Source organism: Haloarchaeobius pelagicus, from assembly GCF_051207375.1.
Lineage (GTDB): Archaea > Halobacteriota > Halobacteria > Halobacteriales > Natrialbaceae > Haloarchaeobius.
In genome coordinates, this window is the sequence record NZ_JBPJZD010000004.1 from 1 (window position 1) to 57,671 (window position 57,671).

General features: G+C 63.7%; 46 protein-coding genes and 4 pseudogenes (1 of these 50 running past the window's edge). 20 read left to right on the plus strand and 30 right to left on the minus strand.

The features are described 5' to 3' along the window. From ACSC1S_RS20910 to ACSC1S_RS20920, 3 genes and pseudogenes are all read right to left on the minus strand, one after another. Positions 1 to 1,059 (minus strand): annotated as a pseudogene (locus tag ACSC1S_RS20910) (hypothetical protein); the annotation flags it as partial. Further along, positions 1,056 to 1,631 (minus strand): hypothetical protein, encoded by a 576-nt coding sequence (locus ACSC1S_RS20915; RefSeq protein ID WP_435366015.1) that lies wholly within the window; start codon positions 1,629 to 1,631, stop codon positions 1,056 to 1,058. The pseudogene ACSC1S_RS20910 and the gene ACSC1S_RS20915, both read right to left, overlap by 4 nt. Positions 1,632 to 1,670: 39 nt before the next feature. Further along, positions 1,671 to 2,585 carry a hypothetical protein gene (locus ACSC1S_RS20920; protein ID WP_435366016.1) on the minus strand — a complete coding sequence of 305 codons (915 nt, stop codon included), beginning with the start codon at positions 2,583 to 2,585 and terminating at the stop codon, positions 1,671 to 1,673. A gap of 443 nt (positions 2,586 to 3,028) precedes the next feature. Here ACSC1S_RS20920 and ACSC1S_RS20925 point away from each other — a divergent pair, with 443 nt between their 5' ends. The 6 genes from ACSC1S_RS20925 to ACSC1S_RS20950 all read left to right on the plus strand — a co-directional run bounded on the left by ACSC1S_RS20925 (position 3,029) and on the right by ACSC1S_RS20950 (position 10,651). Beyond that, positions 3,029 to 3,823 (plus strand): M14 family metallopeptidase, encoded by a 795-nt coding sequence (locus ACSC1S_RS20925; RefSeq protein WP_435366017.1) that lies wholly within the window; start codon positions 3,029 to 3,031, stop codon positions 3,821 to 3,823. Between the two features lie 127 nt (positions 3,824 to 3,950). Continuing rightward, positions 3,951 to 5,006: a tyrosine--tRNA ligase gene (locus ACSC1S_RS20930; protein ID WP_435366018.1), complete on the plus strand. Its 1,056-nt coding sequence runs from the start codon at positions 3,951 to 3,953 to the stop codon at positions 5,004 to 5,006. 120 nt (positions 5,007 to 5,126) lie between these two features. Beyond that, positions 5,127 to 9,143: a HEAT repeat domain-containing protein gene (locus ACSC1S_RS20935; protein WP_435366019.1), complete on the plus strand. Its 4,017-nt coding sequence runs from the start codon at positions 5,127 to 5,129 to the stop codon at positions 9,141 to 9,143. Positions 9,144 to 9,260: 117 nt separating this feature from the next. Then, positions 9,261 to 9,755, plus strand: coding sequence for a helix-hairpin-helix domain-containing protein (locus ACSC1S_RS20940; protein ID WP_435366020.1), 495 nt, complete (start codon positions 9,261 to 9,263; stop codon positions 9,753 to 9,755). Positions 9,756 to 9,905: 150 nt separating this feature from the next. Further along, positions 9,906 to 10,148, plus strand: a complete 243-nt coding sequence (locus ACSC1S_RS20945; RefSeq protein WP_435366021.1) for a hypothetical protein — start codon at positions 9,906 to 9,908, stop codon at positions 10,146 to 10,148. A gap of 5 nt (positions 10,149 to 10,153) precedes the next feature. Next, on the plus strand, positions 10,154 to 10,651 hold the full coding sequence (locus ACSC1S_RS20950; RefSeq protein ID WP_435366022.1) for a hypothetical protein: 498 nt from the start codon (positions 10,154 to 10,156) through the stop codon (positions 10,649 to 10,651). Positions 10,652 to 10,684: 33 nt separating this feature from the next. Here ACSC1S_RS20950 and ACSC1S_RS20955 read toward each other — a convergent pair whose 3' ends face one another. The 4 genes from ACSC1S_RS20955 to ACSC1S_RS20970 all read right to left on the minus strand — a co-directional run bounded on the left by ACSC1S_RS20955 (position 10,685) and on the right by ACSC1S_RS20970 (position 19,332). Beyond that, the gene (locus tag ACSC1S_RS20955; RefSeq protein ID WP_435366023.1) at positions 10,685 to 13,384 is read right to left on the minus strand and encodes a hypothetical protein; all 2,700 of its coding nucleotides are present in this window, start codon (positions 13,382 to 13,384) and stop codon (positions 10,685 to 10,687) included. A gap of 117 nt (positions 13,385 to 13,501) precedes the next feature. Next, a complete protein-coding gene (locus tag ACSC1S_RS20960) occupies positions 13,502 to 14,920 on the minus strand; it encodes a hypothetical protein (protein WP_435366024.1) in 1,419 nt (472 codons plus the stop codon). Between the two features lies 1 nt (position 14,921). After that, on the minus strand, positions 14,922 to 16,520 hold the full coding sequence (locus ACSC1S_RS20965; RefSeq protein ID WP_435366025.1) for a hypothetical protein: 1,599 nt from the start codon (positions 16,518 to 16,520) through the stop codon (positions 14,922 to 14,924). Positions 16,521 to 16,623: 103 nt separating this feature from the next. Continuing rightward, positions 16,624 to 19,332, minus strand: coding sequence for a hypothetical protein (locus tag ACSC1S_RS20970; RefSeq protein ID WP_435366026.1), 2,709 nt, complete (start codon positions 19,330 to 19,332; stop codon positions 16,624 to 16,626). 141 nt (positions 19,333 to 19,473) lie between these two features. Here ACSC1S_RS20970 and ACSC1S_RS20975 point away from each other — a divergent pair, with 141 nt between their 5' ends. From ACSC1S_RS20975 to ACSC1S_RS20985, 3 genes are all read left to right on the plus strand, one after another. Continuing rightward, entirely contained in the window at positions 19,474 to 20,139 is a 666-nt protein-coding gene (locus ACSC1S_RS20975) for a hypothetical protein (protein ID WP_435366027.1), read from the plus strand. A gap of 26 nt (positions 20,140 to 20,165) precedes the next feature. After that, positions 20,166 to 21,431, plus strand: coding sequence for an AAA family ATPase (locus tag ACSC1S_RS20980; protein ID WP_435366028.1), 1,266 nt, complete (start codon positions 20,166 to 20,168; stop codon positions 21,429 to 21,431). A gap of 513 nt (positions 21,432 to 21,944) precedes the next feature. Continuing rightward, a complete protein-coding gene (locus ACSC1S_RS20985; protein WP_435366029.1) occupies positions 21,945 to 24,566 on the plus strand; it encodes a hypothetical protein in 2,622 nt (873 codons plus the stop codon). A 5-nt stretch (positions 24,567 to 24,571) separates the two neighbouring features. Here the strand turns inward: ACSC1S_RS20985 and ACSC1S_RS20990 are convergent, their stop codons facing one another. From ACSC1S_RS20990 to ACSC1S_RS21000, 3 genes are all read right to left on the minus strand, one after another. Then, positions 24,572 to 25,207, minus strand: coding sequence for a CAP domain-containing protein (locus ACSC1S_RS20990; RefSeq protein ID WP_435366030.1), 636 nt, complete (start codon positions 25,205 to 25,207; stop codon positions 24,572 to 24,574). Beyond that, a complete protein-coding gene (locus tag ACSC1S_RS20995) occupies positions 25,204 to 25,446 on the minus strand; it encodes a hypothetical protein (protein ID WP_435366031.1) in 243 nt (80 codons plus the stop codon). The genes ACSC1S_RS20990 and ACSC1S_RS20995 overlap by 4 nt, the downstream gene beginning before the upstream one ends. A gap of 308 nt (positions 25,447 to 25,754) precedes the next feature. Next, positions 25,755 to 30,542: a PDDEXK-like endonuclease domain-containing protein gene (locus ACSC1S_RS21000; RefSeq protein WP_435366032.1), complete on the minus strand. Its 4,788-nt coding sequence runs from the start codon at positions 30,540 to 30,542 to the stop codon at positions 25,755 to 25,757. Between the two features lie 231 nt (positions 30,543 to 30,773). Here ACSC1S_RS21000 and ACSC1S_RS21005 point away from each other — a divergent pair, with 231 nt between their 5' ends. Beyond that, complete coding sequence (locus ACSC1S_RS21005) at positions 30,774 to 31,355, plus strand: hypothetical protein (protein WP_435366033.1); 582 nt, start codon at positions 30,774 to 30,776, stop codon at positions 31,353 to 31,355. Positions 31,356 to 31,613: 258 nt separating this feature from the next. Beyond that, positions 31,614 to 31,775, plus strand: a complete 162-nt coding sequence (locus ACSC1S_RS21010) for a hypothetical protein (protein ID WP_435366034.1) — start codon at positions 31,614 to 31,616, stop codon at positions 31,773 to 31,775. 84 nt (positions 31,776 to 31,859) lie between these two features. On the opposite strand, the gene ACSC1S_RS21015 is transcribed toward ACSC1S_RS21010, so the two are convergent. Continuing rightward, positions 31,860 to 34,856, minus strand: a complete 2,997-nt coding sequence (locus ACSC1S_RS21015; RefSeq protein WP_435366035.1) for a hypothetical protein — start codon at positions 34,854 to 34,856, stop codon at positions 31,860 to 31,862. Between the two features lie 720 nt (positions 34,857 to 35,576). On the opposite strand from ACSC1S_RS21015, the gene ACSC1S_RS21020 reads away from it, so the two are divergent. Both ACSC1S_RS21020 and ACSC1S_RS21025 read left to right on the plus strand, forming a co-directional pair. Continuing rightward, a complete protein-coding gene (locus ACSC1S_RS21020) occupies positions 35,577 to 38,552 on the plus strand; it encodes a hypothetical protein (RefSeq protein ID WP_435366036.1) in 2,976 nt (991 codons plus the stop codon). A gap of 375 nt (positions 38,553 to 38,927) precedes the next feature. Further along, the gene (locus ACSC1S_RS21025; protein WP_435366037.1) at positions 38,928 to 39,308 is read left to right on the plus strand and encodes a HalOD1 output domain-containing protein; all 381 of its coding nucleotides are present in this window, start codon (positions 38,928 to 38,930) and stop codon (positions 39,306 to 39,308) included. Positions 39,309 to 39,338: 30 nt separating this feature from the next. Here the strand turns inward: ACSC1S_RS21025 and ACSC1S_RS21030 are convergent, their stop codons facing one another. Beyond that, positions 39,339 to 40,142 (minus strand): TrmB family transcriptional regulator, encoded by an 804-nt coding sequence (locus ACSC1S_RS21030; protein ID WP_435366038.1) that lies wholly within the window; start codon positions 40,140 to 40,142, stop codon positions 39,339 to 39,341. Between the two features lie 391 nt (positions 40,143 to 40,533). On the opposite strand from ACSC1S_RS21030, the gene ACSC1S_RS21035 reads away from it, so the two are divergent. From ACSC1S_RS21035 to ACSC1S_RS21045, 3 genes are all read left to right on the plus strand, one after another. Next, entirely contained in the window at positions 40,534 to 41,331 is a 798-nt protein-coding gene (locus tag ACSC1S_RS21035; RefSeq protein WP_435366039.1) for a TrmB family transcriptional regulator, read from the plus strand. A gap of 131 nt (positions 41,332 to 41,462) precedes the next feature. Further along, positions 41,463 to 41,744 (plus strand): mechanosensitive ion channel family protein, encoded by a 282-nt coding sequence (locus tag ACSC1S_RS21040; protein ID WP_435366040.1) that lies wholly within the window; start codon positions 41,463 to 41,465, stop codon positions 41,742 to 41,744. 269 nt (positions 41,745 to 42,013) lie between these two features. Then, positions 42,014 to 42,223, plus strand: a complete 210-nt coding sequence (locus ACSC1S_RS21045) for a helix-turn-helix transcriptional regulator (protein WP_435366151.1) — start codon at positions 42,014 to 42,016, stop codon at positions 42,221 to 42,223. 393 nt (positions 42,224 to 42,616) lie between these two features. Here the strand turns inward: ACSC1S_RS21045 and ACSC1S_RS21050 are convergent, their stop codons facing one another. Further along, complete coding sequence (locus ACSC1S_RS21050; protein ID WP_435366041.1) at positions 42,617 to 42,952, minus strand: DUF7344 domain-containing protein; 336 nt, start codon at positions 42,950 to 42,952, stop codon at positions 42,617 to 42,619. A 432-nt stretch (positions 42,953 to 43,384) separates the two neighbouring features. Here ACSC1S_RS21050 and ACSC1S_RS21055 point away from each other — a divergent pair, with 432 nt between their 5' ends. Then, positions 43,385 to 43,531, plus strand: coding sequence for a DUF7563 family protein (locus tag ACSC1S_RS21055; RefSeq protein ID WP_435366042.1), 147 nt, complete (start codon positions 43,385 to 43,387; stop codon positions 43,529 to 43,531). A gap of 215 nt (positions 43,532 to 43,746) precedes the next feature. Continuing rightward, the gene (locus tag ACSC1S_RS21060) at positions 43,747 to 44,016 is read left to right on the plus strand and encodes an amino acid kinase family protein (protein WP_435366152.1); all 270 of its coding nucleotides are present in this window, start codon (positions 43,747 to 43,749) and stop codon (positions 44,014 to 44,016) included. A gap of 23 nt (positions 44,017 to 44,039) precedes the next feature. On the opposite strand, the gene ACSC1S_RS21065 is transcribed toward ACSC1S_RS21060, so the two are convergent. The 6 genes and pseudogenes from ACSC1S_RS21065 to ACSC1S_RS21090 form a co-directional block, all read right to left on the minus strand. Continuing rightward, positions 44,040 to 44,363, minus strand: a complete 324-nt coding sequence (locus tag ACSC1S_RS21065) for an AI-2E family transporter (RefSeq protein ID WP_435366043.1) — start codon at positions 44,361 to 44,363, stop codon at positions 44,040 to 44,042. A gap of 352 nt (positions 44,364 to 44,715) precedes the next feature. Next, positions 44,716 to 45,969 carry an inorganic phosphate transporter gene (locus ACSC1S_RS21070; protein WP_435366044.1) on the minus strand — a complete coding sequence of 418 codons (1,254 nt, stop codon included), beginning with the start codon at positions 45,967 to 45,969 and terminating at the stop codon, positions 44,716 to 44,718. Between the two features lie 176 nt (positions 45,970 to 46,145). Further along, positions 46,146 to 46,376, minus strand: a pseudogene (locus ACSC1S_RS21075) (SPFH domain-containing protein); the annotation flags it as partial. Between the two features lie 115 nt (positions 46,377 to 46,491). Further along, on the minus strand, positions 46,492 to 46,707 hold the full coding sequence (locus ACSC1S_RS21080) for a helix-turn-helix transcriptional regulator (protein ID WP_435366153.1): 216 nt from the start codon (positions 46,705 to 46,707) through the stop codon (positions 46,492 to 46,494). Between the two features lie 60 nt (positions 46,708 to 46,767). Then, positions 46,768 to 46,983: pseudogene (locus tag ACSC1S_RS21085) on the minus strand (SPFH domain-containing protein); the annotation flags it as partial. 207 nt (positions 46,984 to 47,190) lie between these two features. Then, on the minus strand, positions 47,191 to 47,334 hold the full coding sequence (locus tag ACSC1S_RS21090; RefSeq protein WP_435366154.1) for an antibiotic biosynthesis monooxygenase: 144 nt from the start codon (positions 47,332 to 47,334) through the stop codon (positions 47,191 to 47,193). Between the two features lie 199 nt (positions 47,335 to 47,533). Here ACSC1S_RS21090 and ACSC1S_RS21095 point away from each other — a divergent pair, with 199 nt between their 5' ends. Beyond that, positions 47,534 to 47,965, plus strand: a complete 432-nt coding sequence (locus ACSC1S_RS21095; protein WP_435366045.1) for a hypothetical protein — start codon at positions 47,534 to 47,536, stop codon at positions 47,963 to 47,965. Between the two features lie 161 nt (positions 47,966 to 48,126). On the opposite strand, the gene ACSC1S_RS21100 is transcribed toward ACSC1S_RS21095, so the two are convergent. The 4 genes from ACSC1S_RS21100 to ACSC1S_RS21115 form a co-directional block, all read right to left on the minus strand. Further along, the gene (locus tag ACSC1S_RS21100) at positions 48,127 to 48,528 is read right to left on the minus strand and encodes a hypothetical protein (RefSeq protein WP_435366046.1); all 402 of its coding nucleotides are present in this window, start codon (positions 48,526 to 48,528) and stop codon (positions 48,127 to 48,129) included. A 296-nt stretch (positions 48,529 to 48,824) separates the two neighbouring features. After that, a complete protein-coding gene (locus tag ACSC1S_RS21105; protein WP_435366047.1) occupies positions 48,825 to 50,405 on the minus strand; it encodes an acetolactate synthase large subunit in 1,581 nt (526 codons plus the stop codon). Next, the gene (locus ACSC1S_RS21110; protein WP_435366048.1) at positions 50,402 to 51,763 is read right to left on the minus strand and encodes an NAD-dependent succinate-semialdehyde dehydrogenase; all 1,362 of its coding nucleotides are present in this window, start codon (positions 51,761 to 51,763) and stop codon (positions 50,402 to 50,404) included. Before ACSC1S_RS21110 ends, ACSC1S_RS21105 begins: the two co-directional genes overlap by 4 nt. 172 nt (positions 51,764 to 51,935) lie before the next feature. Next, positions 51,936 to 52,154 (minus strand): DUF1328 domain-containing protein, encoded by a 219-nt coding sequence (locus ACSC1S_RS21115; RefSeq protein WP_435366155.1) that lies wholly within the window; start codon positions 52,152 to 52,154, stop codon positions 51,936 to 51,938. 243 nt (positions 52,155 to 52,397) lie between these two features. Between ACSC1S_RS21115 and ACSC1S_RS21120 the strand changes: the two genes are divergently transcribed. After that, positions 52,398 to 52,631: an amphi-Trp domain-containing protein gene (locus tag ACSC1S_RS21120; protein WP_435366156.1), complete on the plus strand. Its 234-nt coding sequence runs from the start codon at positions 52,398 to 52,400 to the stop codon at positions 52,629 to 52,631. On the opposite strand, the pseudogene ACSC1S_RS21125 reads toward ACSC1S_RS21120, so the two are convergent. From ACSC1S_RS21125 to ACSC1S_RS21155, 7 genes and pseudogenes are all read right to left on the minus strand, one after another. Continuing rightward, positions 52,566 to 52,757: pseudogene (locus ACSC1S_RS21125) on the minus strand (calcium:cation antiporter family protein); the annotation flags it as partial. The gene ACSC1S_RS21120 and the pseudogene ACSC1S_RS21125 overlap by 66 nt on opposite strands. Next, positions 52,721 to 53,413, minus strand: a complete 693-nt coding sequence (locus tag ACSC1S_RS21130) for a calcium:cation antiporter family protein (RefSeq protein ID WP_435366049.1) — start codon at positions 53,411 to 53,413, stop codon at positions 52,721 to 52,723. The pseudogene ACSC1S_RS21125 and the gene ACSC1S_RS21130, both read right to left, overlap by 37 nt. A 15-nt stretch (positions 53,414 to 53,428) precedes the next feature. After that, entirely contained in the window at positions 53,429 to 54,223 is a 795-nt protein-coding gene (locus ACSC1S_RS21135) for an HpcH/HpaI aldolase family protein (protein ID WP_435366050.1), read from the minus strand. After that, a complete protein-coding gene (locus ACSC1S_RS21140) occupies positions 54,220 to 54,411 on the minus strand; it encodes a hypothetical protein (RefSeq protein WP_435366051.1) in 192 nt (63 codons plus the stop codon). Before ACSC1S_RS21140 ends, ACSC1S_RS21135 begins: the two co-directional genes overlap by 4 nt. A 286-nt stretch (positions 54,412 to 54,697) precedes the next feature. Beyond that, entirely contained in the window at positions 54,698 to 55,741 is a 1,044-nt protein-coding gene (locus ACSC1S_RS21145) for a DHH family phosphoesterase (protein ID WP_435366157.1), read from the minus strand. A 250-nt stretch (positions 55,742 to 55,991) separates the two neighbouring features. Further along, a complete protein-coding gene (locus ACSC1S_RS21150; RefSeq protein ID WP_435366052.1) occupies positions 55,992 to 57,185 on the minus strand; it encodes a site-2 protease family protein in 1,194 nt (397 codons plus the stop codon). Beyond that, positions 57,185 to 57,671 carry the 3' portion of a mechanosensitive ion channel family protein gene (locus tag ACSC1S_RS21155; RefSeq protein ID WP_435366053.1) on the minus strand. 272 nt of this gene lie beyond the right edge of the window, so the window shows 487 of its 759 coding nt (coding positions 273–759); its start codon lies off the right edge, out of view — the gene reads right to left on this strand; its stop codon occupies positions 57,185 to 57,187. Before ACSC1S_RS21155 ends, ACSC1S_RS21150 begins: the two co-directional genes overlap by 1 nt.

The following is a 57,671-nucleotide window of genomic DNA, read 5'->3' on the forward strand; positions in this document are numbered from 1 at the left end:
GAGGTCCACGCCATGCACGCGCTCCGTGAGACGACGCCGGAGGTCGTCGGCGTGGAGTTCGTGAACGCGGCCGTCGATGTCGGCATCGAGCGCAGCGAGCGCCTGGAGTGTCGAGACGAACACGTGGTCGAGCCACGTGTCCTCGTACGCGTCAGCGTCCGTCCCCAGCGCGGCACGGACGTCGTCGTTCGTGATGCTGTCAGCGTGTGTGAGGAGGTGTTCCTCGATGGCATCGTCGGCGACCCGGTACCGGTCCTTGAGGTCGGCGGCGTCGATGGGGTCGACGTCCAGCCCTTCGACGCGGAGCGAGTCGTACGCGGCGTCGGGGCCGAGCGGTGCGATGGGGTACGGGACGTCGAGCGTCACTTGCGCGACCGTCTCGGCGACGCTCCGACGTTCGGAGAGCCGGTCGAGTTCTCGCTGTGCGTCGCTGGCCGTCGCGTCGTCATCGTCGTCGGTGCCGGTGGCGTGACCGAGTGCGTGATAGTACAGGGGATTGACGTAGAGCGACCCGCCGTCCTCTGCGTGCATAGCACCGCGAGCGATCTCCGTCTGCGTCTCGATCTCGTCGAGCAGTTGTTTGTAGATCTTGTCGGCGTCGTGTTCGTCCCCGTACACCGCCTCGAACGTCTTCTGGATGTTCGCGGGGAACTCCATGTCGCCGTAGACGACGGAAAGGATCTGGAGTTTGTCGACCGCCTCCTGGAACGGCTCGACGACCGCGTCGACGGTCTGGGCGGCGATCCAGGCGTCATACAGCGTCTGGAGGCGCTCGTCGCGAACGCCTGGGTCGTCCAGCGCATCGTAGAGCGCGTCGATGGCGGCGAGCTTGAGGCGGGACAGCGAATTCACGAGGCCGACCGACCACTCGCCGTGCATGAACTCCTCGCGGGAGACGAGCGCGTGGATGAGCGTCATCCCGTAGGGGTCGTCGGCGGCCTCGTTCACGCGGAGCGTGTTCGTGGTGTAGTCCGCGCGAGCCCTGACGTGCTCGTCGCCGCTGTCCGCGATGGTCGCGTTCTTGAACGCGTCAAGGAAGGCGGCGAACTCCTCTGTCATTCGTTCTGTCGCTCCTCCAGGCGTTCGAGCGCGGCGTACAGGTCCGCAGTTTCGAGGCCGTGTTTCTCCTGTATCGCTTCGAGCGCATCCGCCAGCGCGTCGATGTCGTCCTCGTCAAGCTCGCTCTCCGCGCCCCGGTCCACACCTGCAGACTTCCAGGCCGCGCCGGTGTCCGGCTGGCCGACGACCGTACTCGGACTGGCGGAGATATCGGTCTTTTCCGGGCCCGTCCCGGGGCCGAATGGTTGTTCCAGGGTCGCATCGGAGACCGACGCTGGTCCCGAGAGCATACCTCTGAGGGCGTCTTCGAGCGCCAGCTCGAGTTCTCGTCGTACCTTCCCCGGGTCGGCGTCGTCGTCGAGGTGAGCCTCGAAGCCGGTTTCGGCGAGCGACTCAGTGACGATGTCGGGAACGTCGTCGATGTCGGGGATGTCTCGCGTGAGTGCGGGCGTTCCGAACGTGAGCTTCACGATGTCTTCGGCCTGGGCCTCGCTGACGCCGTGACGCGTGAGTATATCGCGCCAGACATTCTCGAGGGACCGTGCCGGGTCGTCTTCCGTGGTCATTGGCATGGTGAGTTGTATCTGTGGTGGTTCGACAGTCTGGTGCGGTCAGTTCTTGTCACGCTGGTAGAGCGCAGCGAGCTGGATGTGATTCGCGTCGCGGTCGACGGTGACGATGCTGTCGAAGAACGGCATCTGTGCGCTGACAGCCGGGTCGGACGCACCGGAGGCGTCTGCCTGCTGTCGGACGTGTCGTTCGCGAGTGGCGTGGCTCGCTGCTGTCGTGAACGTCGCGTAGTCGTCGTAGAGCGCGGCCGCGAGGTAATCCATGAGTTCGTCGTCGAACGCCTGTTCGAGAGCTTCAGGATGGGTGACCTCGAGGTTCTGGTACTCGATGTCGATGAGGACGGCGAACTCGGCGTACTGTTTCCCGAACGAACCAAGCAGGAGTGGCGGCGAGTCGAACGGGTAGTCCGCGAGCCAGTCGCCGTCCTCGTCGTCGGGACTGCCGAACTGGCGGAACGCCACCTTCACCGCCGGGTCGTCGGCCTCGTCGACGACGTCGGCGTTCGCCGCGAGAATCGCGTAGAGTCGTGCGGCCCGCGGGTCGAGGTCCTCGCCATCGAGGTCAGCGGACCCGAGGTAGCGTATCATGCGTCTGACCTCGTCACTCCCGGCGTGCTTGTAGTAGCCGGGCGCGAGGGTCCGAATCATGCGAGCGTCGAGCTGGAGCGGCCGTCGACTCTCGTTGCCGACGGCTTTGACCTTGTTCACGGCGCCGGCGCTCCGCAGATCGATGACGTCGGTGTCACTGTTGATGTACGGACTGAGGTTTGTGTCCCCCCAGTCAGTCTCGATGCGGTTCTCCAGTGCTGTGAGAACGTCGTCGCCGTCGACTGTGTAGGAACCTTCGTCGAGAAAATCGACGAGGACCGTGAGCACGTCGAACGGGCGGCCACCTCTCGGGCGGAGGTGCCAGTCGTAATGTTCGTCCCCCTCGGTACGGACAGTCACGAACCCCATGCCAGCGTCTTTTCGGGGATGTGACCTAAAGCTACCCCCCGTCTCGACGGGGGACGGTGGCGCGCCCGACCGTCCGGTTCCTGCCTCGATACCCATCGTCGTCTCACTCGACGGCCTCGCCTCCGGCGAGAGCGGTTGATGCGTCGTCAGTTCGAGCGTGGTCATCGTGTCGAAGTGTTAGATCGCCAGGCCACCCGTCCTGGCGTCCACCCACTTCCTCAACACAACGTTTAAATGGGAGGCGTGACCGGTGCAGCGAGAGGCTTGCGACTCCACCCCGTCTTCTTGTACCACAGATAAACTCGGTGTTAGGCTCAACCGAGAACACTAGGACGGGGACCGTGGCGAGGCGACCGGAAAACGATGTCAGCAAACAACCCCGAGGGAGAACTGCGAGTGGACCGTTCCGACGCATCGACGCCGCATCCAGAGGTGCGTCGGTGATGCACTGTCTCGAACGCGGCCCTGTCGACGACCGTCGGCCGGTCGCGGTGGTCGCTGCGCTCCACGGTGACGAACCCTGTGGCGTGCACGCCATCACCGACCTGCTCGCCGCCAACCTGACATTCCATCGGAGAGTCCGGTTCGTCGTGGCGAACGAACGCGCCATGGAAGCCCAGACACGTTTCGTCGACGACGACCTCAACCGCGCGTTCCCCGGCGACGCACAGAGCGAATCCCACGAACACCGGCTCGCCGCCGACCTCATGGAACTGCTCGCAGACGCGGAAGTGCTCACGTTCCATTCGACGGACGCGGAGCCGACACCGTTCGCTCTCCTCCAGAACCCGAGCGAGACGACGGACGCGATTGTGCGCGCGACCGGCCTCGATCACGTGGTCGATATCAGTTACGTCGACGGCGGGCTGGAGTCGGTCGTCGACGGCGTTGCCGTCGAGTGCGGGCCGATGCGGAGCCGAGCAGCCGCCGAGAGCGCGCGCGAGATACTGGACCACTTCCTCACGGCCCGGGGCGTGCTCGCAGGCGCGGTTGACCCGGTCGACCCAGACGTGTACCAGGTCGACGGCGTCGTCGACCGTGGCGACCTCGAATTCACGGGTCGAAACTTCGAGCGCGTCGACGCCGGCGAGCCATTCGCTGTGGAGACGGCGGGTGGCGAGCGTGAGATTATCGCGACTCAGCCGTTCCACCCCGTTCTGATGGCGACGGACGGCTACGACGACATGCTTGGCTTCCAGGCGACCCACGTCGGCACGCTCTCCGACCTCGACGCCTGATTCACCCCTCCTCGTCCCGGCACCCACTTGCTGACCACCCGCAGAAAACCACCCCCATATAAAGGAGGTGTTCAGTTGGCTCCCGAACGCGAGGTCGAGTGCCGTGGGGGTCGTTCGTCGAATCGTGATGTCCGACGCAGACGCCAACGCAGAAGAAGCGTTCGAACTGATAATGAACAACGCGGTCGAGGCTGTAACGGAGTCGGAGCTCCGCGAACTCGCGGCCGACCCGGAGGGCAAGCGTGCGTACGTCGGCTACGAGCCGAGTGGCGTGCTCCACCTCGGGCACATGCTCACCGCGACCAAGCTCATGGAACTTCAGGAGGCAGGATTCGAGGTGGTCGTCCTGCTCGCCGACATCCACGCGTCCCTCAACGACAAGGGGACCCTGGCGGAGATCCGCGAGACCGCCGAGCGGATGCAAGAGCAGTTCGTCGCGTTCGGCCTCGACCCCGAGCAGACCGAGTTCGTGCTCGGGTCCGACTTCCAGCTCGACGACGACTACGTCCTCGACCAGCACAAGCTCTGTGTGGAGACGTCGATGAACCGCGCGAACCGCTCGATGGGTGAGATCGCCGGTGACGACGCCGAGCGCGTCAGCCACGCGGTCTACCCCCTGATGCAGGCGTTGGACATCAAGCACCTCGACGTCGACCTTGCGGTCGGCGGGATGGAGCAGCGGAAGGTCCACATGCTCGCGCGAGACGTCCTCCCGAAGCTCGGCGAGCCCGCGCCGACCTGTCTCCACACGCCGCTCATCGCGGACCTCGAGACCGGAATCGGGAAGATGTCCTCCAGCGACGGCGTCACCATCAGCATGGAGGACTCGACCGCGGATATCGCGGCGAAGGTCGAGGACGCGTTCTGTCCACCGACCGCGGATCCCGACCCGGAGGCGCACCTGTCGAGCGACGACCTGCCTGACGGTGTCGAGCCGGCGGACGTCGAACTCGAGAACCCCGTGCTGCAGCTGTTCGAGTTCCACGTGTTCCCACGGTTCGACACCGTCACCGTCGAGCGCGAGGAGCGCTTCGGCGGCGACGTCACCTTCGACTCCTACGACGCTCTGGAGGCGGCCGTCGAGTCCGGTGAACTCCACCCGGATGACTGCAAGCCAGCCCTCGCCGACGCGCTCGACCGACTTATCGAGCCGGGCCGCCGGGAGCTCACGATCACGGACTGACCTTCGCCTGTGCCTGCCGGCCCGGGAGAGGTGTCCCCCAGGCCGAATTTACATCACGACAGAGGACGATTGGTGCATCGAACCGCGACGACCACGCTAATTCCACCCACTTCACGATTCATGACTGACGACGACCTTGCCGACCGCATCGAGGCGGCGAGCGAGAGCGATCGCTCGTTCGCCGGGATGCGAGCGCGCGCCCGTGCCGCACACGCCGCGGCCACTGCCCCGCCGACCGACACTGAGACAATCGAGGCTATCGCCGCGTTGCTCACCGCCGAACTGGATGCAACAGCTGCGATGAGCGAGCGCATTACTGGACTTGATGCAATCGCGACTGACATCCAAGCGGCCTGTATTGACGCGCTCGCGGCGATTCCGACCGACGACCCGATGTCGCTTGAAGCAGCGCTCCCGGTTCTCGGCCGGGCGACCCACCGCGGTCGCTCCGCCGACGTCCGTACTGCTGCTGCCGAACGCTGTCTGCACGTACTGCTCCAGGCCGACTCGATACCCGCGGACGCCGTGCCCGTGACGGATCTCATGACCGCGTTCGAAGCGGGCGAGAGCGACGTTCGCGTCCAGCTGGCAGCCACGCGCCACGGGGGCATCGGGAATGGCGGCGTGTACGCTGCTGCTGCCGAGCACGCGCCCGAGACCGCGCCGGATGTAGTACGCTGGCTGCTGCGGTTCGAGGACTTCCAGTTCGTTGACAGCCGCATCTCGTTCGAACGCGGGGTCGCGAACGTCCTCGATACTGCACCCGGGGAGCGTGCCACGCGTGTCCTCGACGTCGTTCTCGAGCACCTCGACCACGGCGATGCGGACTATCGTCGCACAGCGGCCGGTGCGCTTGCAGACGACCCCGAAGCAGTCACGAACGGCCGGGTTGAGGACGTACTCGACGCGCTCGCCCGGCGGTTCGACGACGATACCCTCGGCATTCAGGAGGATGCAGTCGAAGCCGCGTTGGCCCTCCTCGACCGGGTACCAAGTGCTGCCTCGACCACGTTCGAACAACTGCGTGCCGACGCTCCCCCGGACGCGGTAGTCGCTGGCTTGCGCGACTTCGACGAGGTCGTCCCGAGCGTGCAGGCGTCCGCGATAGACTTCTTGCTCGACGCCAGTGACGGTGTAGCGACCGACTGGACCGCGCGACGACTCGGCGAATACCTTGCCGGCGGGAGCCGCCACCGCAGGAGCGCGGTCGGTGGGGCGCTGTTCGCCGGCGCGGCCGCCGAGGCGGCGTCGGATGACGCCGGAAAGGCAGCTGCGTCCAGACAGCTGGCCGAGCTTACTCCGAGTACCGAATCCGGGGACCCAAACCGGGTTCGGGCACTCGCGGCCGTTGCGACCTGCGCGGACGTGGAGCCGGTGGAGGGATTTATCGCCCTCGTGGGGACGCCAGGTGATGGTGATGTGGACGTCGACCGCGACACCTGTCTGCGCGACACGCTGACGGCGTGCCTTCGGTCGGCGCGTGCTTCGGATGCGACGCGCCGGCGGCAAGCGGGTCTGGCTGTCGAACTCCTGGTGGACGCTCTGCAGGGGAGAGACGATTGGTCTGATTCCGATCTTGCGGTGGTCCGGGACGCACTCCGTGCAGTCGCTGACCCCGCCGACGCGACTGCAGAGTCCGTGGCTGTGCGCGTCCGAGTTGTCGACATGGTACCCGAATCGGCGGGCGTTCAGTCGCCGTCGACGCTTGCCGGCCTGCTCGGGCACGCTGACGCCGCCGTCCGAGGACACGCGGTCGAACTCCTCGCCGCGGGCAGCATCGACACCAGCGGGGGAGGCGACGACGCGGCACTGGACCTAGTAGCGGTTAGCGACCGTTTCGTCGACCGATTCGCCGACGACGAAGACCCTGTCCGGGAGGCGGCCATCGAGGCGGCCCCAGTGGTACTGGGTCGGCTCCCGGGTGCGTCGAGCATGGTCCTGATAGACCGGTTGCTCGAACGTGCGGCGAGCGACCACCTGCGGACTCGCCGGCGCGCGTTTGACGCACTCGAGTCCGTCGCCGAGAGTGTCCCTGACGAGCGCATCGAGCGCATTGCGTCCGTCGCACTACTCGGTCTCGCGAGCGAAGACTCCGGGACGCGGTCTGTCGCGGCCGACCTCCTCCTCGCCATTGTTCCACGCCTTGCGGCCGAGCAGGCACCCGCAGTCGCGGCCGGGGTCGTGGCCGCGAGCGAATCGTACAGCGACGTCATCTTCGACGGCCTCGACGTCCTCTGGGCCCTCGCTGGCACTCCAGGGACCGAGGCGGCGGTCGCTCGCGGCTTTGCACAGACGCTCACCGCGAGCCGTGTCGCCCGCGACCACCTCACCGACGCCTCAGTCGGGTTTGACGTGACGCCCGTTCAGGTCCGACGGCTCGTCGACGGCCTTGTCACCAGGTTCGCGGCCACGGTCGCTGACACTGACACGGATGCGGAAGCGATCACCGCGCTCGACGTCGTCGCGACGGCATTGCCGGGCGACCGCATTGAACCGGTTGTCGACACGCTTGCGACCGCCGCCGTCAGCGAGGACGCGGCCGTGCGGACTGCAGCGTTCGATGCCCTCGAATCCGTCGCAGAGGTTACTGCCGATACCGCCCCGAGGTCCACGTGGTCGCCACTGGGACCCCTCCTCGTTCACGACCGACCGCGGGTCCGAAGCGGCGGCCTCCACGTCGTGGCGCACCTCATCGACGGCGGCGGTAACCCGGTCACGGCAGCGGTCCGGGCCCACGAACCAGCCAGTGCGACCGGAGTGTCCTCCTCAACGGCTGCCGAGTCGGACGAAGGCGCCGCCTTGCGTGCGGTCCTCGAGGACTGCCTGACGGACAACGAAAGTATCGTGCGCGTCGCGGCGACGCGCGCGATTTCTGGAGTCGCAACCGAATCCGGTGTACCTGACTCCTCGTGGGCAATCGAGCGCCTCCACGAACGGATGACTGACGAGGTCGCGCGGGTGCGACTGGCTGCCGTCGAGGGCCTCCAGGATGCACTCGCCCACGTCGACACGGTTCGGACGCCGGTTCGTTCCCGGCTTGCCGACCTCGTGGCGGACGACCCGGACGTGAGCGTCCGCGCGGCCGCCGTAGAGACGCTGCTCACGTTCGACGGCGACCCCTCGCGTACCGTCCTTGACGACGCGGCAGTCGCGTTACGGGACGACGCAGCGACTGTTCGCGAAACGGCAGTCGAAGCGCTTCCCGGGTTCGTCGAGCACGTCGGGGCCTCCCTCGGCCTGCGCTCACGTATCGTCGTCCACCTCGGCGAACGGATCAAGGACGACGACGTGGGGCGGGTACGAAGAGCTGCAGCGGAGACGGCTGCCGAGATCGTTGCATCGGTCGTCGACGACTTCGGCGGTCGCGAGCCTGAAGGCGACGAGCACTCAGGCGAGTGGCCGCCAACGGAGTGGGTTCGCGACGCACTCGCGGACGACAGCGCAGCGGTCCGAGCCGCGGTGGTCGACAGCCTTCCAAGCTTCGTGGCCGCGCTCTCCGGGCTGACTGCGGCGGTCGCCGCACGCTACCTCGTCACCGGCAGGCAGGAATCAGGGAACTATCCGACCGACGCCGACCTCGCAGCCCTGAGGGCGCTCGCCGATCGCCTCGACCCGACCGGGTTGACGCCCATCGAGGAACACCTCGTTTCCACCCTCCAGGACGCCGAGGGCGAGACGGCGTCTGCTCTCGCGGTGGCCCTTAGAGCCGTCACGGGCAGCCAGAAAGGCGCGGCGAACGATGTCGTCGAAACGCTCCTGGACCGTATCGCGACGTCCCCGCGCCCGACGGGACCATTCGGTGAGCGGCTGCCATCGCCGCGCGCAGAGGCCGCACGAGAGGTACTCATCGACCTTGTCGAAATGTTTCCGGAGAGGTTCGGCAGGGCTGTCGCCCCCGAGTTGCTCACGTTGTACGTCGGCCACGAACGAGACGCCGTCTGTGCGGCCGCGGCGACCGTCCTCGCGGCAATCGTCGAGCACGGTGAGAACCCAAACGCGGCCGTCGGTACCCGAGACGACCTCCGCGCATGCCTCGCAGTCGACGACCTCGCCGAACCAGTGCGGCTCGCGGTTCTCTCACTCCTCGCGGACGACAGTGTGCTTGCACGTAGTAATACGGCTGGTAAAGGTGGGTGAATCGAGGCGAACGCTCGCTACCGTCGCCCAGTGTCGCCACCGCATGCGGGGCCGTATACACGACCCTTGGCGTATAAATCAAGAGTTTAGTCAAAGCTCAACACCGGTGCCGGGAGCGTGGCGGCCGTCGTCGCGAGTATGTCGACCGAATCGACGACACGATGCGAGTACTGCGCGAACGCGGACGAGTCGGTGAGCATCCGCGCGGGCCGTGGGGCGCAAGCGCTCTGTGACACCTGCGACGCCTGGATCACGGAGCGGATGCGCGAGATGACTGTCCAGGTCCCCGACTCGCTCACCGCCGAGGAGCGGGGTGGCGCCGTCGACCCGGCGGCTGGGCGAACGCTCGCGCTCGACCCCGAGCTTGGGATGGTCGAAGCGCTGGAGTTCTCCAGCGACGTCAGCTACGAGGCTATCGGCCAGCTCGAAGCCGCCGGGTTCGAGACCGTCGACGACCTCTGGACGGCCGACCGTGAGGAACTCCTCGCCGTCCCCTCCGTCGGCCCGGACGAAGTGGACGCGATCGTCGAGAGCATCTCGACGCAACCGGGTCGGGGCTTCGGGGAGATTCTGGACGAACTGGACGATGACGACGACGCCGAACTCCTCTGAGCGTCCCGTCTAGCCGCAGAATCTGACACATGCCTGGATTTTTCGTTATCATAAGTGGGTGGCCGCTGTCATCGGATTCCTAATATAAATCTGTTGTTTAGTTTTTCCCCCGAGACCAGCACCGCGGCGATGGGCGGCTACGTGTCGTGTATGTCGTGGCACAACAACTTCGACCCCGACTGCGAGAGCGGACACGAACCGACCGCGATGCTCGACGACGGCCCCGTCCTGCACGGACAGAGCCGGACGTACGTCTGCCCGACCTGCGGGCGTGAGATCCTGGCCTCGAACGTTCCCGGGGAGGCCGAGCCGTCGACGCGCGAGCTCCGCACCGGCTCGCCGATGGCGGACGTCCACGCGAACCACGTGCGGTCCCGCGGCCACGGAGGGTGATTCAGATGCGCAACACCACCACCGAAAGCGACCGCGATGCGTCCGGGTGGAACTGGGTAGGCGTTGCCCCTGCTGACACCGCGGGCCGCGTCAAGCTCCCGCGTGCCCTCCTCGAGGAGGGCGTCTTCGACCAGCACGACGAAGCCTACTGGGGCCACGAGACGAACACCGGCACGCTGGTCGTTTCCCCCAGGCCACTGGAGCTCGAGGGGTACAAGAGCCTCTCTCGCCCGCGGAGCATCGGAAGCCAGGCCGACGGCCACCGCTGCACGGTCCCGCACCAGTACACCGCCGGTGACTCCGACCAGACGCACATCGCCCTCCAGGGCGAGGACCCGGCGTTCAACGGGGACGAGCCCGTGCACTTCGTCTACCACGACGTAGTCCTCGAGCACGAGACGCCGTGGTGCTTCGTACTCCCCCAGATCGAGTTCGAGAAGCGCCTGCTCGCACCCGCCGACTGGCCCGAGACCGTCTTCCCGGAGTCTACGCGACTCCTGTAGAGTACGTCCCTTTTCGCGACCGCCTTGATCCGATTACAGGTCCGAGGTCGTTTCAACCTCCGTCCGCAACTCGAGGACCGAGAACCGATCGTCTTCAGAGAGTTGACCAGAAGCGAGTGTGCGGTCGAGCGCCGATACAAGATCACTGTTCCCTCTCTCCAGTACGTCACCTGTCCCGAGCAACATCCGTAACCGCGCGGTTGAGGGTTGCGATGCGGTAAGATACGTCGTCAGGCTGGGTGCGTCGGCATCACCGAATTCCCGAATCGGTAGAGCATCGGCCAGCGACGACGGTGTGACGTGCTCCCCCCTGAGAAGCGCTTCGAGGACGCCCAGGGTACCGTTCGGGTCCTCATCCACAGCGGGTGAAAAGAGACCATCTTCGCCAAGGCTCCTTTCGTCGTCGATATCAATCGGTTCCAGCATGGACACGTACGTCTCGAAAACCCGTTCGATCTCCTTCGACGGCAGGTGGTCGAGGACGGAATCTGATTGCAACAGCGTCGCGACCACAGATTCGTCGTGATCAAGCTGTGAGAGCGCGGTTTCTGTGACAGCGTCGAGCTGCCCAGCGGTTAGAAGATCGGCTTCTGCGTACTGTACCAACAGCGAGGAGGTAACCTCGGGGGGCTCCTCGGCCGGGAAGCTGTTTCGAAAATGGTCGACGAGTGGGTCGACGAACGGACGAACCAGCTCTCCGGAGACTAGCGGCTCGTCCGGGTCATCCGAGTATGGGAGCAACTCGTCACCGGCCGGCGTCCCAAGGGACAGAAGATGTATGATTAGCTGCCTGACAGTAGGGTCGTCGCTTCGAATGCGCTCGAGGAGTGGTGCGAGGTCATCTGTCGACTGAGGCTTCGGGACGCCGTCGAGAATGGTACCGAAATCCTGCGTCAGGTGACCGAACGGGTCAAACGAACTGTACCGATGGGCATCGATGTCCAGGACAGCGGAAACGAATTCGACGCCGGCTGCCGAGTTTTCGAACGAGTGTTCGATAGCAACTCTGGCGAGCGCACCTGATAGACTCCCTAAGTCTCGCGAGCCGAGGTCAGGGACGCGGTCGAAGATCGCGGCCGAAAATGCAAGCGCGTCGAACGTATCGGTGACTTCGTACGTGGAGAGTACGGCCTCAGCAGCGGTGATGGACTGGATTGACTGGGCGAGTTGGTGAACGTGTTGTTCGCATAGGAACCGTTCTGCCTGTTCGGAGTGGAGGACGCCTCCGTACGTCGCGTGCTGGATTGCGAGGGACGCGCGGTCGAGAGCATGTCCTGTACTCGTGACTGCGGTCTCTACGAGGTCGTCGTACGTCTCACCAATAATATCGTCGACGAATGGGTCCTGGACTGCCATATCGCGGAGAATGCGTGCTGCAGTGGCGGCTTCCTCATCGGTGCCGTGGTGAAGAGTATCTGTGGCAGCGTCGAGTGTCCAATACATGGCGTCTTGCGACGCGGTCTCTGCGGACCCACGGTGGGACGGGGCAGAGTAGTCGTAGCGCAAAGCGAAAAGATGGCGGAACGTGTTGAGGGTGTTCTTACGGTCCAACTGGTCGTCTGTCTCGAGTGAAGCTACAAGTGTCCGGAGGATGCGGTCGGTAAACTCAGTTGTAAGTACGTTGGCCTCATTGAGTGTCTCGATGACCAGAGCCGCCTGACCAGACTTTCCGCCGAATTCGATGGAGGTCAGAGCCTGGTACAGGCTCTCGAAAAGAAGGGAGAGGTCTTCCTCGGTGAGCGCGTCGAATCGAATAATCCAGTTGAGTTCGGCGGTGGCGGGTCCAATGAGGGGTTGAGAGTAACGAAGACCGAGAGCGAATTCGGAGAGCTGGCGAAGCCATTGCTGTCGTGCCTTACCGTTCGCCGACGATATCACCGCGCGACTGAGTATCCGTGCTACGAGGGGGGCAAGCTCGGGCGTGATGGGGGTATCGTCCTCGAAAATCGTTTCGACCGCCGCCGATAGTCCATCGTCCTCGGACTGGTGCTCACTGTGTCGGACGATGAGGTGTCCCCAAGCACGCACCAGCGGTTCCGGTGCGGCCGTGAGACAGTCGACGACGGCGCGCACTCTCTGTGGGTCTGGAGCGTCGAGTGCTGACTGTACCAGGAGGATGGCGGCGGTGCGGGCGTCGGTCCGTGCGAGGTCGGCCGAATTCTCCGGCGCGAGGACGCGATCGATGACGGATTGGCGAGCTCGTTCGAGGGCCGCAGTGTGCCGTTGTACCAGGGTCTCGGACGCGGCGAACAGGAGGTCATCAAGTGCGTCGACGACCTGCATCGGCATCGGTGCGTCGTCTGGGAACGTCACGAACGGGTCGCCTATCTCAGCCCCGGGGTCGAGTACGTTCCCGTCGCGGACGATGGCCGCGAGTGCAGCCAGCAGCCGGTCGTCCGCTTCGAGAGGTGCGTCTGTCTCAAGTCGCCGGTCGACATCAAGGGGTTGGAGGTTTCTGGCACAGCCACACCGAATCTCGGTGGATGCGTGAGCCATCCCGTAGAGACTGGCGGCAGCGCTCTCGGAACTCTCTATCTCCGATTGGAGCAACTCCGCAATGTCCGCACGGAGTTCGGGGACCGAGTCGCCACCAATGCCCATGGAAACGATGTCCTCGAGGGCGGCCGTGCGTTCGAAAAGCGTCGACGGTGACCGGGCTGCGTCGAGTGCCAAATCCGCACGGATGCGCTCGATGGTCGCTTCTGTGTCCTCGTCTTGAGTGTGTCCGGGCATCGGTGATATCAGCGGGTTCGCCTCCTGACGAGCGTGGGCGTATACGAGCCATCAGCAAGCCGAAGTAAAATACTGTGGGTGGGGGAGTACGTTGTGGCTCCCGTAGTGGCTGGTTGGTCAGGTGGCGACCCAAAGAAGGAGAGCCGATGTGAAGAGTGCGAGAAGGGCGACGACGATGACGGCGGTGAGCGTGAGCTGAAGTAGGTCCGACCGTGCGGTCGAGGGTCGCTTGTCGCGGTCTCCCCTCTCGTCCTGATGACGGCGTCGGACGGCGAGTGCAGCCATAAGGACGAGCCCTGATACCGCTGGCATCGTGAGCCACCCCGCGCCGTCGATGGCGTCGAGGACGGCGGCACGGGTGACGGTCGGGTCAGTCGTTGCGAGACTACGCGCGGCCGTCTTGATGCGCCAGCCGGCGAGCCGGATGGATTCGGCCTCGAGCACGCCCGCGACCATGCCGACGAGTGCGGCGACGACCGCCACGCGGGCGCGACGGTAGCGAGCTCGCCATTTGTCGACGACTGCAAGCGACGAGTCCCGACCGAGGCGGGTGTCGAGGAGGTCACGGAGCACGGCTTCGCCAGTAGCGTCGTCGACCGCCGGATCGGCAGTGGCCTCCCGAAAGGCCTCGCCGAGGTCCGCCACGGGGGCGGCCAGGTGGTCGCGAGCGCTCCTCCGTGCCACCGCGTCCCGCTGGACGTCCAGTCGCTCGCGGGTATCGGGGAGCGGCTCCACGCGACTACCCGGCGGCAAATCGCCATCAGGCTGGATGACGATGTTGGCGTTCGCGACCGCGTCGATACGACCCGCCTTCGAGACGGCGACCGTCAGCCCGGTGTCTGCGAGTGCGTCGACGAGAAACGCGAAGAACCGCGCCGCGTCGTACGTCGACCGCACCTCGAAATCGAGCGTTGTCTCTCCTGACGGGGCTGCCGTGCCGTCAGCCCGGACTTCGCGGTTGGCGAAACTGGTGCCGCCGTTGCCCTTCGACCCCTCCGCGGACCGAGGGACCATCTCTTTCGGCTTGTCGTCACCATCGCCGACAGCGTCGGCGTCGGTCTCGGTGCCGGCGAGCAGCAGCGTATCCTCGGTGTCGCCGAGCGCTCGCTGTCCGCCGCTGAACGGGAAGCTGGGGAGCCAGTCGCGCCAGTGTTGGCTCCGGTCGTCGGACTCGACCAGTCGACGGATTGCGTCTCGTTGCGGGTCGCCAAGCCGGATCGGGTCCTCGGTGAGACCGTCGAGTGCCCAGCGCGCACTCGCGGTGTTCTCACGTGACGCCGACGACACCGAGAACCCGGACGAACCGACCGACTCGAGGGCCGGCCGCACCGCCGAGAGATCGATACCGTCTGCGAACGTGCACTCGACGGTCCCCTGTATCGGCTGACCGAGCCGCCCCTCGAAGTATGTACAGACGACGTCGGCCGTGGTGTCCGCGTACAGCAGGACGACGCCGGGGTCGATGTACTCGAGCGTATCCGGGTCATCGGCGAACAGCTCGTGGCCGTCGTTCCGGAAGACGCGTACATCCGGCATCCTACGCACCCCCCTTGATGCGGCGGAGGAGCGACCGCGCACCGTTGACGCTGATGGGCCGCTCCGGCACCGGCTCGCCTGCTTCGAGGGACGCGTCGTGGTCGAGGTCGTAGTACACCGGGTGGACGCGGTCGACCTGTGCCTGGTTCACGAGCGGGCCGAGCTTCTCACGACCCTCCGGCGACTCGAGCAGGTGGAAGTTCACCCAGTTGAAGAACTGCAGGCGCGTGTCGACGGTCCGGTAGAGCTGGTAGAGGTAATCGGCCTTCGTCACCACCAGCACCACCTCCTTCTCCTCCAACATACTCTGGTCGACGTGCCGGAGGATCTGCACGTACGTCTCCAGGTACGACGACAGGTCGTCCTGCATCTGGTAGTCGTCGTCGCCGTAGGGAACATGGGGGACGAGGCTGCCGGCATCGACGATGACACAGAGCGTGTCCGAATGGACTATCTGCTTGGCCATCACGCGCTGTATCTCCTCGGAATCTAGCCCCTCGGCCTTCTCCGGAAGCGACGGAAGCCCACGGACAGACTCGTAGACGTACACGAGCCACGATAGCGAGAGTCGTCGCGTCGGGGCGTACGCCTTGACGAACTGGACGAGCTTCTCGTCGACGTACTCGCCCGCGTAGTCGAGGACGTCGACGTTGACGTACTGCTTGAACAGGTCGCCGTCGAGTGACCGGAACTGGTGAAGGTGGTACTCACCTTTCTCCGTCGGCCCGGTGTATTCGTCGTCACCGAACCCGTCCTCGTCGCTGGACTCGCCGTGACCGCCGTGCAGCGAGCTGATCAACGCGGTGAGTGGCCCGGACGGGTTCAATCGCGTGTTCGGCGAACTCTGCTCGGCGGCATTGTGAAGTGCGGCAGCGAGCAGGGTCTTGCCGGCGCGTTGCACGCCGAGCACGAACACGTTGCGTTGCGCACGGTAACTCGTGAACAGGTGTGCACCAATGACGAGGACGGACGTGGCGACGAAGTCCGTGAAGAGGTCCGCGCCGACGAACGAGACGTTAGTGGTGGCAGCGACCTGGAGACGGCCGTCGACGACCGACACCGGCAACGTGTATTCCAGGTGGCGTTCGAGGAACCCGACGGTCACGACCGTCGTGACCACCCAGAACAGTGCGGCGGTCGCCGCTCTGAACTCGTAGGGCGGGTTGCCACTTCGAAGTCGGCGACCGCCCGCGAGCACGAACGACAGCGCGAACCCGGCCGCGATCACGGGCGCGTTCTCGATGGGGTACAGCGGGTACAGGAGGCCGTTCGAGCGGAACCCGGCGACTGCGATAACGGATGCGACCGTGAGCAGGACGCCCTGGATGCGCTTGATGTCGTCGAACCACAGGAGGGCGACCAATCCTGCGTACGCGCCGAGACAGAACAACACGAGCTCGAGATGGCTCACGCCGACGAGCTCTTCGAACGTGACGATCGCTGTCCGACTCAGGCCGCCGGACTGCCACGCCGCACTCACCATCGTCGTCGCCGCCGGCGTCACCACCGCGATGAGCGCCAGATAGACGACGAGGTCTACCTTCTCCCAGAACTCTTGGAGACCGTCGTGGTCTCGTTCAGTAACTCTTGGTTGCTGCATGCAACACGAGCTTCCGGCGAAGCCATCCTAAAGCGGAGACTGCGCGTACAAGTTTCGTGAGTGCGGGGATGTGGTCAACGCCGAGCGGCTATAAGGATGTAATCTACACTCGCGTGGCGTCCGGGAGCATCGACAGGCCGTCGATGGCTACAAGCCGGAGGACAGGGTCGAGGTCGTCCTCGGTCAGGACGTTCCGGAGGACGGTCGCGAGCGTCTCGCTCCCATGCGTGCCGTCTTTCGAGACCAGAGCGATGGACCTGAGCAGCCATCGAAGGGCGTCTCTATCCGCCTCGAGGACGGGTGTATCCCACTGACGGAGTGAGCGCTCAAGGATTCGCCGGCCGTTTTTCGGTGAGATGGCGCTGGCAACCAGTGCGATGTGGAACGCGCGCATTGACGTCCTGTACGCTGTCGAACCGCTTCTGAGTATGTCATCGAAGTACGCTCGGACCGCGTCTCTACCGGTCGGCTCAGCGTGCGTTTCGAGGATCATGTGCCCGAGCGCTTCGATGACGCCGGGCGAACCCCACGGTTCCTCGAAGACGTCGGGCAGGACAGCCCCGATCTCGAGGTGGGGGGCCGGGAGGTGGTCGTCGTGGATAGCGAGGAGGGTGGCAGCTCGCGCCGCGTCGGTCTCGTGCTCGAATTCGTCACCAATTCGCCGCCAGTCCGCCAGGGCAGGGACGAGCTCGTGGTCGGGTGCCCAGGTGTCGGCGGCTGCGGCGGTCCCGAGAGCCCTCCCGTACAGGAATCGTGCGTAGGACACGCTGCTGTCGTCGACGTCCTCGGTGAGAACGCGTCGGATGGCGTCGACCGCGTCAGTCGACGTCAGGTCGTCGTGTTCGGCGACGAGTCGACCCAGGAGGTACGCGTGCGGCCCGGCCTCGACCGAGCCTCGCGACTCAGGGAACAGTGGCTCAGCGAGCGACTCGAAGGCGTCCGAGGGGTTGTCGTCCCCGTGGACGTGTGCGATACCCGCGGCCTGCGCCGCCATCCGCGCGCGACGCGGTGTGCTCGCGTCGAGTGGATTCGACTGGGCTAGACTTCGGTCCGACCGGTTCGTGGTCCGGTCGCGGTCTTGGAGTGCTACGACGAAGCCGATTGCCTCTTCGACGCTCCCGCAGTACCCGAAGACGGCGTGGACGCCGCCGATGCTGGCCATCGCCGGTGCTGTCTCCTCACGGAGCGCGTCGAGCGTCGACGCTGGGTCGCAGCCGTCGTACGCGACGAGAAGCCCGAGCGCGTTCACGGGCGTCGATGGTATCCGGCCTGGGTATCGTTCGACCTGTCGTTCGATGTCGGCGGTGAGGGATTCGATGGCTGGCGATAGCCAGTCGCTCCCGATGGTCGCGTTCTCCGCCGTGAACGTCGTGAGCACGCCGAGCTCGTCCGCAGCCGGGCGGTTCTCGAGGCCTTCCGGCGCGTCCCCGTGTCGCGTGATGGTGCCGAGTGTATCGACGGCGGCTGCGATATCGCCGTCACCGTATACCAGGACGTCGCCGAGGGCTTGTGCGGGGAGCGACCAGCGAGCCGTGCGTGCATCAGCCAACACGCGTTCGCGAACATCCTCGTCGACCCACGGTTGGCCAACTGGGGTTGCGGCGAGATACTGTCCGAGAACCTGTGCGGCGAGCTGTCGACCGCCGTACTCGGTGAGCGTGCTCGTCCTGGCCGTTCGGCTGAGCCGGTCCAGAGCCGACGCCCTGTCGGCGGCGGACACGCCGAGACCGAGTATCCAGGCGAGTTCCTCGTGTCGGTCGGGGTGCCGGCGCAGTTGTTTGCCGGTTAGTCGAGCGAGCGGTGCGAGCGCGTCGTCCGGGAGTGGCCCGAGCGCCGTCGCCGTGACGATGCCACGGACTGACGCCCACCGCTGCCGGGACGGACTCGGGAGCTCCGCGTCGGTTCGGTGTCGCGTCAGGTGCTCGATTCGCTCGTCGAGCGTACCGATGACGGCGTCGAGGACCGTATGTTCGGTCACCAGACACCCCTGACCGACGGAACGGGCCACGTCCCGCCACTCGTCCTCGCTGTCCGGGTCGTCACTGTCTGTGTTGGCGACGTCGAGGAGCGCCTCCGAGAGCGCTGCGACGGCGGGGCGACCCTCATCGGTCCCCGGGTCATCGACACCGTCGGTGTCTGCGAGGAGCATGCCCCACAACTGGGCCGTCGGGTCAGCTTCGTACAGGGACCTAACCAGGTCCGAGAGTGATATTTCGGAGCACGCGCCCGGCGCTTCGTGTGCGACAAAACACAGGAGTGCGAGCGCCCGGTGCGGGACCGAGCTCGCCTCCATCTGACCAAGCAGGTCCGAGAGCGCGGCTGCCGTCGTATCCGGGTCGAACGTCTCAACGTCCACTGGCGACGGCGCGTAGAGGATGACATCCGAGAGTACGCCAGCCGCTTCGACGCGGAGTGTCGTCGTCGCCCCGGACTGGACGACTGTCTCAAGTACCGGGACGAGAGCGTCCACAGGTCCCGCCGCAACGGCATCGGCAAGCGTCAGGGGGTCAACCTCGCTCAGTGTCCCGAGTACGTTCCGTTGGATGGCTCTCGACAGCGCCGGAATCCCGAATACAGCACTCGAGGGGGCTGGTTCTCGGGTGACAGTCTTCCGCAAGAGTTCGACAAGCGGGTCAAGCAGTCGACGACCGACCGACGGGTAGGCGGCAGTCAATTCCTCGACACGTTCTGTCGCGGCCTGCAGGTCGTGTAACTCACCGAGCGACGGTATCTCCGACTCGATTGTGGAAAGGGTTTGCTCGAGTGCTTCGACGTCCGAAGCGATGTCGTCGGGAAGATCATCGAACGGCATCGGAATGTCACTTGTCGTTTCGTCATGGGCCACCATCTTCTAGCTATGCCCAGCCGGCGACCCACTAGTCTCCCAGTCGGTTACAGATAGTGTGAGCGGGGTACCCCGCCTTTTGTCACCGGCGGATTCTCTCCGAGTGCGATGCTCCGACACATCATATCGAAGACAAAGCGCTGGGTGAGCGTCAACATCATCGGACGCTCCCCCATCGACAACATGAGCGCGCTGGAGCTCGAGCGCCGCATCCGCAAGCTCGAGCGACAGAAGCAGGAGTACAAGGACGACATGACCACCGCGAAGAAGGAGTACGACAAGAAAATCAAAGAGGCCGAGAAGGCCGACGAGACGCGCATTCCGGAGATCAAGTCCGAGGCGTCGCGGCTCCTCAGCAAGTACGAGGCCATCCGCTCGCAGTGGATGGAGACGCTCGTCGGCTTACGGTTCATGCAGCAGGCCGCGCTCGGCAAGCAGATCAGTGCCGACGGCCCGGAGGCATTGCCGTCGAACATGAACCCCCGTCAGTTCGAGGCTGCCGCCCAGTCCATCGAGAAAAAGATCGGGCGGCGCGAGGACCGCCTCGACGAGTGGGGAATCGCCGCGAACCGCCTCGAGGACATCAGTCAGGGCGGGTCAGCGCACATCGAGGCGATGGCGGACGAGCGCGTTGACGCGGCGATCGACGCCGCACGCGACGGCGACGACGTGCCGACGCTCGAGGAACTCGCTGACGACACGTTCAGCGACGTCGAGGAGAGCGTGCCCGAGGCAGAAGCCGCCTCAGCGACCGGGGAGCCCGAGCGCTTCTAGCGATTCAGCTACTACCTCTTTCATTCATGAAGTACGATGCTTACCGGATAGAGATACTGCGAGAACAGTACGAGGACTCGTTCGAGTCCGCCCAACAGCACCGTCGCGAGGGCCGCAAGGAGGCTGCGGCACGAGCGTACGCCGACGCCGCAACGACGCTGTCGAAACTCGACGAGGCGACCGACGAGGACCGTGCGCATCAGGTGAAGCGCCTGGAGCGGGCGGCGGACATCCTGCGTCGCGGCGAGGACCTCGAGGACCACTTCAAGCGCAATCAGGAGCCGGCAGGCGACCAGGCTGGCGGTGGTGGACCGCCAGCTGTTGGCAGTGGCGAGAACGACGAGATGCGCGCGCAGATGGAATCGTTCATCGCCGAGACCGAGACGACGTGGGCGGACATCGGTGGGCTGGACGACGTCCAGCACGACCTGAAGCGTGCGGTAGCGCTCGGTTCCATCGCGAACAAGCCCGACGCGGTGTCTGCGACCGAGCGGATCCTGCTCTTCGGGCCGCCGGGGACTGGCAAGACGCTGCTCGCGAGCGCCGTTGCCGGGTCACTCGACGCCAATTTCTTCAAAGTCGAGCTTGGAAACCTGCTGTCGAAGTGGTACGGGGAGTCCTCCAAACAGATATCGGCGCTGTTCGAGACGGCCGCCGAGTTGAGTCCGAGCGTCGTCTTCCTCGACGAGGTGGACTCGCTCGCACACTCCCGTGACGGCGACATGAACGAGACGTCACGACGGGTGCTCGACACGCTGCTCGCAGAGCTCGACGGCGTCGAGAAGGGCAGCGATGACTTCGTGTTGACGCTGGCGGCGACCAACACCCCCTGGATTCTCGACAGTGCGATTCGGAGTCGGTTCCCGAAGCGTATCCACGTCCCCCTCCCGGACGTCGACGCTGCCACCGAGATAATCCGCATCCACACGGTCCACGGCGGTGTCGCGTTCGGGGGCCACCCGGGCGCATTCGTCGACCAGACCGAAAACGCTCGCGACGTCGACAGCCCCGAACGTGCCATCGCACGGCGCTGCGTCGAGGAGGGCTACACCGGCCGGGACATGGAGGCCCTCTGCAGCGCTGCGGTGAACAACATGGTCACGCGGCACAACCCCGACCTCGCGCACCTCGTCGACGAGAGCGTCAAACGCCTGCGCTCGCACACGCTTGACCTCGGCCGCATCGAACCACAGGATGTCACCCACGCGTTCGCGACCACGTCACCATCGCTCCCGGAGGAAGACGTCGCGCGCTTCTACGACTGGGACGACGAATACGGCTCTCGGACTTGAGTCGGTCCACACCCGACGCTCGGGTGTCTTTGCCCCGTACTCTGATTCGATGCGCTGGGTATCGAGCCAAACGCGACCGTGTCCGCGGGGAGCTTCTCAAGAACGCGGTGACGGAGGTGCCGAGACTGCGTGTGACTGCCAGAGACACGGAGCGCCAGCCGTTACAACGAGTGTAGCCGAACTCCGACATTATCGACAGCCTGTGCGAAGAACGTGGTATGACGCAGCGGTCACGCGAGTTCTGGACCGGCGAAAGCGAGTATCAGAACCTCGCGAAGCGATACGAACGCGGAATCGAAGTCGTTTCGCCGGAGGCGTACCGGAACTGTCGATGCGGATTTCGGTACTGTTCCTACGACGGCACTACCGTGACCTACTACGAATACCGTGGCGAGTCGATTTGATCCGCCGCGACCCACAACGGCCCAAGACGCTTTCGGGTCGGAGAGAGTTACCGGCCATAGATCACACCGTGGGGAATGATTTAGGTCACTGCCATGTCACTACAGGAGCATGGATTCTGGGTGGGACGACAGCGACCGGTTGGCGGACGACCCCGCAGAGTCTGCCGATCACGCTGGAGCGGCCGCATCGACTCCCACGGATGTGGACGCGATACGGTCGACACTACGGGAGCTGCTGGCCGAGGACCTCAGTCGTGGCACTCTCCTCAGGGTTCGCGACACGGTCACTGACCTCGTCGACGCGCTCCCCGAGGACCAGCCACCGACCGTGTCGTCGGTGAATCTCCTTCTCGACGTTGTGGTGCACGTCAGCGGTCACGAGTTCGCTGCGAGCGGCGCGTCGTTCGGACTCGAAACGCTATCATCTGAGATTGTCCGTACGACGTCGGCGGCGCTCGCCACTGCCGCCGAGGAGCATCCGCGAGTCGTCCTTGACGCCCGCTACCCAGTTCTTCAGGACGTGTTCGGCGACGCGGACCGTGCCGCCCGCAGACAGATGGCCCGCTTCTTCGCGGCCCTCCTGCAGAACGACGCCGACACCGTGATGACGACACCGGCCATCGATGCCGCCAAACTCGCCAGGCACGCCGTGGTACTGCTGGCGGCCACGAACCTGCCCGCAAAGGCGTTCCTCGACAGAAAGGGTCCGTCCGGTGCGCCGATGCAAGCAGCCGCGTTCATCATCTGGATCGCTGCCGAGCATGCCACAGAGCGCGTCGACGGCTTCCTCAGCGAGCGTATCGTCGGTGCGATGCCGCCGGAGTACGTCAGCACCGCTCTGGTGGACGTGACGCTGGCTGCCCTCGGCAAGTCGGCGCTCGCGACTCCCAACGAGTACCTCGACGACTTCACGCAGCTCCTGCACAGCGATACTGCACCGCTACGACAGAAACGCCCTGGCGCACGGGCCGTTGGCGTGTACGCAGCGCTCGCCCCCGACGCCGACGTCAGGGACACTGCGAAGACCCTACTCGCGTCGATACTCCGGGACCACAGTGTTGACTCTAATACGGCCAGGGCCGCCATCTCCGGCTACGAAGCGATCCTCCAGTACGACGCGAGCCGCTTGTCACTCCCGGATATCGAGCTGCTTCGAGCTTGGGCGCGTGCACAAGAGGGCTTTCTAGTCGCGCAGGATGCTCTCGAATGCCTCTCGAACGTCGTCGTCGAAGCCGACAAGACGCGACATGCGACCGCCGCGTTCGACGGTCTCATCGAGGCTCTGGAGGGAGGCGACCCGAACAGGACGCCCTTCCTGATGCAACGTGTCGAGAGGGTGTTCGGGCAGTTGTTCGCGGCGGACGTCCCGCGACAGACAGAACGGACGCTCCGCAAGAAGTGCCGGACGTACATCACCGACACGACGTTCGACGACGACACAGACCTCGGGGTCAGGGTCCTTCGCGAGGCGGCCTCCACGACGCCACGGTCGACGACGCTCGATGACTGCAAGGAGACGGTCACCGACGACTCAGCCCGATGGTACGAGCGACTCGTCGCTGCGGAGACGGCGGTTGTGCTCGCGCCCGAAGCCACCGACGCCACCGTCCAGAACTTGATCCGTGCGTTCGTCGACGTCATCGCGACAGCCTCGGAACCGGTGACGTTGACGACCGTCCTCGCCGACCAGGGCCGCGACCTCCTTGGCACGGTCGATGACCCGGATCCGCTGCCGTCGGCGGCGAACCGTCTCTGTGCAGTTCTCGTCGACGGCACGCGTGCGACCCCGGTCCGACACCGGGCGGCGAGGCTTCTCAAACAACTCGTCCAGAAGACCGGTCACCACCCGTTCTCGCCCGCCGAGGTAGCGGTCCTCGCCTCGATGGCTCGCTCCGAGGGAACGCCCGACGACATCCGGGAGGCGCTACTGATGCTCGTGCCGAAACTCCTCGAGACGGTCAACCATCCTGGGCTCGAACTCTACGTGGTGAACCAGCTGAGCGACGTGACGGTCGGAGACGACGACACGGCCCGGCTATCAGCCCGGATGCGGTTCGACCAGGGGCTTCGAGAACTCCTCACCGAGACGACCTCGCCCGTGGTACAGGCGTCCATCCTGGAGCGGTTCCGGCAGGGCATCCAGACGTTACCGATGATGCACCTGATGCCGAGTGTCATCGGGCTCGCGGAGTACGTCGGTCACTGGGAGTCACGAGACCTCCGACGGCAGTACATCGAAGGGTTCGTGCCGATCGTCCTTGACGCAGACGAGGACGAGTCGGCGCGGCTCGGTGCGACCCAGGCGATCAAGACCCTCGTCGCAGAAACCACGAACCTCGGGTTCGATGGGGAATTGGTCGAGTCGCTCTATAGTCTGGTTGAGGCCCCGCCGACGTCGATAATCGCTGACGAACCACTGGGGCTCCGTCAGCGTGGCGTCGACGCGTTCAGTACCGCTCTTGCCGCCGCCGAGGACGTCGGAGCGCTCGGACATCTGGCTTCGGACGTTGCCGATCGCATCGACGACGCTGACCCGACGGTCCGCCGATCGCTCCTGACGGCGCTGGCGGTGTTCGCCGAAGACGACCCCCAGATTGTTGCGCCACACAGTGAGGTCATCCGTCGTGGCATCCGAGATACCGATCTCGACCCGTCGCTTCGGTGTCGGCTCGTCGACGCTGTCACACGAATCGGGACGCCGGCGGCGACGGTCGCGTCCAGTGCGGACTGATGGCGCTACGCGAAGTTCTGGGTGGCGAGGACAGCGCCATCGGTTGCGTAGTCGACGCCGATGCCTTCGACGCGCCAGTCGGATTCGAGGAGGTTCTCGCGGTGCCCGGTCGAGTCGAGCCAGCCGGTGACAATCTCTCGCGCGATAGCAGTGACGTCGTCGAGGTCGTCGGGGTAGTGCTTTGTAACGTTCTCGCCGCACTGACGCCAGTCGTAGCCGGCACGGTCGTATCGGTCCGTTAGCGTGGTTCCGGACGGGGTCACGTGTCCGGAGAAGTCGGCGTCGACCATGTGACAGCTATGGCTGCGAGCGATGCTCACGAGGTGCGGGTCGTAGTCGAGCGCGTCGACGCCGTGGCTGGCGCGGGCGTGGTTGGTGGCGTCGTGGATGGCTCGTTCCAGCTTGCGCCGGGAGACGCTCGGACTGAAGTCGACGGGGACCACGCGTTCATCGACGGTGACGGAGCCGCTACAGTCGCTACAGGTGTTCGCGGGGCGGATACCGACTCCACAGTGGCTGCACTGTGGCGAGCCGTCGACGACGATAACAAGACCATCACAGGTCGGATGGTCGTGGCGTGACCGTCGGCTGACGCGCCCACAGTCCTCGCAACGTTGCACCGTCGACAGGACCCCAGTCATGCCTCATCACCACGGGAGCGACGATCATCGAGCAACCCGACGAGGGTCCGGAAGACTTGACGAGCACGTTCCCGGCTCGCCCTGAACTGTTCGCGTGCGGCCTTCGCGATGAGTCCGGCTTCGACTTGGGCGTAGAATCGGAGCGACCCCGGGCGATACGTCAGTTCAGTTGCGTTCTGCTCTGCGAGCGCAACCGCAACGTCTTCGAGCGTCTTCCCAGGTGTACCCGGCGCAATCATGATCCTCTTCTCGGTATCGTCGTCGGTGACTGGATAGCGGGCGAGTCTGGTTTGAGGTGTGATCCAAGCCAGCGCCGGACGCAGCGGGTGGCCTGTCGCAAGGCGCAGTAGGCGAGTACCAGCTGGCCCAGTGGGGTTGCAAGACCGCCGCGACAGTCCTCGGTTTCCGCGGTCGTGAACGCGTCAAAGTGGTCCTGGTCCATATTCGAGTTGTCGCCGCCGCCCACCGTATGAACGTGTGACATCCTACGAACGCTGTAAGCACCCCGCCACAAACTGGCGCCCTTCGTCTGGATCTCCTCCGAGCGTCACTGGTACACGGCCGATTCGAGCGCGGCGTCGACGTCGATGTTGTGATTTGCTTCGATGCGGTCGTCCTCGTCTGTGGCAGCCTCCAGGTCGATGAGGTGGTCGATGGCTTCCTCGAGCCGTTCCTCGATGCGGGCCCCAACGCGCTCGTAGCCGAACCGCCGTGTGGTTTCGAGGACGAGGTCGCTGCGAGTCATGGCACCGCCATTCACGAGCAGCACGTAGGAGGCTTTCGCGAGCTCCGCGCGAGGAATCGAGGTGACCTCCCGGCGGTCGTCGCCGTGGTGCTCACGGAGCGGAATCTCGGCGGCGTCCCGCGGTGGCCAGAGGAAGCCGTCGTTGATGTAGAGGTGGCCAGCGTCGGCGACCGCCTGGGCCTGGTCCGCGAGGCGCTCGCGGAGGTCTGCGTCGAGCCGGTCGGCTTCGAGCGCCTCGGCGAGGACACGGTAGGCGGACATCTCGGCCACGGGGCCGGTGTCGGCGACTATCGCGAGGAATCCACGCTGGACTTCACGCGGTGGAACACCCAGAGCGTCGCCGTCGAGGTCGGGGACTGTGGGCGGTTCGTACGTGTCGAATGGGTCGCCGCCATCGGACTGGACGGGGTGCGAGTCGGCCCCCTCGCGGGCTAGGTCGGTGGCGGTATTGGCGGTGCACTCACGGTCGCTTGGCGGATGTGCAGGTGGCGTCTCGTCGACCACAGGGTCGGGGTCGGCGTTGCCATGAACGAGGTCGCAGATGCGGTCGAGTTCGCGGTCGGGGTCGGTCGTCCACGCCGGTGCCCAGACGCGGTGGACGTCCCAGCCGCGGTCTGCGAGCACGAGCTGGCGAAGGCGCTCTCGGTCTCGGGTGCTGGCGGCGTGTCGTGCCGCTGAACCGTCGAGTTCGATGCCGAGCGCGTACTGGTCGGGGGCGGCGGGGTCGCGTATCGCCATGTCGAGGACGTACCCCGCGGTGCCGAGGTCGGTGTCGACGTCGAATCCCGCATCGGTGAGCGTCTCGTAGACGTCGCGAGCAAGCGGCGAGTCGAACGTCGTGTCGCTCGTCGACGACCCGCCAGCGCTGGTGGGCGTAACGGCGTCAGGGTCCTGGTCGCGGACGTGCGCAAGGTAGCGTTTGAAATCCGCGACGCCGCGGTGCGTGGCGTCGGTTGCATCGATGTCCTCGGGCTGGAGCGAGGACACCACGGTGACCTGGCGGCGAGCGCGCGTGATGGCGACGTTCAGGCGGCGGTGCCCCCCGCTCTGGTTCAGCGGGCCGAAGTTCGCGGTTACGGTACCGTCCGCGTCCGGGCCGTACCCGACACTGAACACGATCCGGTCTCGTTCGTCACCCTGGACGACCTCCAGACTTTTCACGAAGAACCCCTCCTGAACGTCCTCGCGGTCGACGAATGCATCGAGCGCGGGGTTCTCACGGCGTCGGTCGGCGAGCGCGTCGCGGATGGCGCGCTCTTGGGCGCGACTGAATGCAACCACACCGAGGGTCTCGTCGGGGCGCGCTTCGGCGTGGCTGGCGACGATGTCGACGACTCGCTCGGCCTCGCGCTCGTTCTGTCTGGTGTCGCCGCGGTCGTAGACGCCGTCGGGGACGTACTCGAACTCGAGGCCTGTACTCGCGTCGCCGGTGGCTGGCGTGGGGAACGTCCGGAGTCGACCGTCGTAGTAACGGTCGTTCGAGAACGAGACGAGCGACGGGTCGGCGCTCCGGTAGTGCCACGTGAGGTACTGTTCGGGGAGTACGGCCGCGGCCTCGTCGAGGATGCTCTCGAGGTCAGTGCGGCCGCCAGTGTCGTCGGTGAGGTCGGTCTCGAAGAACGACGTCGGTGGGAGCTGGTTGGCGTCCCCAGCGACGACGACCTGATCAGCGCGGACGAGTGCGCTCACGGCTTTCGCGGGCGGTATCTGGCTCGCCTCGTCGAAGATGACGGTGTCGAACTCGATGGCGTCGAGCGCGAGGGATTCGGCGACAGTGCGGGGACTCATCATGAAGCACGGCTTGAGTTGCTGGATGATTTCGCCGGCGTCCGCGAACAGTTCACGGAGCGGGCGCTGGTGGTGGGCCTTCCCGAGTTCGCGCTTCAGGACGACCTGCGCGGCGCTATCGGCGTGTTCGAGCTCGACGCTGGGGCGTCGGCTCGTGACGGCGTGGCGGACGGCCGTGGCGTCATGGTCCCGGAGCGCGTCGTCGGTTTCGCGGTACGTCGCGAGGTGGTGTGTGTACGTCTCGGCGTTGAACGTGTCGAGGTCCGTCTCGTCGTAGAGGGCGTTCAGCCAGTGGCGGTAGAACTCGCGCTCGAACGCACTGACGAGGTGGGTGGGGTCGTGCCCGGCCGCGAGGAAAGCGTCGAGATAGTCGCCAGCGATCGTGTCGGCGACGCGGCTGCGGGCGGCCTGGAAGGCAACCCAGTCCTGAAGCCGGTCGAGGTTCTCGCGAAGGGTTTCGAGGACGTCGCGCTGGGCGCTCCACGCCGCGGCGGGAAACGCTGTCCCGTCGGCGTCCAGTTCGTCGAGTGCGACGAACGACGCGAGTTCGTCACGGGCGGCCTGGAAGCGTTCGCGGTGGATGGCGAGCGCCTCACGCAGGTCGTCGACGGCATCGAACGCGTTCGCGTCCAGGCCACCGCTGGCGGTCGCGGGGTCGACGACGCCAGTGTCAGCGAGCACGCGCACCCAGTCCGCGACGCCCTGCACCCGGTGCCAGTCGATGTTCTCCTGCAGGGGCGCACCATCGAGGCCGTCCTGCGTGTGCTCGGTGTCCATGTCGGTCCCGTCCGCGAACGGCACGAGGTAGCGCGTGTCGACGTCCATCTCGGCGATAGTGTCTTCGAGTGACTGGAGCGCGCGGAGCCGACGGGCGTCCTCACGGAGCGCCGCGAGGTCCGGCGTGTAGCCGTTGCGTGCGTGACTGGTGAGCCGGCGCTTGAGTCGCCGGTAGCTCGGGCGGACGTACCGCAGCCGTCCGTACGCGCAGAGGGATTCGTGGAGTTCGCGCCCGTCCTCGTCGAAGATGCTGGACGCGTATCGTTCGCGGAGGTGGGATTCGTGGTCGGCCCGTTCGACGTGCGCTGCGGCCAGGGTGGCGACGGGGCCGTCAGGCGTGTAGAACGCGGCGTCGAGAAGCGCTGGCGGAAGCGAGTCGACGGGGGCGTCGGCCAGCGTCGCGAGCGCGCGCTCGACATCCTCGAACCTGGTCGCGTCTCGGAGATCGACACCGACGGTCGACGCCAGCCGGTTCGCGAGGTCGCACATCGCGTCGACAGCGGCAAGCTGGTCCTCGATAGCGTCGGCGACACGCTCGCGCGTGTCGACGCGCCATTCGTCGACTGTCGCCCCCCGCCATGGGTGGGTCGCGAAGTTCTCGAGTGCGTCGTCGAACGCCGCCACCTCACGGAGTGCGGCGATGGCGTCGTCGACTGCGTTCTGTCCCACGGCGAGCGGGTCGTCGATGTCTATGTCGACGCGAGGTTCGTCGCGGCCGGCGGCGACGATGCCGAGCGCTTCGTAGGGTGTGACCGCGAACCCATCGGGTGGCGTCGTCAATCGCTGTGCGTGGTCGTCGAGGGTGGCGGCCGCGTCGTCGCGGCGCTCGCGGCACGCGTTCCGGCCCGCCGGTGAGTCGGCACGGTCGGAGCGCAGCTCGCGGCCGAGCGCGTCCAACACGTTCGATTTGGTGGCGTGCTGGCCGTGCGCTTCGAGACAGAACCGTGCCAGACCGACCTCAGCTAGTCGCGACCGGACGACGTCGAGCGCGGCCTGCTTCTCGCTGACGAACAGTACACGGTCGCCGCGTGCGAGCTTCGCCGCGACAATATTCGCGATCGTCTGGCTCTTCCCTGTGCCCGGTGGGCCCTGGAGGACGAAGCTCCTGCCGTCCAGTGCCGCGTCGATGGCGGCCCGCTGTGACGGGTCCGCCTCCAGCACCTGACACTGCCGGTCGACTCCTTCGGCGGTCACTCGGTCGCTCATCGCCGCGTCGTCCGCGAGGGCGCCGAGAGCCTCGGTGTCACCGGCGATGGCGCGAACGAGCGGGTCACTCGTGATAGTGTCCCGGTTCCGGTCGAGGTCCTCGTAGAGGCTGACGGTCGCGAAGTCGAAGATACAGACCGCGAGCTCGCGGGAGACATCCCAGTCAGGGAACGAGTCGGCGATGCAGGCGAAGGTGTCGAACGCCTCGTTGAGGTCATCGACGGCGACGTCGCCGTCGGCGGGAAGGTCGAGGTCACGTTCTGTCTGGAGCTTCCGCCGAAGCGCTGGATTCACGATGAGTGGAGCACGGTCGTACGTTACGACGTGCGCGTGGACGTCCTCGACTGTCTCTGGCCGGTGTTCGAGTTCGACCGGCAGGAGGAACAGCGGAGACTCGTAGGGGTCGGTGTCACCGGATGCGGTCCATGTGAGACGGCCGACAGACAGGAACAGCGTGTCCGCACCACGCTCGCGGAGGTACTGGCGGTGATAGTGCTCGATGGCGTCGAGGGACTCCTCGGCCACCTCAGGCGCTCGAAGGGCAATCGCCGCGGCTGGCCCAGCGGATTCGCGGACCGAAGTCGGGTCCGTTCGAGCCGTCTCCGGTGGAGACTCGTGGGGTGCCTTCGCGAGTTCGACCGTGCCCGTCTCGCGGAGGCGGTCGACGACCGGCTCAGCCGTCGCGACCAGCGGGAGCGACTTCGTCTTTGTCGGCGTGAAGTCCACGAGCGTGTTCCGCCGCGTCAAATCGAGGAGTTGTTCCTGCCAGCCGTCGACGACCGCGTCGACGGCCGCGTCGGACGCCTCTTCGGCCGTCATCGACCCACCTCCGCGTGGGTGATCCGGGATCGCGATGGTCGGGCTATTCGAATGTCCGGCGTCGCGGGCGTCATCTTACTCGAACGACATCGAGTGAACGCATAGTGGGGGCCGGCGATGCACAACTCCTGTAACGCCAGCAGGTGGGTCACCACTGCGAGGTGCTACACGGCCTGTAGGTGCACGTAGCGACCTAAACGGACTGCTATCAGAGGCCCACATGAGTCATTCATGCATCGCGAACCGCACGATTCGGCGTTCTACCGCACCATCATCGAACACCTCGTCGACGACTGCCCGTGGGACTCGATCGACGGCCATGTCAGGCCGAGCCGCGTCGCTGCAACCGCGGCCGAACCAACCGCCGTCGCCGAACTCCAGTTGACGCACCTCTTGACTGACGCGGAGCTATACTGCCAGCTCCCGAGCCCGGGGGACGCTTCGGCCGCTCATCTCGTCCTCTACCAGGGACTCGACCACGCCCTCGACGGCTCCGGTGAAGCGAGCGAGGATGGGTTCGTCGAAGCTCTTTCTTCCGCACACGAGACCATCGCGAGCATTCACGCGAGCGAGTACGTCAGGCCCGTTGCGGACCCAGCGGTCATTCTCGAGGCATACGTCCCGCACAGCTACACCGAAGGCAAGCTGTACTCGATGATGACCGCGATTTCGGCGACCGCGCTTCGCGTCCAGCGCCTCCACGGCGACCTCCGGGCGACAGTACACGCCGTCTCGGATTTCGAACCAGGGAGCGGTCACCGGCGCTTTCCGCTCGCACTTGAACCCAACGTTGGGTCGAGCATCCAACAGTAGTGTCGGCTGCCTGGCCGCCCTCGAACAGGGTATGCAGACCGATTCGGTACCGATCGATTCGTGGCACGACAGCCGTGAACAGCCAACCGCACCGCAATCTACGACTTGGGCCTGAGACATGTCGAACATCCGGTTCGATGAGGTTGTGACCACCGTCCGCGTCAAGTACGATGGCCGCAAGGACAGCTGGCCGTACGACCGGAAGCCGGCCAAGTGCCAGGCACTGTGCGCCAGTTGCCGTACGTACCACGAACTAGCATGGACGAGTTGTGGTTACTCGCTGGCGAGACCGAGCTGCGGTACGTGGCGTCGATGCGGGCGTGGAACTGCTGTCACGACGGCGTTGTCCCACACGACGGATACCCCAAGGAACCCGACAGCTCGAGCATCGAGGGCCCAGAAACCGACGACGAGGACTGACCGACGACCGCAGGCCCTGGCCGGTGGCGTAGCGTGGCGGTCACTGACGGCCAGGTCGCTGGTCGACACCGCATCGTGTGTCGGCTAGAGTGCGTCGGCGGCGCGTGTCTGTGAAGCAGTGAGGACATCGATGGCCATCAACCGTGTTGCAGTTGGGATGTCGTCCGCTTCCGTGAGGAAGGTCTGGATCTGGCGTCGAATCCTCGCCGCATCCTCGGCATCTGGTCGTCTTTCGAGAGCGCGAGCGACGGCGTCAAGGACCTCCCGCCGACCGGGGTCGCTGCTGTCGAGATACCGCCGCAATCCGTCCTCGGAGCGCATCCGGACGATGTCGAGGTCGCCAACCGCCTGGCCACTACCGACCGCGAGCACGGTCTCCAGGAATTGCACGGCGTCGAGAACGTCATTCTCGACCAGTCCCGAGAAGAACTCCACCGGCGTATACGGGGTCTCGTTGTAGATGTGCTTTCGGAGCTGTCGCGCCACGTAGGCGTCGAGTGACTCGGTGACGGTCGCCCCCACCATTCGAAGAATCGTAGAGCGACGCCACTCGCCTGGCGTCTGCGTGAACTCTTCCAGTATCATTCTGGACTCCTGCCAGTCGTCACCCGTACCAGGCAGAATCCCCCCTGCTGACTCGAACGTCGGTGGTTCGATGGCGTGGTCGTCCAAACCGACGCTTTCGATGATGTCGTTCGCTCGCGCTGGCACGTCGGGAGCTTCCGCGAGGACCGCCTCACCGAGCAGTCGGGTACGGTAGCGCCCTTGGAGTTTCCGGGTTCCGGTGGCGTGGGCCTCGAGGACGGGTATCGGGTCTTCGTCCGCGTCCGTGCTGAGTGTCGCGACTTCGCCGATTGCGGCGGTGACCGAGAGTCGATGCAGCCGGTGGACCGTCTGTGCGTGTTCGAGCAACGACTCGCACGATGCCGGAGCGGCTGCTGGGGCCGCTGCGAGCACTTCGCCGAGTTCCTGCGTCGCAATCCAGCGTGTCGGTCCAGATGCCGGTGAGATGAGTGGTCGATACTCTTCACGTAGCGCCGCCGGCGTCGCCGCATTTCTGGCGACTGCCTCGCCGAGCGCTTGCGCAAGGCGGTTTCGAACGCTTCCGTCCGCAGCGGTGCAGGCCGCGTGGAGTGGCTGGAGCTCGTCCGGTACCAGTCGTGGGACCATCGTGACCGCTTCACCAAGGGCCGCGACGGCGGGAATTCGAAGTGGCCGGTCCAGGGACTGAACCAGGTCCACGAGTCGCGCTACCACGTCGTCGTCAACCGACGTGAGCGCCTGGAGGCTGTCCCTGAGTGCCCCCAGCGCATACCACTGACAGTTCTCGTCGTCTGTGCTCCTGACGGCGTCGACGTAGACGTCGATTCCCGTAGCGACGGTCTGAGGGTCCGAACCGACGATTTCGCCGAGGATGCGCGTGTTGAACGCCCGCTGGTCCTTCCCGAGGAGTGAGCCGTGGAAGACGTGCTCGACGAACGGCTCGATGGCGTCGTCCACCAGCGAGCGGTCGACGATTGCGAGTTCGCCAAGTGCCTGTTTCGCCCACGCGCGGTTGGTCGGCGAAGTTTCGGGATTTTCCCAGAAGTCGACGAGTGCCGTTGTCGGGTCCGTCGCAGTAGCCGGGGTAACCATCGTCGCGATGGCGAGCGCGTGCAGTAAGGGGTGTCGGATGGTCCCGTCTGTTGCCTCCAACGTGTCCGTGAGTGGACGCACCGAGTCCGGAATCTGTTCTGGTACTTCGAGAACGAGTTCTCCAAAGCCTTCTGCAATGAGCTCTTTCGCATCGTCCTCAGCTGACCATAGCGCTGCCTGGAGCGTCGACAGGACGCCATCGCGACCGACGGCCTCGGTTTCGATGAGCCGACCCAGCTCGCGGATCGCCGCCAGTTCGAGCGGCCGATTCGACGAGTCCAACCGGTCGACGAACGTTTGGATGCCGCTGGGAAAGCTTTCGGGCTCGGCGACGGCCAGTATCCCGAGCGCGGCGCGTACCTTCCCCTGCAACAGCAATAAGCGCTCGGAGTCCGATGCCTGCGCTCTCAACTTCGGGAGGATATCTGTCAGCGAGTCCGCGTCCGCCAGGCGGTACTCGCCCACGGCCAGCGCGCCCGCCACACGAGCGGACCCATCGACCTCGCGTATGTATTCGAGGACGGCGTCGGCCGGCGATGCGTGGCTCGTCACGAGACGCTCGATGGCGACGCCCTCACCCACAGCCCGTGCGGCCTCCATCCGACGCTCTCCGTCCGTGTCTCGTGATGCTTCGACGAACGCCTCGAAGGACCTGACCGATTGTAGGTCGTCTGTGCCTGTCGAGTGCGCGGCGCGGAGCGCGTCGCTCGCGACGGCGACGTAGGCTTGCGTCCGGTTGAGGTCACTGTTCGCCACTGCTTCGAGTGCTTCTGCGACCGGTTCCGGGTCCGACAGTTGGTCGGCATGCTGAACGAGGAGCACGGCAAGCAAGCGCGTCGCGAGTCGAACCGTCTCGTTGGTCTGCTCGGCCGCCATCGGTGCCGGCCGGGCAGCCTGGATGAGGTCAGCGAGCGCACGACACACAACGTCGAAATCGAACCGGGAAGTGATGTGGTCCACAACGGGCTCTGGCCGCCACTTGGTCAGACTCGCAAGCAGTGCAGCGCTCAACCGCGTCGTCTCGCGAGTGAACTCGAACGCCAGGACGAATACGGCCGGGTGTGCGAGCTCGACGGCTGGGTCATCGAACGCGTCCAACTTATCGAACACTGATGGGGTCGTGACGTCGTTGAGCACAGCCAGGACGGTCCGTTGGACGTCAAGCGAGAGTCCACGCACGAGCACCATCTCTCCCCCGGACCCCGTCTCGACCAGCCGGTCCACTTCTTCCATCAAGATGCTCGGGAGGATGACGGCTAAGTACTGCGCCGAGTCCGCTTGTTCGTCCGCGAACTCTCGGAGGGCTTCGCACGCGGCAAGCCGACGTTTGAGGTCGCTGCGCGGGTTCTCGGGGCCGACGGATGCCTGGAGCTCCGTGACCAGTTCCTCGGGCGTGTACCCACCCAGTGGCCCCTCCTGGTCACCCTCGCCGTTCGACGCCGTCATCGTTCGGTAGGAGATACTCGTTCCTCTCTACTTAAACACACGTTCGCACCGTACACGGGATACCGCTCCTGTACCGCAACACGGTGGATAACAGCGCTGGATATACCGTCGAAACACACCGCTGTCGGGTATGTGCAGTCCCTGTTTGTAACGGCTGTTTCAAACGCAATCCGGTCGCCAAACTCGAGATGTGTGTGACGTTGCCCCTCCGACTGCCGGATGCAGCGGGCTGCAGCTGGCAGGACGAGTGCGACTACAGAGGCGCTAATACTCGCGCAAACGCTGAGGCGAACGAGGAATCATGGAGGGCCTCCGTCAGGTAGGGCCATGTGCAGAGACTATGTTGCGGGCGTCACCGCAACGGGCCGGTCGAGAGCAGAAACGGTCACCCACAGCCCCTAATTCCCCATGCTGTGGGCGGACCAGTCGTGGCAGTCAGCGATTCGCAGGTAGCCGATACCTCCCGGCCACCCACGGAGACCGAGGCGGCAGTAGCAGAAAAATCGTCAATAGAGTCCACAGGAAATGTGAATCCGGGGGTACCGTCAGGTTGGTCACCATCACGCTAAAGCGTCGGGATTGCGTGCGTACGGACGACGAGATGGACCGAGACGAACGGCAACGCCACGCGAGGAGATTGGGAGTCCGCTGCGGGGTGGCGGGGAAGGACTTCACGAGTGTCGTCCAACCACCGCGATGAGGTGCTTCGACGGGGAGTCGATGGAAGACGTCGCGGGCATTGCTTCGCCGGTCGAGGGCGAGATCAGAACGCTGGCGGAGACGCTCGACGAGTGTGCCATGCCGTCGAGTTCGGTCGGTGACCACCTCGATGTGGTGCATGCCGGAGAAGCACTACGGGACCTTGCAGCGGACGCACCATCGAGTGTGCGAGCGGTCGTGCCGACACTCGAACGAGTACTCCGAGAGTCCGCGGGTTCGGATGGAGACGCGACGGCGAGCGATCTCTACGTGGCAGGGCTGCGAGAGCGCCATCGCGAACTCATCGCGGCGACGCTGGCGTCGATTGCCGACTCGTCACTGGTGCGTGGCTACGAGGCAAGTTCGTACTCGTTGTCAACGCTGGTTGCGACGGTCGGGAGGACGTTGACCGCGACGAGCGCGGATGTCGTTCGCAAGCACTGTCTCCGGACGCTTGCAGCAATCGGGCGGACACGACCGGATGCAGTGCGAGCGGTCCTCGATGCTGACGCGGTCGTCGTCGGCGTCAACTGGCTCCAGAAGCGCGAGACCTCGGAGGAATGGCAGGAGGCCGTCGTCGCGGAACTGCTTGCTGTAACGGTGCCGGTGTTCCCGTCGGTCTGGGAGGACGCCCCGGTTGCGGCGGTGACCGAGCGATTGCTCGTAAGTGAGTCAGCCACGACGCGAGCGTTCGCCCAAGCTGTGAGTCGAAGAGCGCCTGCGGGTCTCGAACTCGACGCTTCCGATGACCAGTTGTTCGTCCCGCTCCGACGGCTCAGGGAGGACGCCTCGCTCACCGACCGGGAGCGGCGTCAGGTCGCTCATGCGGTCGGGCGCTGCGTCGCGCTGGACCCAGTCCTGGTCGCTGACGCGCCCGCGGCACTGGTGGAGCGCGTTCAGAGCGCTCCGAAACAGGTAGCTGCGGCGACTGCACTCGGCGAGGTCGTTGCGAACTCGGTCCGGTCAGACGGGAGAACTGGGGCGGCACTCGTCGACCGGGTCGAAGCGGCCTCGGGCGAAACCCGGGACCGTCACGTGCGTCTTCTGGGCGAGGTGGCTGTGTGCTATCCGGAATGGTTCTCCTCGTCTCCGCTGGAGTTTTGCGAACGGGTTGCCGCATTGACCCTGCCCGATGCAGCTGCGGTGCGTGCCGTCGGAGAGTGCGTGATCGCCGGGGCCGAAGACGACCACCCGCTTGCGGCCCTTCGTCGACAGATACGCACGGGTACCGGCCAGGAGCGCGAGCGGGCTGCGGTCGCGCTCGGCGAATGGGTCGCGCACGTCCCTGCCGTCGTCGACACGGCCGTGGCGTCGCAGGCGGCGGCCGTCAGGGCGGCGAGCGACGACGAGCGAGAGACGGCCGCTGCAGTGCTTGGCATGTACGTCGTCGTGGTCGAATCCAGGGGCGTGGAGTCCGCAGCGACCGTTTGTGGTTCGGACGAGTCGACGCGAGCGGCACGGGTACGCGGAGAGCGCGTCCTGACGGGGGAAATCGACGACGTCGACCTGTGGCGAGAGATCAGGGCCGGTCTCCGCGGGAGCCGTGGAATCACCCGGCGGTTCGTGACGCACGCGCTCGGTGTGGCCCACCGTTACCAGGAAGCCACGGGTGGACCGCCGCTCGCAGCACTCCGGGCGGCCGTGGTGTCGAGCGCGCTCGACGAACGCCAGAATCGACTCCGGCTACTCGGCGAGTGGGTCGCTGCGACCGGCGCGAGCGAGGAGCAGTTCCCGGCGCTCGCCCGGCGTGTTCGCGAAACGACTGGAACGGACCGCGAGCGGGCCGCCCATGCCATCGGCCTCGCGATGACAAGTGGCGTGGGGTCCGACACGTGGTACGGAGCCGCAACCGACGTCGTCGTCGCCAGGCTCGCAGTCCACGACGAGACTGTGGAAGCGATACGTCGTGCGGTCCGACGCGCGCACCAGGACCCAACAGACGTATCGACGAAGGGCCTCCCGGCAGGGGTGCCGGCAGTTGACCGGGACTGGTCACTCCGTGCGCTCGGCGAGGCGGCGGCGGTCACAGGCGACGCGCTTCCGCCCGGCTGCAGGTCGCTCGCCGCGACGGTAGATGAGTCCGCCGGCTGGGACCGCCAGAGTGCAGCACGGGCACTCGGTGCAGCGCTCGTTTTTGAGTCGCACCAGACGGTGGGCGTCCTAGAGTGGGTCACCGGTAACCTCGGCGAGACATCAGGGAGTCGGGGTGCGCTGACGTACACCCTTGGTGAGGTCGTCGCGGCGCATCCACAGTTACTCCCCGACGTTCCGGATGCACTCGTCGCAAGCGTCCGCGAGGCGTCGGGACCAGTACGGACAATGAAGGCACGTGCACTCGGCGAGTACGTCCGCATCCCCGCGCTCGCTGAACCGTCCGGAGTGGAAGTGCTACAGGCTGCCGCGAGCGATCCCAGAGGCGACGCTCGGGCACCTCTGATGCGAGCACTCGGCGAGATCATCGTCGCACTTCCGGACCCAGGCGTCGAAGTCCCCGGGCTCCTCGTCGACACCGCCGCGAACGCGACCGGGCAGGACCGGAGAGCGCTCGCACGCCTCCTCGGCGAGCTTGCTGTGACCGACGACCCTGGGAACATCCTCGACCGGGTTGCGCCTACCGAGAGCGACGCATCGGTGTTCGAGCGTGCACGCCGGAGTCGCATGACCCAGGGGCTCGCCGCTATCGAAACGGTCGGGGTCGAGGACTTCCTCGCGGCCGTCTCAATCGGTACGACGGCTGCCGTCGACATCGCATCGTTCACCGACCTGGACGCGCCGCCCGTCGAGGTACTACTGGAGTCACCGCCGCCGATACGCGACCCTCTCCTCGACGCGCTCACGACCCTACTCGAAGACCGCACTACGACCGTACTGGGTGACCTCGACATGCGACTCGACGCCTGGCTGCGTGACTCGAGTGACGCAGAAGCGACTGCTCGACTCCACGCGGTTGCCGCCCGGAGCGCTATCGACACGACCGCTGTGAGCACGAACCGCTAACCCGGCCGCATCTGTCCCGCGGCCACGTAGGGTGGTCACAGGCCACTACACTGATCTGTGCTGAGACGGCCAGTCTCAACTTCTCTGGAAGTGTAGAATCCATCCTCCGAGGTTGTGGTTCATTCGCTTGCTCGACCTGTAGCCATGCTCAGGGTGGTGCCTGCTCTCCCGATTGTTCATGAACACCGAGTAGCGTCGGTGATCGTCGTGCTCGGAGTTCTCTTGCCGGCGGTAGTACCACCAACAAATAGGTGGTGTGACGAATCGGGCCCCCTGTTTCGAAACGAATACGGGTTTGGCCTTCCGGGTAGAAGTGACAGGGCCTGTAGATTTCATTTGACCCCCTCTCGCCTAGCGGGGCCAACACGCGCATCCATGCCCTATCCGAGAGTTGTTTTGATAAATTGGGTGAAAAACTACGGATTCTTTCTTCGTCCAGTACGAATCAGAACCGTGGAGTACGAACTCGGGGTGGAGGAATCGGTCAGTATGGCTGTTGTACGAGCGGTGAGCGCATTCATTGGTTGTGAACCATGCTCGCTTCAACCGCTAGGGAACGTCGTTGATCCGGATGCGTTAGATACGTTGTTCGACAGGCGGTACGACGGAACACCTCGGACGGGTGGACGTCTCTCTTTTGTTTTCAACGATTGTCACATCACGATTGACAACGGTGAGTATCTCACTCTTCAGCTGCTCGAAGACCGTTCCTATAACGAATGTGACCGAGAACCAACCGACAGTTGCGGCCGCTGACGGATTAGTCAGCAGTAGCTCGCCGCGATATCACGGCTTGGGGTCACGAGCGGTCAACAACCCCTGGGCCATGAGCCGCCGGGAGATGACGACGAGACCGTTCCCGAACCCTTCGCCGAAGACTGCTCGTTCCTCTTTGCTGCCGGGCATGATCGAACTCACGAGGATCGTCGAGCGGTCGACCAGAAGGAGCCGGCCGATCGCCGTTTCGTCTTCAGTAACATCCTCGCCGTGTAGCCACTCTAGGCCAGAGATGAACGTCGTTGCGTCCGGCACGGACGTCTGGATCTGGTCTTGAAGCGACTCTGTCAACGCGCCGATAAGAAGGTCGACGTCGGCAACGGCGTTGTTGAGCCTGGCAACGAGCTCCTCGGTCAGCAGAGACTCGTCGCCCAGTACCAGCACGATTTCCTCGGACGCTTTCTCGATGAGTTGGTCCGTCCGATTTTCGATTGCGTCGCGCCCGGACATCGCCCACACCTGCTGGACGGGTGTCTCGCCGTCTTCGTCGATGATTTCGACCGAGTCCAGCGCATTGTGGAGTCGATCGACTCGGTCTTCGTACTGGTCGCGCAGTGTCTCGGTCGCCTCATCGAGCGGAACCGCCCGGAACCGCTGCGGGCTCGAGTGCTGGATCTCGACCAGGCCTTGCGCCTCCAGCACTCTAATCGCATCGTACACCCGCGTTCGGGGAACCTCCGTCATCTCACTCAATTGCTTTGCTGTTCCCGTGTGGAGACGGGACAGGCCAACGAAACATCGCGACTCGTATTCTTTCAAGCCAAGTTGCTGGAGGACTTCGATTGCTTCCTCCAAACTGTCAGTAGTAGTCATGTGTCCCAAACTCACGGGGTGTTCCCCAGTGATTCTCTAGTTAGTTCGCTCCCGACACGGATAGGTATTGTCACTCAGTTCTGGACAGGTGATGTTGACGAGAGGCGAGATGCGATGTATAAGCGTCTGGAACCGCATTATAGGCGAATTCAGCAAACAGATTTGTGAGTATATTAGTGACAAGGGGCGGCTCTGGGTTTCTCAGCATCGAAGCATAAATACACGAGAGTATAGGATGTCACTCGTTTAATCACAAAAGAGATATACCGAGTGAAGGTCAACCATTGTACCTGTACGTGGTCCAGTTCTGTGTCCCAACCACCGTACTGCTGCGTGCCGGCCCGGCCACACTCCGTGGCTGGACTCACAATGGCCCACATCAGCCCAATCGATGAGCAATAAACCAGACGAGGATCCACAGACCGCCGCGATCGAGCAACTCGAACGGTTCGGGTTGAGTGCCTACGCAGCGCGGACATTTGTCGCGCTTGCTAGCCTCGGCACGGGGACAGCCAGAGACGTCAGTCAAGTATCGGAGGTGCCACGCACTCGAGTTTACGACGCGATCGACGAGTTACACGACCGGGGACTCGTCGATATCCTCCAATCGTCGCCCAAGCAGTTCTGGGCGACCTCCGCTGAAACCGCAAGTCGGACATTCGAACACGAGCTTCAGCACCGCGCTGAACGGCTCCAGACGGCGCTGAGTAAACTCGAACCCAATGAACGTCGTTCCGAGCAGCGCGGCGTCTGGACGGTAGACGGGCAGGCGGCGGTCACGGAACGAGTCCTAGAGTTCTTCGCCAGTGCGGAGGAGGAAATCGTCTACATGACCACCGAGGACCTCCTGACCGAGAACCTTATCGAGGAGTTGGGCGAGGCCGCAGAGCGGGGTGTTTCGATCCGGCTCGCCGGAGTGTCGACGGAGGTTCAGGAACGCATTCGGGAGGAGATTCCCGGCGCGACGATGTTTGAGTCGCTGTGGATCTGGTCGGACACGTCGGCGGGACGGCTCATGATGGTCGACGGCGGAAAAGCCCTCGTGAGTGCGCTCGTCAACGGTGCGGACGCGAGTCCGTCCGATCCACGTTCCGAGACCGCCATCTGGGGCGATGGTGACACGAACAGTTTGGTCGTGGTTCTGAAGGCAATCTTCACCTGGCGACTTGACGCGGAAGATCCAAATTGACGGCCATGTCTAAAACGTTCTACTAACATTCTCAGGCAAGGATTCACTCACTTATTAAAAACAAAAACAAGGGTGAAAAACTAGCTTGTTTACATGACTGGACACCCGAATAGTGGATTGTGCAACCAATAATGCAACAGGTACCGCTGATCCGTGAGGGCACAACCAGCACGGTTCTCACGTACCTCACCCGGGTTGCTGGGGCACTGATGATACTCCTTGAGGGGTGGGTCGTCGGGCGGCTCATTGCTGGGCTCATTCGCCGATTGGTAGACGCAGTTAGACTCGACCAGACGGTGCTGAAGATCCACTCGGCCAGATCCTCGGCGGCTACCGACAGCCCGTGGGAACGCATTCGTTCTGCTCGGCAGGATGATCCCACCACAGACGCCGGTACCGATAACGAGGAGTGACCTCTCAGTCGCTCTCTACGTACCTCCCGAAACAAAAATTCTGAACCAACGACTGCAACACGAAACAGATGAATGTAATACGTAAAGCGAAAAATCGGTTCGAAGGCCTGTTCCGAGGTACTACGACCACCATTTCGAAGGGTGGGAAGGCCGAGAAAGGCCCCACCGCAACTAACATTGAAACGGAATCACGGAGCGAAGAGCAGCGCTTGGGGGAGGCGTTCAATAATCTCATCCACCGCAATGATGTAGTACCTGCCCAGATAATTATGGAATACAATCTGTCGGTCGATCAGTTCATTCTGGCGTTGCTACGGCACGCAGGCGGGGATCTAAGACAACAGGAATTCGTCAGATACACTGGTTGGTCCACGTCGAAAGTCAGTCGAAACCTCTGCAGGCTTGAAGCCGAAGGCCGCATCAGGCGTGTACAGTTCGGCCGACAGAAAGTAGTCTACTTTCCCGGATCTGGTCCCTGATAGTCAAAGAATCAGGGGGTGATAACGGGCAACACGCCTTTTCACTGTGGGGCCATTCGACCGAGAACGACTGGTCGTCGCTGGCCCCGAGCGCAGCGGTTATTGAGACCGTCACAATCGCAGCAAACCGTGGTCCCACGGCACTCGATTACACAAGACGGTCGATCCAGAGCCCTATCTATGTTCTTTGTTCCCAGTGAATTTCATTCTACTGACGGAGTCACTATCGCTTCGTACAGGTTCGACGACTATGATATAAAATTTCAGAACAATGGGGTGGTCGACATCTAGCCGGGCGAGTCGCGACACGAATCGGAGTGACACCAGGCGAAGCTGGCACCATCGAATCATCACTCGGGAAGACTCACCGTCTCCCGATGAGTGACATTGGCGTCAGGAATTCGGCAGCGACACCCCTCTGGGGAGCGAGTCGAGCATCGTTTCTACCTGTTCGTCGGGATGGTATCGGACGGCTCCGGTTCTGTGTTCGAACTCGACGATACCATGCTCTGCTAACTTCGGCAGGTGGGTGTGGTGTAGTTGGATGGCGAGTGCATCCCGGTTCTGCAATGGGCCGTTTTTGGAAGTGGAACCACTACTATGTAACTGGTCGACGAGCTCGTCAACCGTCGTGGCACCGCTAGCCTCGTGGCGCAAGTGGTGGATGATCCGGCGTCGGTGGCGGTTGGCGAGGAGCCGGAGACACACATCGAGACTGTGGTTCGTCATACTGCATTGCTCTCTGTAGATGTGCATCAAATGTGGCGATTTTCACAATTGAGACTATTTTGATTATGTGAGTGATGATGGATGCCTGCACACCCCTGCGTTGATAGTCGCCCCGTCGTTGGAGTCCTCTCGACGCCCATGTCACCCAGTTACTCAAAAATCGCCTGATTGTTAAAATGTCGTCACTTGATGCGGTCGGAGCGGGTTAGTCCCAGTGTCCGCTCACCAGCGGATCGATTACACATGGTACGAAACCCGTTCCAACCGCGTCGAGAAACGCGGCACCGAGCACGAGGGGTGGTCGACAAAACACCACCTCCGAGGACGTTGCACAGGCAAACCAACGACATCAGGGGCGCGAAGCGCGTGGACGGCGCGGATAACGATCGACCACAGGGCCGTCCCTGCCAGGTCCTCTCAGGTCACTGAACAATGCCAGAATGCAACGGTTGCGGTGGATTCGTAACGTCACGATTTGCCCGCGTCTTCGGGGACAACGGGAACGACATCTACGGCTGCCGCAGCTGTCTGCCACTCACCGCACTGGTCGAGGGAGCTGCGTCACGGGATACTTCGTGACGCGGACGACTGCGTCCGCTCCCGGGCGGTGTCTGACGTGCAGTGCGGTAACCACCAACAGAAAATGACAACTATACTCAACCCCGGTTCAGAGGCAACACTCTACGTATGCCGTGATTGTGGAGACGGCATCGAAGATCCCACCGACACGAACACCTGTCCTCACTGCGGCGGACAGCTGGTAAACAGTACTGTCCCGCACGATTAGCGGTGCAATCCTACGGAACCCCCACGCTCTTCGTCGACACACTGACGCGGTGAGCGCTGTCCTCGCCGAATCCGTGGACGCAGACCGTCTCATCTACGCGACGAGCACACCAGCCGTGTCCACTGCTGATCCGAACACCTGCCCGGACACTGAATGGTTCCACGAACTGATACCGGGTCGGCTGGTCTCCCCCCTTCTCGATACCGACGTGACCGCTCGAAGCAGGGTACCGATCGACGCCGGCGGGGGAGATGGTACCGCGGCCACGGTCACGTGAGGACCGATGGCGGAAACGATACCCTATCGGCCGACGGTCGAGTCCGCTCGTTCCTGGCCAAACAGGTCAAGGACGACCTTCGAGCCGCCGAGTATGACAGGGCCGACGAACAGGCCGATTGCCCCAAACAGAACGATTCCCCCGAAGATTCCCACGACGATGGTCCCGACGTTGATCGCCCCGCTCCGGTTGATGATCGCCGGGCGAAGATAGAGGTCCGAGGCGCTGACCACCGACCCGTAGACGAAAAGCAGTACCGCTGCAGTGGGGCGGCCGATCGCGAGCAAGATGTACTGAAGCTGTGTGAAAACGAAAAGGAGGCCGAGAACCCCGCCCACGACCACCAAGGTCGACAGTACAACGTGGTCCGAAACCAATGGTGACGGTCTCCCTGTTCAGTCATATTGAGTATAGAGATTCCCCTCATCCTTGACTTGTGTGTGCAGAATCGGGCCATCTGTCAGTGGTCGTCACCGGCTCCGAGTACGGGCACAAATAATTGAGCCGGGGGATGAGGTGTTCGTCGCCGGCAGCGACGAGGGGATACAGCGGTTCGAGCGAACCGTGCATACTCGAGAATCGAACCAGATCGACTGACGCTCTGCTCTGCTCTCGATATGTCGGTTGTGTTTGGTTTTGTGTTTGTTGTCTGAGGGTGACGGATACTGGTGGTGACTGGTTACTGAACTCAGGATACACCTACAGTAGCACGCTGAAGAGGAGATAGGAGCCGACGACCGAGAGCGAGGGTGCCAGGATCCAGAGGATGAAGATTCGGCGTGTGGCGGCCGGGTCGAATAAGCTCTCTGCGCTGAGCTCGTCGATGTGTTCCTCCCCGATCGGGGGAACCGGTCTGTCTCTGTCCCGTCGCCCCGTCCGCTCCCCAGCCGTACTACTCGCCAGCTCGCCGATGGTCGGGCTCGTCGGTCTGTCATCTGACCCCGTAGACGCCGCGAGTGCACCCGTGGTGAGGCCCGCAGCCACCTCACGCTCGGTACGTCGGGTGGCGATCTCCGCGAGCGTGGCGGCGCGACTCGCTCGCCCCCAGCCGAGTCCGATGATACAGCAGGTCGTGCTCACCGCGAGACTCGCCGGAATACCGAGATACGAGAGGACGGTGATGATGGTCGCCCCGATGCTCGAGACGACGAGTGCGGCCAGGATGGGCAGGTCGGTGATCCCATCACTGACCGTCGCAAGCGTCCGCCGGGCGATCGTGAACCCACCGAGGCTGATGGCGGCGACGGCGAGCAAGATGCCTTGCTCTATCGAGATGGACCCGTTGCCGACGAGCGGCGCGACCGCATTCGCGGCGTTCGACGCCCCTGCACTGAACCCCATGTAACACGCGATTGCAATGACCAGAAACGAGCCGACGAGGTCCCGGGGGGCTGCGTTCGTATTGAGGTGGAGGCGCGGAACGTTGCCCGAGCGATCGAGCTGGATGAGGTGCCGCTCGAAGCGCGTGAACGACATATGGGCCTCTAACTGGGGGTACAGATATCGGCCGACGATGGCACCAGTCACGAATCCGAGGAGTGGCGCAACGATCCACGCGGAGACGATCGTGAACATCAACGCCTCGTTGAGCGAGTCTGTTGCCAGACCGAGCCCGACGATTGCACCCACGGCAGTCATCGACGTCGAGGCGGGAACCCCATAGAGATTCGAGAGCAAGAGTGCCAGACCGGTGAAGAACAGAACACCGACAGTCGCTATTGGCGAGAACTGCACCGCCGGAACGATGCCGTCGCTCATGGTGGCGATGACGTTCCGACCAACCGTCCACGCACCCAGAAACGCGAAGAGCGTGAACAGGGTTGCGGCAGTGGCCTTTCTGACGAGGCGACTCCCGACGGCCGGTCCGAACGCGACACCGGTCGACGACCCGCCGATGTTGAACCCGACGAAGGCAGCCACGAGCAACCCCACGACAACGAGTGTAGATACCATATTCAAGCGGTCCTTGTTCCAATAGTTCGGGCCGGAGACGTAATTCCGTGTCCCTCCTGGATGGTCGATGGACGTCGATGTATTCCACCTGGTTCGTATCTCCTCATGAACAGATTCCGGAGTGCATTCTCATATCCCTGATCACCGATCAGACCGGCGACTCCACCTCTCGACGGTATCGCTTCGAGCGTGTCCATTCCTTTGTCGATGATCGCGCGCTCGCCCATCGATTCGGCGGACTTCGCCCGCAGCACCGTCGAGACCGCATCGCCCTGTGTGTAGTCTTCGACCTCCAGGAACGCCTTCGTCGCGTCCATCACACGGAGATAGACGACGGCATCCGCTGTCACGGGAGAGTTGTCGCGGGTGATTGCCTCCTGTCGGGGCACGTCCATCGTCTGAATACGCCCCGAGTGGAGGCTATCGGCCCCGAGGACCGCCGTTGCGAGTTCGACGGCGCTCTCGGCCCGGCCCTCCTCACAGAGCTGGGTCACCCGGTTGGCGAGGGCGGTCATCTCGTGCTTACCTCGCTCGCATCGCGTCCGGGGCGGCCTCCGGGAGACAGACGATCTTCTCGCGCCCGAGCGGGGCGCGGACGATCGCGTCCCGCTGCTCCATCGAACAGAGCTCGCGGCTGGTCTTCGAGGGCGACCAGCCGGTCTGCTCTATGATCGCCTGCTGGGACATCCGCCCGCCGTGGTCCCGGAGCAACCGGCGGATGCGCTCATTCGGACCCACGAACTCCGCAGGGGCCGTGGTCCGGTCCTCTCCTCCGGTCGCGTCCCGGCGCCCGCCCCTGTCGAACGTGTACGAGCGCGAGACGAACGGGGGAACAAAGTTGAGGCCCGGCTCGAGCAAGCCGCGATACTCGCCGAACACGGTGAGCGCCTGTTTATCGTACGCGTCGACGAACCGCACTATCTGCCAGATCATGACGATTGCCAGCACCAGTACCAGCAGGCCGTCGATCGCGAATCCGATAGTGGAGGCCTGCAGCGGGGTCGGGTCGTACATGTGTTCTCCATTCGTTCTGTGACTGCATCAAGGGGTGATATTTTCACACACACACGGTTTACCATTATGTGGGTGACACAATCGGCAGCACCCGTGCTGGCCCACTCGAATCACGAACGGATGATGGGCACGCGACCTGTAGCCTGCAAGTTTGGTCGGTTACGCTGGCGGTCACTCGGGGGTCTTCGCCTCGAGCTCCTCGAGGAATTACACTTCCGGTTCGCTGATGACACCGAGTTCGCCCATCTTCTCCTCGACGTCGGACTCGTCCATGAACCGCTGGAACGCCTCCGCGCTCTCCCACTCACCCATCATCACGATCTCGTTCGGGTTGTCGGCCTCGCGGAACAGGCGGTAGTTCTCGGGGAGCCGTACTCTTCACGGGTGCTCGCGTGGGCGTCGAATCCCACGTTCCACGAGTCGTAGTCCTCGACGGTGTGCTTGAGACAGATTGTCGTCATCGTTTTACTTCATACTCACACAGGACATCCAGCCATGTGTATTGGCAGTATTTTCACGCTGGATAGGGTTACGAGTGACTGAGTGGCCCATGTCCAACCAGACGGGAACCGAGCTGAATACGTGTTCAATATTCAGCACAGTTGCCAAATACTATCACCGCTTGAGGGTTTCACCGAGGCCGTTCACGACGGAGTACGAACGTGAGAAAGGGCAGCTTCGAACAGTCATCCCGGCACTTCTCGCTGCGTACCCGGAGGTGGGGCGCGAGGAACTCATGATGGGCGAGAGACGCGTCTTGCAGGCGGAGAAAAGTGCCGTGCTCGACGCGATTCGAGTCGGTGTCGTCAGCGACGAGGTCGGTGAGCGTCTCCTTGAGGAGACGAACCTCAAGCTCGATCGAGTCGAGGCGGGCGAGTCCACTGTGATGGACGGGAGGAAGGGGTACGAGGTCTGGCGCGAGCGCGTGGGAGTTCGGGCTCGCGGTAGACGAGCCCGACGGAGATGCAGACAAAGCGGCTAGAGAGGAATAACGGTCGCTCGTCGTCTGCCCGAATGCGCTCAATAGACCCCTTGTGTCACTCACCAATCAACAATACGCTCCGCCCCTCCTGATGGTTGATGTGGGGAATCATCTTCATCGTGTTGATGATTGTCTCAATATCGCTCTGAGCGAAACTGCGTTCACTCGAGCGTCCGCAGCGTGTCGATCTCTCCGAGTTCCGTCCAGTCGTCATCGGGAGCGGCGTACCGCCGAACGACGGGCGTACTCCACCGCTCGTCATTGTATTCTGCGCGCAGTTCGTATCGGGCATCCTCGTCCGGTGGCCGAATTTCTAACAGAAGCCGTTCGTGTGGAGTGTACGTGATCGGATTGACCCGCCCGTGTATGGTGGTACCATCGGCGAGGGTCACGGACGCCTCCTGGAAGATATCTAACCCGGCGAGCGTCTCGATTAGATATCGGATTGCGTTCTCTGAGGTCAGCCGGTGTCCTTCGGTCTGCTTGAAAAACGTCGCGTCTGTAATCGGATCGATGCCTTCTGCTTCGAGTCGGCGGTTCTCCTGCTGGACTCGCATACTCATGAGCCGTTGTATCTCGCGCAATCGGAAGGCGATCGTCCGGAGCTCGTCTCGTGTATCCGATTCTTTGGTTTTGGGTGTCTCTCCACGGTTTGGTTGCTCAACCATGGTAGTGTATATCGCCCCGATGCCCAATAACAGTATGCGGACACCCGTTCTCCGGATATTGTGGAGCCGCGTGTTCCTCGCTTACTCCTCGTTCCCAGTCTCCACGTGATCTTCGACCCGGCGGCTGATACCGATACGGACCGGTCTCTCACTCATTAGTGGGTCCCCATCGGGAGCGATAGTTATCCCTGCTACCCAAGCGTGATTTCGACCAGGGACATCTCGTTCGCAGGAACAACACTTTCGAGGACTGTCTCCACCTCGGACCACGTCTCTGGCCGGTAGCTATCGATTCCGAAGCTCTCGCCGAATCGCTCGAAGTCGGGGTTCGTCAGTTCGGTTCCGAAGTGTTCACCGGTGTGTGCGACCTGGTTCTCCGAGATGAGGCCGTAGTCGTCGTCGTTGAACACAACGATCGTGTATCCGAGGTCGAGGCGGGTGGCCGTCTCGATTTCGGCCGCATTCATCAGAAACCCACCGTCGCCGGTCGCGACGACGACGTTCGCATCGGTCGCGAGATCGGCAGCGATTCCGCCAGGGACGGCGATTCCCATACTTGCCAATCCGTTCGATATGATGCACGTGTTGGGTTCGTAGGTGGGGAAACTCTGTGCGATCGCCATCTTGTGACTCCCGACGTCAGAGAGCAGAATGTCTTCGTCAGCCATCGTCTCCCGGAGGAACGGGAGCGCCCGTTTCACCGAAAACGGGTCGTCTGACTCGGGTTTTCGTTGCACGTCCGCGACGATCCGTTCTCGCAGGTCCTGACACCACTCCGGTCCAGACGCGGAATCGAGATGCATCCGTAGCTCTCGGAGGACCGTCGAGATGTCCGCGACGATTTCCACGTCCGGATTGTAGTGTCGGTATACTTCTGCAGGTTCGTGATCGACGTGGATGATGGCCTTATCGAGGTCGGTGTTCCACGAGCGAGGGTCGTGCTCAGCGATGTCGTAGCCGACTGCGAGTACACAGTCGGCCCGGGAAATCGCTGTCGACGCCTCGGACTGCGGTCCGGAACTGAGCGTCATCAGCGAATTCTCGAGACGATCCGAGACCGCCCCCTTTCCCATGTACGTCGCGACGACGGGCATCCCTGCGTGGTCGACCAGTTCGCGCAACCGGTTCGCGGTCGACGTTCGGACGGCACCGTTACCTGCTAACACCAGCGGGGTGTCTGCGTCCTCGAGGAGTTCGACGGCGTGGTGGAGCGACCGCTCGTCGGGGGCAGCCCGTCGCACACGTGGCCGAGTTGGGAGCGGCTCTGCATCGAGCTCTTGGGCTGCCACGTCCTCGGGGAACTCGAGGTGGGTCGCACCGGGTTTCTCGTACTCGGCGAGCTTGAACGCCTTGCGTACCGACTCCGGGATGATCTCGGCCTCGGTGATCTGTGTGTTCCACTTCACGACCGGCTCGAACATGTGGACGATGTCGAGGGCCTGGTGGCTCTCCTGGTGGAGGCGTTCGAGCCCTCCTTGTCCCGTAATCGCGACAACTGGGGACTTATCGAGATGGGCGTCCGCGACGCCCGTGAGAAGATTCGTGGCACCCGGTCCCAGCGTCGAGAGGCAGACACCGGCTTCGCCCGTCAACCGACCGTGAACGTCGGCCATGAACGCCGCACCCTGTTCGTGTCGCACCGGGATGAACTGGATGTCCGAATCCCGGAGTGAGAACAGCAGGGCCTCGAGTTCTTCTCCCGGGAGCCCGAACACGTACTCGACACCCTCTGTTTCGAGGCATCTGACGAGGAGATCGGACGCCTTCATCATTCCACCCAGACGGTCTTGCGATTGACGAACTCCATGATGCCCGCATTCGAGAGTTCGCGGCCGTAGCCAGACTCCTTGACCCCGCCGAACGGGACTCGTGGGTCGGACTTCACCAGCTGATTCACGTACACGTTACCGGTGTCGATCTGTCGAGCGAGGCGCTCACCGCGCTCGCGGTCTTCGGTCCAGATGCTCGCACCCAGACCGAACTCGGTGTCGTTCGCTTTCCTAATCGCCGCGTTCTCGTCTGGAACCTCATAGACGGCGGCGACGGGCCCGAACGTCTCCTCGGCGTCGACAGGACATCCCTCCGGGATTTCTGTGAGGATTGTCGGGGGATAGTACGCACCCTGCCGATCGAGGGGCACACCACCTGTGACGACCCGTGCGCCCGCCTCGACGCTCGCCTCGACCTGTCCATGGAGGTCTTCCAGGAGATCTTGACGGGCCTGGGGGCCGACGTCGGTCTCCTCGTCCATCGGATCGCCAACGGTGAGTGACGAGACCGCTTCGGTGAACTTGTCGAGGAACGCCTGGTACACGTCTGTGTGAACGATGAATCGCTTGGCTGCGATACATGACTGCCCACCGTTCTGGTTGCGCGCCCGGGCACCGATCTCCGCAGCAGCCGAGATATCGGCGTCGTCGAGGACGATGAACGGGTCGCTTCCGCCGAGTTCCAGCACAGTCTTCTTGAGGTACTCGCCCGCTGTCGACGCGACAGCCCTCCCAGCCGGTCCACTTCCGGTCAGTGTCGCGGCCCGAACGCGGTCGTCCGCGAGGATCCCCTCAACGAGATCCGACGGGATCAACAGTGACTGGAAGACCCCTTCGGGGTAGCCAGCCTCACGAAACACCTCCTCGATTGCCATCGAACAGCCGGGGACGTTGGAGGCGTGTTTCAGCAACCCGACGTTGCCCGCCGTCAGCGACGGGGCGGCGAATCTGAACACCTGCCAGAACGGGAAGTTCCACGGCATAACTGCGAGGACTGGTCCCAGTGGCTCGTAGACGGTTTCGACCGCCGCTCCCGGTGGACTGGGGTGTCCCTCGGGTTCCAGGTACGCGCTCGCGTGTTCCGCGTAGTGATCACAGCCCCACGCGCACTTTTCGACCTCAGCGAGAGCTTGCGAGACCGGTTTTCCCATCTCGCGGGTCATCGTTTCGGCGTACTTGTGCTTGTTCTCTCGCAGGACCTCACCGGCAGCCGCAAGCAGTTCTTCGCGTTCCCGAACCGGCCGGAGGCGCCAGTCTTCGAACGCTGCATTCGCCCGGTCGAGCGCTTCTTCGACCTCCAACTGGGTGTGGTCCGCGTACGATTCGATTCGCTCGCCAGTCGACGGGTCGACTACGTCCATGTCCGTGTAATTAGATGTGCAAGAGGTTAACTCACAGGGGTCCCGTCGGCGGCGCGGCGGAGATTGCACGCTGGCGACGGACTCGGTCATGAACGCGACCGCCATCTGTTTCGCTCTTTCCAGGTCGCCGGTCCGAGGGTTACGTGTCTCACCGAGCGCAGCTGGGGTGAGGCTACAGAACGAACGTGACGATAGCGAGAACGACGAAGATGATGACGAGCCACTTTGCGATATCCATACTGAGTCCCGCGACACCCCGAGCACCGAGCACCGCTGCGACGATCGCGAGAATCAAAAAGAGGACTGCGAGTTCGATGAAACCACTCCCGAACTGTAACGGCACCGCCTGGACCGAGACAGCGCTATCCAGAACTCCGTGTGATGCGATCATAGCATATCTACGGCTCTCAAGTATGTTAACCCCCGACATATTCATTCTCACCCTGTTTTTGAATAACCGGGTGACTCTGTCCGGGTAGAATCAATTCACTCGATTAATCAGCACACGACCTCATTCGGAAATTCGGGGCTACTACTCTGTCGCCAGCCGTATTGGATTGTACTGTGTCACGAGACGACTACGAAGCGGAACTGTCAGCTGGTCGGGGGGGAGATCGCATCCATACTACGCGGTGTGGCGGAGGGAATTCGCACAGGAGCCGTTCGGTTAGGCGATAGCCCGGATGCCGTGACTGTCGATACACCAGACGAACTCACGCTGGAAATCGAACTCGAAACCGAAGACGACGAGATGAGTCTGGAACACCATCGCGCCCGTGATATTCCCAATTGCGAGGGTATCTTTACCCTCACCGATCCAGATGACGGAATTGGATTTCTCGGGGAGTTCAGTGGCCAGCGGTGCTAACAGGAGGGCAATCAGCGCTGCGGGAACGTCCAGCACCTCCGTCGAGAAGAACTCAACCTCGGTCACGAACAGATGGGCACCAGCGATGATCACGAGCAGCGCACACACGGTCTGCGTGACCACCATCCACAGGGGTGGTCGTCGATGGGGACCATGGCCGATCCGAACGCCGGGAACGGTCGCTGGCCCTCGGTTAGTAATCCCCTGAGGTGCAGCCGATCGAGGTCGTCCCCGACGATACGCTGGCCGGCTGCAAGTGTTTGCTTGACGTACACGGCATACAGGGCGACGAGCCCGAGGGTAATACCGATACGGAGCCGGCGGGATGGAACGAACGCGGCCACCACCGCGAACGTGTATCCGACGAGGAAAAACGAGAGGTCACGCCGGAGGGCCGGCACGTCGGCCTCCAAAATCGGGCCGGCGACGCGACGGCTGCCGAAATACAGCACGCTCGCGCCGACCAAGGCCATCGCGATCGTCGCAAGCATAAACGGCGCGCCAAGGATGGCCCCAACGCTGATCGCGTCGGCAGCGGCCTGGTCCCCCCGACCGAGGAGGACCGAAACGATGGCAATCACGGGGATCATCGTCTCGGGTAACGCCGTCCCGACTGCGGCCAGGATGCTTCCGGTCGCGCTCTCGCTCACGCCGAGGTGATATCCGAACCACTCGACTGAATTCGTGAAGATCTCCGCGCCACCGAGGAGTAATGCAAACGCGCCGAGAAGCAGTCCGAGATTCAGCAGCGGAATCGAGAAAACTTCTACCGTTTGGAACATGGAGGTGTGTTCAATTCAACTGTCGTTCTGTTCGTAGGCATCGAACCAGCTAGTGACGGCCTGCTTGAGTGCCCCGGTCGTGCTCCCGAGGTTCAGCATCTGGTAGCCGTTCGTCGCTTTTTCGTTGACATCGTCCATTCCGAACCCGAGACCCGCAACGGGGACACCCACATCGATAGCTTTCGAACGAACCGTCTCGACGGCTTCCTGCACCATCGGATGATCGATCTCACCGGGGTGACCGAGCGACACCGAGAGGTCGAACGGGCCGATGAAGACGAATCCCAGGTCCGGGACGGCCAGGATGTCGTCCAGGTTCTCGATGGACGCCTCGGTCTCGATGGTCACACCGACGAGGGTTTCTCTGTCTTCGGTCGCAATGTAATCGTCAGCGAGACCCCAGCGAGACGCCCGAGGCGAGGCCAGTCCTCGATCACCGGGACCATCGTCGTAACGGAACCGTGCGGACCGAACCGCATCGCGGACTTCGTCGGCGGTTTCCACGCGGGGGAGTAACACGTTTCTCGCACCGAGGTCCAGCGCTTTCCGGACGAGCGTTGGGTCCGTATCGGGAAGTCGGAGAAGTACTTCCACGTCCGTTCGTTCGGTTGCCCGGAGCAGGTCTTCCAACTGACGTGCATCCCACGGGTCCGGTCCACCGTGTTCGAGATCCAGCCAGACGAAATCGACGCCGAGTTCACCGTAGAACTCCACGAGCGTCGGGCTGTACGTATTGTCGAGGACGCCGAGAGCGATACTGCCGTCGTTCAGGGTCGCGGCGAGGTCGTTGGCGGGCTGTGAAGCCTTCATAACCTAGTGGACGGGGTATTACTCTTCGGTACGATTCGGGCCTGGACGTCGTCGATCGCCTCTCGCACCTCCTCGCGGGCCTCACCACCCGCCTCTATCGACTCGTCAATAACCTCGTCCAACTCCTTGCGCACCTGGTCAATCGCCGTATCGACGCGCTTGAATCGGTCTTTCTTTTCGTTGCTCATCGCAAGTAGAGCATTCGGGACACTCGACTAATACAGGCCACATTTTCATAGCACACGAAGTTGTGATTAATCGAGAGACAGGTGGTAGTCGGACGACCGCTGAGTGGGTACGTCTCACTTCCACCGAGGATCTGTCGTGGAATCGCGATTGGTACAACCCATCGTCGTCGTCGTCGGACGTTGTTGTCGGTGAATGCAGAGCCCTCGACGGATCTGAAATACTGGTTTGACAATTCGACGTTGGGCCATCAGGCGTTTGTTCACATCACCGACTGGCTCAGCCGTCTCACTCAGTGGCTGATGGACTCGATTGATCGTCCGGTTCGTCGGTGAGGTTGAGCCCAGCCAAGAGACGAGCCGTGATGACTTGATCGACGATGGCGAGCAACTGGGTATCGTCGCTCGTGTAGTCGGCGAAGATGCCGAGCGGGACTTCCCCACCTGCCATCTCCCGATGACCGCCGGCACTACCGACATCCGCAAACGCCTCGTGGAGCGCGTCGCCGATGTGGACTCGTGCATCCGTCGACCGCGCACTGATCTGGATGGCCTCCGCGAGCATTCCGAAGACGATGGCGGTATCGACACCCTCCAGTGTGGCGAGATAGTCGGCGGCTTGCGGTAACGCATCCCGCTCGTTCGTCCGGCCGACGTGAGTGATGAGTACCGACCCTCGTACCGTTCGATTCTGGATGGCGGTCGCGATGGCGTCGACGGTCGCCCCACTGACCGATGGTGAGGACAACTGCCGGAGCAGATCTCGATCGGCGTGGTCGTGGAGATACCCCGCCGCGTCGTACTCTGCCCGGGTCGCTCCCCGAAGGAAACCGAGCGTCTCACGGCGAATCGCAAACAGGAGCGCCGTTGCGAGCGTCGTATCGAGATCGATGGCGAGTTCCCGGACGTACTCCGTGAGGATCGTCGCAGTCGCTCCGACGGCCTCGCGGTGGTCGACGAACTGGGCGTCGATTTCCTCACTCGGGTGGTGATCGATGACGATGTCCACGGGGGTCCCCTCTGGGACCCGGTTGTTCGCGCCCGGGACCGCGTGATCGACGAACGCAAGCAGCGATCCCTCATCTCGATTCTGAACGGCAGCAGGATCGAAGGGTTCGAGATCGATGTCGAGCAGATTGACGAACGCCCGATTCTGCTGATGGGAAATATCGCCACTGTAAAGCACCTGTCGCGTGTCGATTCCGGCAGCAGCTGCAATCCGGCCCAGAGCGAGTGCACTTGCGAGACAGTCCGGATCGGGATTGTTGTGACAGACGATAGTGAGTTCGCTTGCTTCGGAGAGGAACTCGTAGAGTGTCTGAGCCGGACTCATCGTCCTGTATTTCAGCGGCCAGAGTGAAAGAAGTAGCGAGAGACGTTTCACAGGAGCACGACCTGTGCCATCCCAGGTTGGCGTGACCACGGCAGTTCCTGGAACGCTGCTTCCGGTGTCTCCGAAACGGCAATCTGCTGTTGGACGTCGATCGTGGATTCTTGCATACAGTTACCACATCTCCCGTCGCGTGAATCCCGAGAATAGACGTGCTGTGGCGTGTCCTGGGGGGCTCGAACGCATATCTACATTATGGTCCGGACGCAGATACGTCACCGGTACCAGTCATCGGCAGAGATTGTTCGCGCTCGCCAACCGTACCGATACCCCGCCGTAATTCGAGTGCGCTCGCGTAATCGGCTTGCGAGAGGACCCCGACGACTGAGCCGCCCTCCTCGACGAGGGCATACGACGTCTTCGAGGCGCCGAGTTCGACGAGTGCGTCGAAGGCGTCCGCCGTCGCCTGCACGGTTAGCGGTTCTTCGGCCATTACGTCGGCAACCGGAGTGGTTGCACGGTTGCGCTGGTCGACGTCTGTCAGGTGTTGGAGTGAGACGATACCGACAGTGGCGCCTGTCTCGTCGGTGACGCCGAACTCGGTTCGGCGGTCGACGAGCATCTGATCGACGAACTCCGCGACCGTCGACGTGGCCGGGATGGTGCGTAGATCACGTTTCATGATGTCCGCGACGGTGACTCCAACGAGCAGATCCTCGAGTGCCGTCGTGCGTGATTCGGAGGTCGCCGCCCCGTAGATGAACAGGGCGACGAACAGGAGGATGACGTTGAACGAGAACACGCCGATCACGGCGAACACTATGGCGAATATGACGCCAACACGTGCGGCGATCCGGGTGGCCTGCCCGTACGGGCGTGTCCGAGCGAGCAGCGCCCGAAAGACCCGCCCGCCGTCCATCGGGAACGCCGGAACGAGGTTGAAGATAGCGAGCGTCACGTTCACGACGGCGAGCCAGCCGACGACGAACAGTACAATGGGGAGCGACGTGGGGATGATCTGCAACAGGATGTAACAAACGACTCCGATCAGGACACTCGTGATGGGACCGGCGATGGCGATCCAGAACTCGCGGTTCCACTCTCGGGGGATCGATGCCATACTCGCGACGCCGCCGAAGATCCAGAGCGTGATCGACTCGATGGTCAAGCCGTACCGAAGCGCGACCCACGAGTGGCCCAGTTCGTGGAGGGTCACGCTCACGAACAGCCCAACCGCTGCTGCCGCACCGATGAGCCAGGGTGTCGTGCCCTGGCGCAGAACGGCAACGTCGAGTGAGGACCCGGCCAACCCATCGATGATCCCGGCGTAGAGGGTGATCTGCTGCCCACTTCCGATCAACCACGCGAGGATCGGGAGAAAGACTATCAGCGAGATGTTGATGTTGATGGGGATGCCCCAGATGCTGGTGAGGCGATAGCTACGCATTACTCTCCACCGTCGGGGGGACCCTGCTCACCGCCGTCGGCCTGGGCCGAGTTGTGCGGCGTCGGCGTCCCGGCGGATGCGCGCCCCATCCAGCGGTCAATGTTCTCCGCAACGTAGGTGTGGCCGCCCCAGCCAACGGCGATGCCGACGCCGATCGCGACGGCGGCGGCGAGTCCCCACGCTAACGCGTTGGCGAAGACGAACAGGATGCCGACATCGACGCCCATCGTGTCGAGCCCGATCACGATCGAGGTGAAGTAGAGGAACAGCCGCGTGCCCTTTGCGAACCACGAGGTGTACTCCGTCTGAGTGCCCCCCCGGGTTCGCATGATTGCGTCACCGATGAAGTCCGCAACGACGAACCCAAGGACGACGACTAACAGTCCGGCGATGAACGCCGGCAGATACGAGACTGCCGTCGAGATCCACTCCGACAACAGCGAAATCGCGAGCACGTTTGCAGCGGCGAGGATCGCTAGCGCATAG

Coding starts and splice junctions, on each gene's coding strand:
- ACSC1S_RS20915 (WP_435366015.1), bottom strand. CDS start 1,631: ATGCCAATGACCACGGAAGACGACCCGGCACGGTCCCTCGAGAATGTC.
- ACSC1S_RS20920 (WP_435366016.1), bottom strand. CDS start 2,585: ATGGGGTTCGTGACTGTCCGTACCGAGGGGGACGAACATTACGACTGG.
- ACSC1S_RS20925 (WP_435366017.1), top strand. CDS start 3,029: ATGCACTGTCTCGAACGCGGCCCTGTCGACGACCGTCGGCCGGTCGCG.
- ACSC1S_RS20930 (WP_435366018.1), top strand. CDS start 3,951: ATGTCCGACGCAGACGCCAACGCAGAAGAAGCGTTCGAACTGATAATG.
- ACSC1S_RS20935 (WP_435366019.1), top strand. CDS start 5,127: ATGACTGACGACGACCTTGCCGACCGCATCGAGGCGGCGAGCGAGAGC.
- ACSC1S_RS20945 (WP_435366021.1), top strand. CDS start 9,906: ATGTCGTGGCACAACAACTTCGACCCCGACTGCGAGAGCGGACACGAA.
- ACSC1S_RS20950 (WP_435366022.1), top strand. CDS start 10,154: ATGCGCAACACCACCACCGAAAGCGACCGCGATGCGTCCGGGTGGAAC.
- ACSC1S_RS20955 (WP_435366023.1), bottom strand. CDS start 13,384: ATGCCCGGACACACTCAAGACGAGGACACAGAAGCGACCATCGAGCGC.
- ACSC1S_RS20960 (WP_435366024.1), bottom strand. CDS start 14,920: ATGCCGGATGTACGCGTCTTCCGGAACGACGGCCACGAGCTGTTCGCC.
- ACSC1S_RS20965 (WP_435366025.1), bottom strand. CDS start 16,520: ATGCAGCAACCAAGAGTTACTGAACGAGACCACGACGGTCTCCAAGAG.
- ACSC1S_RS20970 (WP_435366026.1), bottom strand. CDS start 19,332: ATGCCGTTCGATGATCTTCCCGACGACATCGCTTCGGACGTCGAAGCA.
- ACSC1S_RS20975 (WP_435366027.1), top strand. CDS start 19,474: ATGCTCCGACACATCATATCGAAGACAAAGCGCTGGGTGAGCGTCAAC.
- ACSC1S_RS20980 (WP_435366028.1), top strand. CDS start 20,166: ATGAAGTACGATGCTTACCGGATAGAGATACTGCGAGAACAGTACGAG.
- ACSC1S_RS20985 (WP_435366029.1), top strand. CDS start 21,945: ATGGATTCTGGGTGGGACGACAGCGACCGGTTGGCGGACGACCCCGCA.
- ACSC1S_RS20990 (WP_435366030.1), bottom strand. CDS start 25,207: ATGACTGGGGTCCTGTCGACGGTGCAACGTTGCGAGGACTGTGGGCGC.
- ACSC1S_RS20995 (WP_435366031.1), bottom strand. CDS start 25,446: ATGATTGCGCCGGGTACACCTGGGAAGACGCTCGAAGACGTTGCGGTT.
- ACSC1S_RS21000 (WP_435366032.1), bottom strand. CDS start 30,542: ATGACGGCCGAAGAGGCGTCCGACGCGGCCGTCGACGCGGTCGTCGAC.
- ACSC1S_RS21005 (WP_435366033.1), top strand. CDS start 30,774: ATGCATCGCGAACCGCACGATTCGGCGTTCTACCGCACCATCATCGAA.
- ACSC1S_RS21010 (WP_435366034.1), top strand. CDS start 31,614: ATGGACGAGTTGTGGTTACTCGCTGGCGAGACCGAGCTGCGGTACGTG.
- ACSC1S_RS21015 (WP_435366035.1), bottom strand. CDS start 34,856: ATGACGGCGTCGAACGGCGAGGGTGACCAGGAGGGGCCACTGGGTGGG.
- ACSC1S_RS21020 (WP_435366036.1), top strand. CDS start 35,577: ATGGAAGACGTCGCGGGCATTGCTTCGCCGGTCGAGGGCGAGATCAGA.
- ACSC1S_RS21025 (WP_435366037.1), top strand. CDS start 38,928: ATGCCCTATCCGAGAGTTGTTTTGATAAATTGGGTGAAAAACTACGGA.
- ACSC1S_RS21030 (WP_435366038.1), bottom strand. CDS start 40,142: ATGACTACTACTGACAGTTTGGAGGAAGCAATCGAAGTCCTCCAGCAA.
- ACSC1S_RS21035 (WP_435366039.1), top strand. CDS start 40,534: ATGAGCAATAAACCAGACGAGGATCCACAGACCGCCGCGATCGAGCAA.
- ACSC1S_RS21040 (WP_435366040.1), top strand. CDS start 41,463: ATGCAACAGGTACCGCTGATCCGTGAGGGCACAACCAGCACGGTTCTC.
- ACSC1S_RS21045 (WP_435366151.1), top strand. CDS start 42,014: ATGGAATACAATCTGTCGGTCGATCAGTTCATTCTGGCGTTGCTACGG.
- ACSC1S_RS21050 (WP_435366041.1), bottom strand. CDS start 42,952: ATGACGAACCACAGTCTCGATGTGTGTCTCCGGCTCCTCGCCAACCGC.
- ACSC1S_RS21055 (WP_435366042.1), top strand. CDS start 43,385: ATGCCAGAATGCAACGGTTGCGGTGGATTCGTAACGTCACGATTTGCC.
- ACSC1S_RS21070 (WP_435366044.1), bottom strand. CDS start 45,969: ATGGTATCTACACTCGTTGTCGTGGGGTTGCTCGTGGCTGCCTTCGTC.
- ACSC1S_RS21095 (WP_435366045.1), top strand. CDS start 47,534: ATGTCCAACCAGACGGGAACCGAGCTGAATACGTGTTCAATATTCAGC.
- ACSC1S_RS21100 (WP_435366046.1), bottom strand. CDS start 48,528: ATGAGTATGCGAGTCCAGCAGGAGAACCGCCGACTCGAAGCAGAAGGC.
- ACSC1S_RS21105 (WP_435366047.1), bottom strand. CDS start 50,405: ATGATGAAGGCGTCCGATCTCCTCGTCAGATGCCTCGAAACAGAGGGT.
- ACSC1S_RS21110 (WP_435366048.1), bottom strand. CDS start 51,763: ATGGACGTAGTCGACCCGTCGACTGGCGAGCGAATCGAATCGTACGCG.
- ACSC1S_RS21115 (WP_435366155.1), bottom strand. CDS start 52,154: ATGATCGCATCACACGGAGTTCTGGATAGCGCTGTCTCGGTCCAGGCG.
- ACSC1S_RS21130 (WP_435366049.1), bottom strand. CDS start 53,413: ATGTTCCAAACGGTAGAAGTTTTCTCGATTCCGCTGCTGAATCTCGGA.
- ACSC1S_RS21135 (WP_435366050.1), bottom strand. CDS start 54,223: ATGAAGGCTTCACAGCCCGCCAACGACCTCGCCGCGACCCTGAACGAC.
- ACSC1S_RS21140 (WP_435366051.1), bottom strand. CDS start 54,411: ATGAGCAACGAAAAGAAAGACCGATTCAAGCGCGTCGATACGGCGATT.
- ACSC1S_RS21145 (WP_435366157.1), bottom strand. CDS start 55,741: ATGAGTCCGGCTCAGACACTCTACGAGTTCCTCTCCGAAGCAAGCGAA.
- ACSC1S_RS21150 (WP_435366052.1), bottom strand. CDS start 57,185: ATGCGTAGCTATCGCCTCACCAGCATCTGGGGCATCCCCATCAACATC.